49 protein-coding genes (1 of these 49 only partly in view) are annotated in these 57671 nt (G+C 36.9%); all 49 read left to right on the forward strand.

The features are described 5' to 3' along the window. Positions 1–313, forward strand: the end of a protein-coding gene (gene mfd / locus BUA88_RS04395; RefSeq protein ID WP_072913231.1) for a transcription-repair coupling factor. Its footprint begins 3215 nt before the window's first position; only the last 313 of its 3528 coding nucleotides appear in the window; its start codon lies beyond the left edge, outside the window; the stop codon is at positions 311–313. 69 nt (positions 314–382) lie between these two features. After that, on the forward strand, positions 383–1564 hold the full coding sequence (locus tag BUA88_RS04400; protein WP_072913234.1) for a peptidyl-prolyl cis-trans isomerase: 1182 nt from the start codon (positions 383–385) through the stop codon (positions 1562–1564). A 3-nt stretch (positions 1565–1567) separates the two neighbouring features. Further along, positions 1568–3313: an ABC transporter ATP-binding protein gene (locus BUA88_RS04405; RefSeq protein WP_072913237.1), complete on the forward strand. Its 1746-nt coding sequence runs from the start codon at positions 1568–1570 to the stop codon at positions 3311–3313. Further along, positions 3313–5049: an ABC transporter ATP-binding protein gene (locus BUA88_RS04410; RefSeq protein ID WP_072913240.1), complete on the forward strand. Its 1737-nt coding sequence runs from the start codon at positions 3313–3315 to the stop codon at positions 5047–5049. The genes BUA88_RS04405 and BUA88_RS04410 overlap by 1 nt, the downstream gene beginning before the upstream one ends. A 57-nt stretch (positions 5050–5106) precedes the next feature. Then, positions 5107–6402, forward strand: coding sequence for a UDP-N-acetylglucosamine 1-carboxyvinyltransferase (locus tag BUA88_RS04415; protein ID WP_072913244.1), 1296 nt, complete (start codon positions 5107–5109; stop codon positions 6400–6402). Positions 6403–6449: 47 nt separating this feature from the next. Continuing rightward, positions 6450–6671 (forward strand): Lar family restriction alleviation protein, encoded by a 222-nt coding sequence (locus BUA88_RS04420; protein ID WP_072913247.1) that lies wholly within the window; start codon positions 6450–6452, stop codon positions 6669–6671. Positions 6672–6902: 231 nt separating this feature from the next. Then, the gene (locus BUA88_RS04425; protein ID WP_072913250.1) at positions 6903–8405 is read left to right on the forward strand and encodes a methyl-accepting chemotaxis protein; all 1503 of its coding nucleotides are present in this window, start codon (positions 6903–6905) and stop codon (positions 8403–8405) included. Positions 8406–8595: 190 nt separating this feature from the next. Further along, positions 8596–11007 (forward strand): clostripain-related cysteine peptidase, encoded by a 2412-nt coding sequence (locus BUA88_RS04430; protein WP_072913253.1) that lies wholly within the window; start codon positions 8596–8598, stop codon positions 11005–11007. Between the two features lie 194 nt (positions 11008–11201). Continuing rightward, entirely contained in the window at positions 11202–12122 is a 921-nt protein-coding gene (locus BUA88_RS04435) for an ECF transporter S component (protein ID WP_072913256.1), read from the forward strand. Between the two features lie 105 nt (positions 12123–12227). Beyond that, positions 12228–13415 (forward strand): bifunctional phosphopantothenoylcysteine decarboxylase/phosphopantothenate--cysteine ligase CoaBC, encoded by a 1188-nt coding sequence (gene coaBC, locus BUA88_RS04440; RefSeq protein ID WP_072913258.1) that lies wholly within the window; start codon positions 12228–12230, stop codon positions 13413–13415. Between the two features lie 531 nt (positions 13416–13946). Next, the gene (locus BUA88_RS04445; protein ID WP_072913261.1) at positions 13947–14774 is read left to right on the forward strand and encodes a hypothetical protein; all 828 of its coding nucleotides are present in this window, start codon (positions 13947–13949) and stop codon (positions 14772–14774) included. 118 nt (positions 14775–14892) lie between these two features. Further along, positions 14893–16254, forward strand: coding sequence for a hypothetical protein (locus tag BUA88_RS04450; RefSeq protein WP_072913264.1), 1362 nt, complete (start codon positions 14893–14895; stop codon positions 16252–16254). 9 nt (positions 16255–16263) lie between these two features. Continuing rightward, on the forward strand, positions 16264–16926 hold the full coding sequence (locus BUA88_RS04455; protein WP_072913267.1) for a ribulose-phosphate 3-epimerase: 663 nt from the start codon (positions 16264–16266) through the stop codon (positions 16924–16926). After that, positions 16923–17627: an IspD/TarI family cytidylyltransferase gene (locus tag BUA88_RS04460; RefSeq protein ID WP_072913270.1), complete on the forward strand. Its 705-nt coding sequence runs from the start codon at positions 16923–16925 to the stop codon at positions 17625–17627. The genes BUA88_RS04455 and BUA88_RS04460 overlap by 4 nt, the downstream gene beginning before the upstream one ends. Before the next feature lie 26 nt (positions 17628–17653). Further along, entirely contained in the window at positions 17654–18709 is a 1056-nt protein-coding gene (locus tag BUA88_RS04465; RefSeq protein WP_072913273.1) for a galactitol-1-phosphate 5-dehydrogenase, read from the forward strand. An 87-nt stretch (positions 18710–18796) separates the two neighbouring features. Further along, positions 18797–18991 carry a Gfo/Idh/MocA family protein gene (locus BUA88_RS16760; RefSeq protein ID WP_408633805.1) on the forward strand — a complete coding sequence of 65 codons (195 nt, stop codon included), beginning with the start codon at positions 18797–18799 and terminating at the stop codon, positions 18989–18991. Beyond that, entirely contained in the window at positions 18981–19250 is a 270-nt protein-coding gene (locus BUA88_RS04475; protein ID WP_143151398.1) for a hypothetical protein, read from the forward strand. The genes BUA88_RS16760 and BUA88_RS04475 overlap by 11 nt, the downstream gene beginning before the upstream one ends. A gap of 239 nt (positions 19251–19489) precedes the next feature. After that, entirely contained in the window at positions 19490–19825 is a 336-nt protein-coding gene (locus BUA88_RS04480) for a nucleotidyltransferase domain-containing protein (protein ID WP_072913279.1), read from the forward strand. Beyond that, positions 19815–20228 carry a HEPN domain-containing protein gene (locus BUA88_RS04485; protein ID WP_072913282.1) on the forward strand — a complete coding sequence of 138 codons (414 nt, stop codon included), beginning with the start codon at positions 19815–19817 and terminating at the stop codon, positions 20226–20228. Before BUA88_RS04480 ends, BUA88_RS04485 begins: the two co-directional genes overlap by 11 nt. Before the next feature lie 314 nt (positions 20229–20542). Then, positions 20543–21184 (forward strand): hypothetical protein, encoded by a 642-nt coding sequence (locus tag BUA88_RS04490; protein WP_072913285.1) that lies wholly within the window; start codon positions 20543–20545, stop codon positions 21182–21184. A gap of 150 nt (positions 21185–21334) precedes the next feature. Next, a complete protein-coding gene (locus BUA88_RS04495) occupies positions 21335–22429 on the forward strand; it encodes a radical SAM protein (RefSeq protein WP_072913288.1) in 1095 nt (364 codons plus the stop codon). Between the two features lie 349 nt (positions 22430–22778). Continuing rightward, a complete protein-coding gene (locus BUA88_RS04500) occupies positions 22779–23300 on the forward strand; it encodes a hypothetical protein (protein ID WP_072913291.1) in 522 nt (173 codons plus the stop codon). An 87-nt stretch (positions 23301–23387) separates the two neighbouring features. Then, the gene (locus BUA88_RS04505; RefSeq protein ID WP_072913295.1) at positions 23388–24473 is read left to right on the forward strand and encodes a hypothetical protein; all 1086 of its coding nucleotides are present in this window, start codon (positions 23388–23390) and stop codon (positions 24471–24473) included. 128 nt (positions 24474–24601) lie between these two features. After that, positions 24602–28015 carry a Coenzyme F420 hydrogenase/dehydrogenase, beta subunit C-terminal domain gene (locus tag BUA88_RS04510; RefSeq protein ID WP_072913298.1) on the forward strand — a complete coding sequence of 1138 codons (3414 nt, stop codon included), beginning with the start codon at positions 24602–24604 and terminating at the stop codon, positions 28013–28015. After that, entirely contained in the window at positions 28008–29093 is a 1086-nt protein-coding gene (locus BUA88_RS04515; protein WP_072913301.1) for a hypothetical protein, read from the forward strand. Before BUA88_RS04510 ends, BUA88_RS04515 begins: the two co-directional genes overlap by 8 nt. Before the next feature lie 17 nt (positions 29094–29110). Beyond that, on the forward strand, positions 29111–30586 hold the full coding sequence (locus BUA88_RS04520; RefSeq protein WP_072913304.1) for an NAD-dependent epimerase/dehydratase family protein: 1476 nt from the start codon (positions 29111–29113) through the stop codon (positions 30584–30586). Positions 30587–30641: 55 nt separating this feature from the next. After that, complete coding sequence (locus tag BUA88_RS04525; RefSeq protein ID WP_072913307.1) at positions 30642–32204, forward strand: polysaccharide pyruvyl transferase family protein; 1563 nt, start codon at positions 30642–30644, stop codon at positions 32202–32204. Continuing rightward, positions 32201–33547: a glycosyltransferase family 2 protein gene (locus BUA88_RS04530; RefSeq protein WP_072913310.1), complete on the forward strand. Its 1347-nt coding sequence runs from the start codon at positions 32201–32203 to the stop codon at positions 33545–33547. The genes BUA88_RS04525 and BUA88_RS04530 overlap by 4 nt, the downstream gene beginning before the upstream one ends. An 85-nt stretch (positions 33548–33632) precedes the next feature. Beyond that, positions 33633–34280 (forward strand): DUF3990 domain-containing protein, encoded by a 648-nt coding sequence (locus BUA88_RS04535; protein WP_072913313.1) that lies wholly within the window; start codon positions 33633–33635, stop codon positions 34278–34280. Between the two features lie 12 nt (positions 34281–34292). Beyond that, entirely contained in the window at positions 34293–34709 is a 417-nt protein-coding gene (locus tag BUA88_RS04540) for a hypothetical protein (protein ID WP_072913316.1), read from the forward strand. Then, a complete protein-coding gene (locus tag BUA88_RS04545) occupies positions 34709–35191 on the forward strand; it encodes an NADAR family protein (RefSeq protein WP_072913319.1) in 483 nt (160 codons plus the stop codon). The genes BUA88_RS04540 and BUA88_RS04545 overlap by 1 nt, the downstream gene beginning before the upstream one ends. Positions 35192–35295: 104 nt before the next feature. After that, a complete protein-coding gene (locus tag BUA88_RS04550; protein WP_072913322.1) occupies positions 35296–36585 on the forward strand; it encodes a glycosyltransferase family 2 protein in 1290 nt (429 codons plus the stop codon). Between the two features lie 11 nt (positions 36586–36596). Next, positions 36597–37508 carry a class I SAM-dependent methyltransferase gene (locus tag BUA88_RS04555; RefSeq protein ID WP_072913324.1) on the forward strand — a complete coding sequence of 304 codons (912 nt, stop codon included), beginning with the start codon at positions 36597–36599 and terminating at the stop codon, positions 37506–37508. 10 nt (positions 37509–37518) lie between these two features. Then, on the forward strand, positions 37519–38757 hold the full coding sequence (locus BUA88_RS04560; protein WP_072913326.1) for a glycosyltransferase family 4 protein: 1239 nt from the start codon (positions 37519–37521) through the stop codon (positions 38755–38757). Between the two features lie 42 nt (positions 38758–38799). Then, positions 38800–39993 carry a glycosyltransferase family 2 protein gene (locus BUA88_RS04565; protein WP_072913329.1) on the forward strand — a complete coding sequence of 398 codons (1194 nt, stop codon included), beginning with the start codon at positions 38800–38802 and terminating at the stop codon, positions 39991–39993. A 17-nt stretch (positions 39994–40010) separates the two neighbouring features. Next, on the forward strand, positions 40011–41015 hold the full coding sequence (locus BUA88_RS04570; RefSeq protein WP_072913331.1) for a Stealth CR1 domain-containing protein: 1005 nt from the start codon (positions 40011–40013) through the stop codon (positions 41013–41015). Beyond that, positions 41012–43036, forward strand: a complete 2025-nt coding sequence (locus BUA88_RS04575) for an HAD family hydrolase (RefSeq protein WP_072913333.1) — start codon at positions 41012–41014, stop codon at positions 43034–43036. The genes BUA88_RS04570 and BUA88_RS04575 overlap by 4 nt, the downstream gene beginning before the upstream one ends. 72 nt (positions 43037–43108) lie before the next feature. Beyond that, complete coding sequence (locus BUA88_RS04580; protein ID WP_072913335.1) at positions 43109–44194, forward strand: helix-turn-helix domain-containing protein; 1086 nt, start codon at positions 43109–43111, stop codon at positions 44192–44194. A gap of 143 nt (positions 44195–44337) precedes the next feature. Beyond that, a complete protein-coding gene (locus BUA88_RS04585) occupies positions 44338–44694 on the forward strand; it encodes a hypothetical protein (RefSeq protein ID WP_072913337.1) in 357 nt (118 codons plus the stop codon). A 67-nt stretch (positions 44695–44761) separates the two neighbouring features. Beyond that, positions 44762–45049: a type II toxin-antitoxin system RelB/DinJ family antitoxin gene (locus BUA88_RS04590; protein ID WP_072913339.1), complete on the forward strand. Its 288-nt coding sequence runs from the start codon at positions 44762–44764 to the stop codon at positions 45047–45049. Further along, complete coding sequence (locus BUA88_RS04595) at positions 45046–45462, forward strand: putative toxin-antitoxin system toxin component, PIN family (RefSeq protein ID WP_072913341.1); 417 nt, start codon at positions 45046–45048, stop codon at positions 45460–45462. Before BUA88_RS04590 ends, BUA88_RS04595 begins: the two co-directional genes overlap by 4 nt. 107 nt (positions 45463–45569) lie before the next feature. Further along, entirely contained in the window at positions 45570–47402 is a 1833-nt protein-coding gene (locus tag BUA88_RS04600) for a hypothetical protein (protein ID WP_072913343.1), read from the forward strand. 60 nt (positions 47403–47462) lie between these two features. After that, entirely contained in the window at positions 47463–47798 is a 336-nt protein-coding gene (locus tag BUA88_RS04605) for a helix-turn-helix transcriptional regulator (protein WP_072913346.1), read from the forward strand. Between the two features lie 115 nt (positions 47799–47913). Next, on the forward strand, positions 47914–49023 hold the full coding sequence (locus BUA88_RS04610) for an AAA family ATPase (protein ID WP_072913348.1): 1110 nt from the start codon (positions 47914–47916) through the stop codon (positions 49021–49023). A 229-nt stretch (positions 49024–49252) separates the two neighbouring features. Continuing rightward, positions 49253–50389 carry a hypothetical protein gene (locus BUA88_RS04615; protein WP_072913350.1) on the forward strand — a complete coding sequence of 379 codons (1137 nt, stop codon included), beginning with the start codon at positions 49253–49255 and terminating at the stop codon, positions 50387–50389. A gap of 391 nt (positions 50390–50780) precedes the next feature. Beyond that, entirely contained in the window at positions 50781–53825 is a 3045-nt protein-coding gene (locus tag BUA88_RS04620; protein WP_072913353.1) for an EAL domain-containing protein, read from the forward strand. 157 nt (positions 53826–53982) lie between these two features. Next, positions 53983–54735 carry a DeoR/GlpR family DNA-binding transcription regulator gene (locus BUA88_RS04625; protein WP_072913356.1) on the forward strand — a complete coding sequence of 251 codons (753 nt, stop codon included), beginning with the start codon at positions 53983–53985 and terminating at the stop codon, positions 54733–54735. 24 nt (positions 54736–54759) lie between these two features. Then, on the forward strand, positions 54760–55668 hold the full coding sequence (pfkB, locus tag BUA88_RS04630; RefSeq protein WP_072913359.1) for a 1-phosphofructokinase: 909 nt from the start codon (positions 54760–54762) through the stop codon (positions 55666–55668). 43 nt (positions 55669–55711) lie between these two features. Next, the gene (locus BUA88_RS04635) at positions 55712–57616 is read left to right on the forward strand and encodes a PTS fructose transporter subunit IIABC (RefSeq protein WP_072913362.1); all 1905 of its coding nucleotides are present in this window, start codon (positions 55712–55714) and stop codon (positions 57614–57616) included. Positions 57617–57671 lie beyond the last annotated feature (55 nt).

A 57671-nucleotide genomic window follows, 5' to 3' on the forward strand; every position in this document is an offset into this window, starting at 1 on the left:
GCCTAAGAGGTGCGTTCAGAATCTCCTTTGGGTGGCTATGCTTCGTGTGAAGGCGCATGATGCTTATGTTACTGCAATTGAGCAAAAGGGAGACATAATTAGGATAGTTATGTATGAGAAAGCAAAGATTGATGTGGCTCAGATTCCAGCATTACTTGAGCGAAACAATCCACATATTACATTTGCTGCAGATCCCAAGGCTCCGGCGTTTATTTTCAACACGAAAGCCAATACGAGAATAAAACCCAATGAAATCTATGATTATCTTCAGGATTTCTTATCTGATTTGAAGTCTCTAAAAGTTGATAATTAGCCCAAGATTAACTATAATCGAAACGTTAGAAAAAATAATGGGTAGGGTTTACCCAGGAAGAAGGAAATAATGAAAAAAACATATGTAAAGTCAGCTTGCATTGCGGCTCTTTCAGCTGCAGTTTTATTTACAGGCTGCGGAAAACTTGATCCAAACGAAACACTTGTAACTATAAAGAACGGAGATAAGACAGATACCATTTCACTTGGTCTTGGTAATTTCGCTGCAAGATATCAGCAGTCTATGTACGACCAGTATCTTCTTTCATACTATGGAGAGGGTATGTGGAAGCAGGATATGTCAGGCTCTGGTTCAACACTTCAGGATGAGACAAAGGATGGGGTTCTTAACGACCTTGAGGAGCAGTATTTAGCAAAGGCTCACGCTGAGGATTATAGCATTAGTCTTACAGACGAACAGAAGAAGGCTATTGAGGAAGCAGCTAAGAAGTTCATTTCTGACAACGATAAGGATTCTTTAGAGCAGATGGGAGCTACAGAGGATACTGTTAAGGAGTACCTTGAGTATAGAACTTACTACAATCTTGTAGCAGACGCAGCTAAGAAGGAAGCAGATAAAGATATTACAGACGATGACTGCTGGATGCGTACATTCTCATATGTATTATTTGATACAACAAACAAATCAACAGAGGATGGTAGTGTAGAGCCTCTTACAGATGATGAAATTTTAGAGAAGAAGGCAAATGCAAAGGCTCTTGCAGAGGCAGAAGATTTTGATGCAGAGGTAGAAGCGCTTGAGGCTACAAAGGAGTCTTATTCATACCATAAGGGTGAGTCAGAGGACAGCTCAATGGATATGGAAATCATCAAGGCTGCTGAGTCACTTAAGGAAGGCGAGGTTTCAGCTGTAATCGAGGTTAAGGATGCTGGATATTATGTAATCAAGCTTGAGAAAGATCACGATACAGAGGCTTCAGATAACAAGAGAAGCTCTTTACAGACAGAAGCATTTAACACACTTATGGATTCATGGAAGGAAGCTATCGAGTGGACTGTAGATGATAAGGTTTGGGAAAAGGTTCAGTTCACAACTTTATTCAAGGCTCCTGAGAAGGAAGAAAAGTCTACAGAAGAAACAGAAGCAACAACAGAAGAGTCTACTGAGGAGACAGTAGAAGAGACATCAGATGATACTACAGAAGAAGCTACTGAGGAAACTACTGAGGAAACAACAGAGAACACTACAGAAGATAATTCTGAAGAAACTGAGGATTCAGAATCAAATTAAACTATGAGCTTTGTTATCAGTTATGTAAAAAAATATAAAACAAGAGCAGTTTTAGCCCCACTATTCAAAATGTTAGAGGCGATATTTGAGCTTTTGGTTCCCCTTGTTATGGCACAGATTATCAACAAGGGAATCGTGGGCTCAGATACCCACTACATCATTAGGATGAGTGGGGTTTTGATTTTCCTTGCTGTAGTAGGTCTGATGTTCTCTATTACTGCTCAATATTTTAGTGCTTATGTAGCAGTGTATTCAGCAGCTGAGATTAGAAGAGATGTTTTTGCGAAGATTCTCTCTCTATCTCAGGGCACAAAAGAGAAGGTGGGGGACGAGGTGCTGACCACCAGAATTACAAATGATATTAATCAGGTTCAAAGCGGAATAAATATGGTTTTGAGGCTGTTTTTAAGATCACCATTTATAGTGGCAGGTGCTACTTTTATGGCGTTTATTGTAAATGTTAAATCGGCATTAACTTTCTTGGTTGTGGTGGCTATTTTATCAGTAATAGTATTTTTTATTATGAAAAATACGCTTCCTAGATATAAAGCTATTGCAGCAAAGCTTGAGAAGGTTCTTCATTTAACATCTGAGAATCTGGAGGGAGCTAGAGTACTTAGGGCTTTTTGTCAGGTAGATCATGAAAATGATGAGTTCCAGAATAGAACATCAGAGCTTACAGGGATGCAGATTAGCACTGGAAAGATATCTGCACTATTGAATCCTGTGACTTACGTTGTAGTAAATATTGGAATTGTTGGACTGATTTATGTGGCTATGAGACAGGTGGACAAAGGCTTTATTTTACAGGGTGATGTGGTGGCACTTGTAAATTATATGGGTCAGATTCTCATAGAGCTTATTAAGTTAGCTAATCTTATAGTTCTTCTGATGAAGGCTTTTCCATCAGCAGTGCGCGTTCAGGAGCTTATGGAAATGAAGTCAGATGAAAGACATCAGAATAAGTTTAATTCGAAGAATAATCTTATGGTAGATGCAAAGCAGCCAGGTACTATAAAGATTAACAATGTCAGCTTTAGCTACAATGGTGGCACAGAATATGATTTAGAGGACATAAGTCTTGTAATTCCTGGTGGAACAAGTCTTGGAGTCATTGGCGGAACAGGCTCTGGTAAGAGCACATTGGTAAAGCTCATGAATCATACATATGATGCTACAGTAGGTGAAATTGAGATTGACGGAGAAAATGTTAAAAGATTAGAGGATTCATTGCTTTCAGAGTACTTTGGTGTGGTTCCACAGCGCGCATCTCTGTTTCATGGCACAGTCAGAAGCAATCTTACAATGAAGAAAAATAGTGCATCTGATGAGGAAATTAAAACAGCATTAAATATAGCTCGGGCTTTGGATTTTGTTGAAGCTAAAGATGGTGGAATTGATGCTGAGGTAACAGGTCGAGGAAGTAATTTTTCCGGTGGTCAGCGTCAGCGTCTAACAATAGCAAGAGCTCTCGTTGGTAAACCTAAAATTTTGGTATTAGATGATTCTTCATCAGCACTTGATCTTGCGACAGAATCCAAGTTGAGAGCGGCTTTGAGGAAGTTGAGTTGGAAGCCAACTATCGTTATTGTATCCCAGAGAGCATCAGCTGTAAGGGACACAGATCAGATAATTGTACTGGATGATGGTAAATGTGTGGGCCTTGGAACTCATGATGAGCTCCTTGAAACATGTGAAACATACCAGGAAATCTATTATTGCCAGTTTCCTAGAGAGGAGGCAAAATAGTGGAAAATAAATCTCAATCTAAAATATTAAATCGTGTTTTAATAGAATTAAAAGCGTATGATTTACAGATTTTAGTCTCAGTTTTATGTGCTTTAGCAACGGTGGTTCTTCAATTAAGAATACCAATTCTAACAGGAAGGGCGGTAGATTGTATTATTGGCCCAGCTGAGATTGATTATGATGGACTGATTTTCATATTAAAAGAGATTTCTCTTAATGTAGTTGCTACTGGATTTATCCAATGGGTTATGAACAGGGTAAATAATAATATTACCTATACTATTACAAAGAACTTTAGAGACCGTGCATTTGCAAAGCTTCAGCACATGAAGCTGGCTGAGATTGACAGCCATCCGCATGGTGATTTTGTAAGTAGAATCGTTGCAGATGCAGAAACATTTTCAGATGGTTTGCTAATGGGATTTACGCAGCTGTTTACAGGAGTACTAACTATTCTTGGAACAATCTATTTCATGGTCATTATTTCATGGAAGATAGCACTTGTAGTCATTATTGCAACTCCATTTTCTCTTTTACTAGCCAGATTTATTTCTGAAAGAACATACAAGTATTTTGGGGATCAGGCAAAGCTTAGAGGTGACGAAACTTCTTATATTGAAGAGATTATTATCAACAAGAATATAGTTCGAAACATGGACTATGAGGACAGAGCCCTACAGAACTTTGAGGATATGAATAATAAGCTGGCGGATGCGTCAATGCGAGCAACTTTTTATTCATCTACGGTTAATCCAAGCACACGTCTTATTAATAATTTGATCTATGCGTCCGTTGGAGTATTTGGTGCTTTGATGTCAATAGGTGGAGGAATCACTGTAGGTGGTCTTACATCTTTCCTATATTATGCCAGCGGATATGGAAAACCATTTAACGAAATCTCAGGCGTAATTACTGAATTCCAAAATGCCTTGGCCTGTGCTGAGCGTCTTTTTGTAATGATTGATGCTGAGGTAGAGGTTAATAATGGAAATGCTAATATAGACAGTGCAAAGGGTGAGATTGAATTTAAGGATGTAAGCTTTTCATATGATAAGAGTAAAAAGCTTATAGAACATCTTAATCTTAAGGTAGAGCCTGGAAAGCGAGTAGCTATTGTAGGTCCAACTGGTGCAGGAAAAAGTACAATCATTAATCTTTTAATGAGATTTTATGATATTGACGCCGGAGAAATTTTAATAGATGGCACAGATATAAGAGATATAGATATAGATAATCTTAGAAGAAACTTTGGAATGGTGCTTCAGGAAACATGGTTGAAGAATGCAACTATCAAAGAAAATCTGAAGATGGCAAGTCCAAATGCCACCGATGATGAGATTATTGAAGCTGCAAAGGCTACACACGCTCATAGCTTCATAAAGAGAATGCCTTATGGCTACGATACAATTCTATCTCCAGAGAATGGATCTCTTTCTCAGGGACAGATGCAGCTTTTGTGTATTACAAGAGTAATGTTAAATATTCCGCGTATGTTGATTTTGGATGAGGCAACCTCATCAATCGATACCAGAACAGAACAAAAGATACAATCAGCATTTAATAAGATGATGAAAGGCCGAACTACCTTTGTTGTAGCTCACAGACTTTCAACAATACGTGAGGCTGATGTGATTTTATTCGTCAAGGATGGTCAAATTGTTGAGCAGGGTAATCACACAGAGTTGTTGCAGAAAGACGGATATTATGCTAAATTATATCGGAGTCAAATCGCATAGGGATAACTATGCCCTTTTTTGGCTTATAGAGATTTTGAGAGAATTGTAGGAGACAATATGGAACAGTATGTGATAAAAGGCGGCACACCACTTTCTGGTGAAGTGGAAATCAGTGGCGCTAAGAATGCGGCACTGGGAATTCTTGCAGGTGCCATAATGACAGACGAAACTGTTACAATTGAAAATCTGCCAAATGTCAAAGATATAAATGTACTTATCGGAGCACTTGAGGATATTGGTGCTTCTATTACTCGCATTGATGAGCACACAGTTAAGATTAACGGTTCTAGCATATCAAGACTGTCAGTGGATTATGAATATATTAAGAAGATTCGTGCTTCTTATTATTTAATGGGAGCACTTTTAGGAAAGTATAAGAACGCCGAGGTTGCACTTCCAGGTGGATGTCTTATCGGAGCACGTCCTATCGATTTACATGTTAAGGGGCTTAAGGCTCTTGGAGCAAATGTTGACGTATCTTATGGACTTTGGTCAGCACGTGCTGATAAGCTTGCTGGTAGCCACATTTATCTTGATAAGGTATCTGTTGGTGCTACTATCAATATTATGCTTGCAGCTGTTCTTGCTGAAGGAAAGACTACTATCGAGAACGCAGCTAAGGAGCCACACGTCGTAGATGTTGCTTCATTCCTTAACAGTATGGGAGCTAACATCCGAGGCGCAGGTACAGATGTTATTCGTATCGTTGGTGTTCCTGCACTTCACGGTACTACATATGCAGTTATTCCAGATCAGATTGAGGCTGGTACATATATGTGTGCAGCCGCAGCTACTCATGGAGATATTCTTGTTAAGAATGTTATTCCTAAGCATTTAGAGGCTACTTCTGCTAAGCTTATTGAGGCTGGTTGTGTTATTGAGGAATATGATGATGCAGTTCGCGTTATCGCAAAGGGACGTAAGCTTACAAAGACTCACGTTACTACGCTTCCTTATCCAGGCTTCCCTACAGATATGCAGCCTGAGATTACAGCAGTACTTGGTATTGCTGATGGTACAAGTACAGTTACAGAATCGATTTTCGAGAATCGATTCAAGTATGTAGATGAGCTTGCACGCATGGGAGCAAATATTAAGGTAGAGAGCACAGTAGCTATTGTTACTGGTGTTGAGAGATATACAGGTGCTCAGGTATGCGCACCAGATCTTCGTGCCGGTGCTGCACTTATAATTGCAGGTCTTGCTGCAGATGGTATCACTATCATCGATGATATCAAGTATATCCAGCGTGGATATGAAGATATCGTTGGTAAGTTAAACAAGCTCGGTGCTGTTATGGAAGAGGTTGATTCCGAGAGGGATCTACAGAAATTTAAACTTAAAGTAAGTTAGCCTTCCCCTTGAGGGGAAGGTGCCCCGAAGGGGCGGATGAGGTGTTTATGGATATTACAGAAAAGATTGAACTTGATGATTGCCCAATCTGCGGAGGGGCAGGCCTTATTGAAGAGGAAGATCACGGATATTACGTGGCTTGCCTCGATTGTGGAAGCTATACAGGAACTGTTAGCTACAAGGACGAAGATGGTCGTTTACAGGCAGCTGAGAAATCAGCAATGCTTTGGAACACAGGTAAGGTTATTAACAGTGCTCCAGGAGAATAAAAACAAATACGAATAGTTTTAGGACATTTCAGAATAGAATTCTGAAATGTCCTTTTTTAGTATTAGAAGAATTATGCTACTAATAGAAAGACGTGTTGGAATATATTCAAAATGAAAGTTTTGTGAAAATTCTGCCAAAATTTATAAAATGACAGAAAAAGTTGATATACTTATTCTACTAGAGTAGGGGAATAATATGTTTTTTATTTTTATAAATGGAGGACAGAACCTATGCCAGAAAGAGAAGAAATTCGTGATGATTCTATGGATTTGAAAACTAAACAGATGCTGGAGAAAAATAGGCTGGCCAGATATTGTGGAACAATTACTTGTCTGGCTTTGATTTTTTGTACGGTAAGGTCGTTAGTGATAGATGGCATGAATGTGCTGGATTTAATTCGACTTGCTGTTACCATTTTAGATATAATTCTCTTCCAAGTAACATATAAAATGTATGGAGAGAAATATAGATATAAATATGTGGTGACGCTTTCAATGGTGGCAATGTTTGTTCTTAACATATACGCACCAAATGACCGCAATATGTATATCTTTATGTATACAATCATTTTGATTGTAATGATATATGGTGAGGCCAATACAGTACGAATTGGTTGCTTTATCGCAAACTTCTGCTTAATCACTTCGGGCTTTATGGAGCTCAGAAAAGGTAATATTACAGGCCGTGAGCTTGTTACGGAGATGGTATTCAGTCTTATTGCATGTACCATTGCGGTTGTAGTATGTAAGCAGCAGAGACGTCAGACAACAGAGGTACTTGATACAATCAAAGAACATGCGGAAGAGCTGAAGGAAACATCTGATACGATTGTTGATTTGGCAGAACAGCTAAATCAGAAATTTGTTGAGGCAAATGATGTATCTGATAGACTTAACGAGTCAATGGAGGCTACACATTCATCAGTAAATGAAATTGTAGAGGGTACAAAGAATACAGCTGAGGCTATCGAAAATCAGACAAATAAAACTGCTGTAATTCAGGAAAGCATTCAGGCAGTTGAGCAGGAAGCTAACAATATTGATGATGTTTCTGGCCGTGTAGAGGAATCTGTTAACGAAGGTGTTGATCTTATTAATCAGCTTAAGAGTCAGGCTGAGGAAGTAGCAAAGATTAACCTGGAGACAGCCTCAACAACACAGGCATTAAATACAAGTATTCAGGATGTACAAGCAATTACAGAGACAATTCTTGGTATTTCAAGTCAGACAAATCTTCTTGCATTAAATGCATCAATCGAAGCTGCAAGAGCTGGTGAGGCCGGCAAGGGCTTCGCAGTAGTAGCGGATGAGATACGAGCTCTTTCAGAAAGCACAAGAGAAGCTACAGAAGAGATTTCAAGAATTATTGAAAGACTTACAAGTGATGCTCGCTCAGCATCGGCTGCAATGTCGAAATCTGCTGAGTATGCTCAGAAACAGAATGATCTTATTGCAGAAACTGGAACTAAGCTAGATGCTATCAAGGAAGGTTCGGATGAACTTAGAGATGGTGTTGTTCAGGTAAAGGGATCTGTTAGCGAAGTACTTAGTGCAAATACACAGATTATGGATAATATCACAAATCTTTCTGCAACGTCTGAGGAGGTTGCTGCAGCGGCTGATACAGTAGGTGCAGTAAGTGATGATGCAATGGATGCCCTTGAAAATATGAATGAGACTCTTAAGGTAATCAATAAGATTGCAAAAGATATGGAAGAGATGGCACTGAAGTAAACTAAATAATGAACACTGAGAAGGCACTGTTACGCTCTCAATCCTGAGGTATTACTCCGTCGAGCTGAAGAAAGCTCTCCTTGAGTAACACTCAGAGATTGATAGCTACAGTGCTTTTATTTTGCACATTTATTTATATTAGAGTAGAATTACCTCATAATCCATTTATTCGTGTTGGGAGGAAATACGTATGGCAGACAGACCAGTATCAAGAAAGAAGAATGTAACCGGTTCTGGTTCGGTTAATCGCCGTGGTAGTGGACTGGGAAGCGGTCCCGTAGGCGGAGGTTCAGGCGGTCATGTGCCAGGAGGTTCTGGCTCAGGAGGTTTTAGTGGAAATCGTGATGGAGGCTATGGCGGAGGCGGTGGTCTTGGAAAGCTTATTATCATTGCACTAGTAGTATTACTAGGCGGTGGAGGCGGTCTTGGTGCGTTCTTTGGGGGCGGCTCAGGCGGAACTGGTACAGGCTCTCTTTCTGGGGATAGTGCTGCAAGTACCATAAATACTATTGGTACGATGGCGTCTCTGCTTCTAGGTAGTGGAGGCTATACGAGTACGGCTGCCAGTGGAAATTCCAGCTGGAGTAGCAAGGCCAATACTGGTGTTTTGGATGAGACTGTAGCTGATGGTGCCAGAGATAAATATACTGTGCTTAAAGGGGACGGTAAGGACACAACTACTATCATGGTTTACATGTGTGGTACTGACCTGGAGTCCAGAGGAGCTATGGCTTCAAAGGATATGCAGGAGATGCTGAATGCAACTGTTGCTGACAACATCAACCTGATTGTTTATACTGGAGGCTGCGTTGGTTGGAAGAATAATTTTGTAAGCAACAAAACTAATCAGATATACCAGATTAAAAATGGGAAGGTGAATTTGATTAAGGATAATCTCGGAGATCTTCCTATGACTGATCCTAATACTCTTTCAAGCTTTATCAAGTGGGGTGCTCAGAATTATAAAGCTGACAGATATGATCTTATTTTCTGGGATCACGGCGGCGGATCGGTAACAGGCTATGGTTATGATGAAAAGCATAGAGAAGCAGGTTCGATGAATCTTGCAGGAATCAATAAGGCTCTTACAGACGGCGGATTGAAATATGATTTTGTGGGCTTTGATGCATGTCTAATGGCTACAGTAGAGACAGGGTTGATGCTTGACGCTCACAGCGACTACATGATTGCATCAGAGGAAACAGAGCCTGGTATCGGCTGGTATTATACAAACTGGCTTACAGAGCTTAGCAAGAATCCATCTATGTCTACTTTAGAGATAGGCAAGATTATCGTTGATGATTTCGTATCTCAGTGTGGTCAGCAGTGCGCTGGTCAGAAGACTACTTTGTCAGTGGTAGACTTGGCAGAGCTTAATGCGACAGTACCTGAGGATTTGAAAGGGTTTGCAGATTCTACAGCAAGTCTTATCGACAAGAAGGAATATAAGGTTGTTTCAAATGCACGCTCATCAACAAGAGAGTTTGCCACATCATCAAAGATTGACCAGATTGACTTGATTGATTTTGCAATCAAGATGGATAATGATTCTGGCAAGGAATTGGCTGAGTCATTGAAGGGGGCAGTAAAGTACAACAAGACTTCAAGCAACATGACTAACGCTTATGGTCTTTCAATCTATTTCCCATATCGTCAGACCAGCAAGGTGGACAATATGGTGGATACCTATGATGAAATAGGTATGGACGAAAGCTACAGTAACTGCATTCAGAAGTTTGCATCAATGGCTTACTATGGACAGAATTCAACAACCTATGATTCGAATCCAGCCAGCATGCTGTTTGGTGCGGGAAATACTGATGTTAATACTATGAATTCGCAGGCAATTGCCAGCATATTAAATGCCTATCTATCCTCTTCAGGTAGTTCATCTCCTAGATTTTTGAATAATGGAGTATCGGTGGACGATGCAGCAGAGTATATAGCAAATAACAACATTAGTAATGTTGCAAATATGGAATGGACTCTGAATTCCGCTGGGCAGCAGGTAATCTCTTTAGATGAAGATCAGTGGGAGAACGTGCAGGAGATAGAATTTTCTACATTTGTAGATGATGGCGAGGGTTATATCGACCTTGGTCTTGATAATGTATTTGAGTGGGATGAGAACAATAATCTTATCGCAAATACAGATAGAAGCTGGCTTGCAATCGATGGTCAGATAGTGGCTTATTATCACATCGATACTACTGGTGATTCTAGCAATTATACAATCACAGGACGTGTCCCGGTACTCCTTAACGATGAGAGAGCAGATTTGATCCTTGTGTTTGATAGCGAGCATGAGGATGGCTATGTGGCAGGTGCTACCTATGACTACAAGGATGGTGAGATAGAGGTTATTGCAAAGAATCTTACAGAACTTCAACCTGGGGACACACTTGATTTCATAAGTGATTATTATGATTATAGTGGCAGATATACCGATAGCTATTTCCTTGGAGAGCAGATGACTGTTAGCACTGCCATGGAAGATATGAAGATTTCAAATCTTGTAATTGAGGATAAGGATATATTGATTTCGTATGTCTTTACCGATATATATGGTAACAGCTACTACACCGAGGGACTGTCGGAGTAGCTGAGGATTCTATTTAGATATGTGTCAAAGTCCAGACAAGATCCACAGTGACTTGTACCGGGCTTTTGACACATATGAATCTATGTGATAGAATCTCTGTGCTGTTAAATTTTTATCAATTAAATTAGCTTGCAAAAAACTGTTTTAACAGGAGGAGACCCGCCTAAGGGCTTCTACCAGAAGGAGGAAACAATATGCAAAGCAACAATTCTAAGACCTATGAGCTCGTGCTCACAGCGTTATTCGTAGCCATTATTGTAGTTATGGCTTCAACACCACTCGGATATATTCCACTTGTAGTTATTAATGCAACAACACTTCATATTCCAGTTATCATTGGTTCGTTATTCTTAGGACCAAAGAAGGGAGCTTGCCTCGGCGGAGTATTTGGTATCACAAGCTTTATCAAGAGCTCACTTACACCTACTCCATCAGCATTCGCTTTCTCACCAGTGGCTGCACTTACTATGCTTCCACATGATACTGTAGGACAGGCAATCGGACTTGTTTTCAAGAGCACATTTATTGCAATCGTTCCTAGAATTCTTATTGGTGTAGTTCCTTACTTTGTATACGTAGGAATCAAGAAGGCAATCAGCTCAGAGAAGAAGGTTGTTTACGGTTCAATCATCAACGTAATCATCTCTTTCATCATGGGATTTGGTGTATTTGCTTTCTTCAATAAGATGATTTCTGAAGGCAAGGTTGGATTCTCAGTTACAGCTGCTCAGATTATCGGCGCTGTTGTTGGAATCGCATTTTTCGTGGCTATCGAGTATTTATTTATGAATAAAGATGCTAAGGCACTTGGATTTATCACAGCTGGTATTTCTGGTGCAATGACAAACACACTTCTTGTTATGGGAAGCATTTACGCATTCTACAGAATCCCATACGCAGAGGTTCTTCAGATCGACCCAAGTGCTCTCATGGGAGTAATTGGCGGAATCATCAGCTTCAACGGAGTTATCGAAGCTATCGTTGGTGCGGTAATCGTTTACCTTGTTGGTATAGTACTTGATAAGATTAAGCCAGCAGGTGTATATTCAGGAAAGAAAAATGGAAAGGTGAATACTGTAGACGGAACAAGCACTGTTCAGGAGATGGCTCAGTAGGATACCTCATCAGTCAGCTAGTTTGACAGCTTCCCTGTGAAGGGAAGCCTTTGGTAAGCTAAGATATAAAACAGCAATACAACAGTCCGGAGGTAATAAGGAATTATGTTAAAGGGTAAATGTGTGGTACTTGGAGTAACAGGCTCCATTGCAGCATATAAGATTGCAAATCTTGCATCAGCCTTAGTGAAATTAGGTGCTGATGTTAATGTCATCATGACTAAAAATGCCACTAATTTTATCAATCCAATTACCTTTGAAACATTAACAAGTAATAAATGTCTTGTGGACACTTTTGATAGGGATTTTAAATTTAACGTGGAGCACGTGGCTTTGGCAAAGCGTGCTGATATTTTCATGGTGGCACCAGCCAGTGCAAATGTCATAGGGAAGATGGCGCACGGAATAGCTGACGACATGCTCACAACAACTATTCTTGCTGCAAAGTGCAAGAAGCTTGTGAGCCCAGCCATGAACACAAACATGTTTACAAATCCTATCGTCCAGGACAATTTAGAGATTTTGAAAAAATATGGATTCGAGATTATTCAGCCAGCCAGCGGCTATTTAGCATGCGGCGACACTGGTGCAGGTAAGATGCCTGAGCCAGAAGTTTTACTACAGTACATACTTAGAGAAATCGCTTTCGACCACGATCTTGAAGGGAAGAAGGTTATGATAACAGCAGGGCCTACTCAGGAGGCAATTGACCCAGTTAGATATATAAGCAACCATAGTACAGGCAAGATGGGCTATGCTATCGCCAGAGCGGCAATGCTTAGGGGAGCTGAGGTTACACTCGTAAGCGGTCCAGTGGCTATTCAGCCACCTATGTTTGTAGATGTAGTAAATATCAAGAGTGCTGCCGAGATGGCTGAAGCGGTGAAATCTCGGGCAGGGGAGATGGACATAATAATAAAGAGTGCAGCAGTGGCGGATTATCGACCAGCTACTGTTGCTGCAGAGAAGATTAAGAAAAAAGATGGTGAAGCTTCTTCTATTGAATTGGAGCGCACGGAAGATATCTTGTCCTATCTTGGGGCAAATAAAAAGCCAGGCCAGTTTATTTGCGGATTCTCCATGGAGACGGAAAACATGCTGGAGAATTCCAAAGCCAAGCTCAAGAAAAAGAACGTGGATATGATTGTAGCTAATAACCTGCGCACTGCAGGCGCAGGATTTGGTACTGACACTAATGTGGTAACATTAATCACGGCGGAAGATGCCCACGAGCTTCCTATCATGTCTAAGGATGATGTAGCACAGGTTATATTGGATGAAATAGTTAAATAATTTGATTTGGACCCATGTGAGCATGGGTCCTTTTTTGGCTGGAGTTATTAATGCTTTACAATTATGTAATATCATGGTATTCTGTAACGGTTCATTAAGAACTATTCATTAGACTTATATTATTTATGGTTTGCGAAGTTCATTCGCAGATAATTTCCCACTTTTTTTTAATATTATATGTGTTTGCTGAAGGCTTTTGGTTAGTACAGGTTGTGGAAAGAGCTGTTGAGCATATAATTTTGGAGATTATTGAAAAATTATATGCTTGGAAGGTAGATTATGGGGTGCTGAAAGGGGAGGCACGCATATAATTTTTGGGGTTTTTGAAAAATTATATGTTTGAAAGGTAGATTTGGGGTTGTGGAAAGGGTAGGCACGCATATAATTTTGAAGGTTTTTGAAAAATTATATGTTTGGAAGGTGATTTTGGCCTCAGAGAAAGGGCTAGCGCACATATAATTTTAAAGATTTCAGCAAAATTATATGTGCAGGAGCAAGTTTGAAGAATATAAATGGTAGTTATGGAGTAGCATGAAAGAAAATAGTAACAAGAATAAGATTTTATTTGATGATAGATATATAGAAAACATAGCGGCGAGAAGGCTCTGTATTGAGGATTTGATAAGAGATTTGGAGGGAGAAATAAGAAGGGCTCCTGAGGGATCATTAAGGATTGTAGATAAGAAGAGCTATGCACAATATTATTGGTGCAGGGCAAGTAAAGATACAAATGGAGAATACTTACCAAAGGAAAAAATTGAAATAGCTAAGGCTCTGGCACAGAAGGAATATAACAGGAAAGTGCTAAGGCTGGCGCAAAAAGAGGAAAGAATCATTTCCAAGTATGATGACTTCCTGAGAAGAGATTCCTATCATAAGATATATGATGGGCTGAGTAGTGCTAAAAAGAAGATTGTAAATCCAATTCATCCAGAGATAGATGATATTATTCAATCATGGTTAGCAGAAGAATATGAGCCGATGCCATTTATGGATAATACGGAGTTTTATTCAACAAATGGAGTGAGGGTTCGATCAAAATCTGAGTTGATAATAGCTAATTTATTGGAACAATATGATGTTCCCTATAAGTATGAGAAGCCCCTAATACTAAAGGGAAAGGGAACAGTTAGACCAGATTTTGTGTGTTTGAATAAAAGCCAAAGGAAGGAATATGTTTGGGAGCATTTTGGTATGATGGACAGCAGCGATTACGCAAATAAAAATGTCGCTAAACTGAATATGTATCAACAAAATGGTTATTATCTAGGAGTAAATATGATTGCATCCTTTGAGACATCTCAACAACCTATTAGCTCAAGAAATATTAAGAGTATGATTGAGAAGTATCTCCTTTAATTGTGATAATTCCGTGTAATCACGGCAAATCGTTGAATATGACCACGGTTAAACCTATAATATTCATATAATAATATCTGGGTATTATCGCTTTATTGTCTATACATGGGGAGTTGGGATGAGGAAGCAAAGGTTCAAGCAGGTAGAGAATTACATTGAACTGTTTCGTAAGCTCTGTGAGGGTGTGTATCAGGAGCTTAATAAGAAGGAGTCTGGGATTGCGAAGGCCTGTGAGTACTTGGAAATGGCTCAACAAAAGGCCATCGATTTAGGAAATTATATAGAGGAAACCGAAGGTGAGGGACATAAAACGGTATCTCACTTAGAGGAATATTGCGAAGTTCTCTTTCAGATACATGAAGAAATTCAATCTGATAGAGGACTTTCTGCGTCTTCGGCGAAAAATAGAATTGAGCATTGCATCAATGCTATAGATAAGAGCGCCCACGAAGATATAAAGCTTACAAAAGTAGTTGTATTTTTGCCTTACAAGGCATCAATGTGGGATTCCCTTGAGACGGTGTGGATGCGAGCTAAGGATGATAAGAATGTCGAGGATTTTGTAATACCGATTCCTTACTATGAGAGAGATGATAAGGGAGCATTGTCAAAGATTCATTATGAGGGGGATCAGTATCCAGATTATGTTCCAATTACAAGTTTCGAAAAATTTGATTTTGAGCGAGTTCATCCAGACGAGATATATATACACAATCCATATGATGAAATGAACTATGTTACCAGCGTTCACCCGTATTTCTATTCTGAGAATTTAAAGAGAATAACAGACAAGCTGATTTATATCCCATATTTTGTGCTGTCAGAACCAAATCTTGATAATGAAGAGGAAATGGATCATATATTTGGTTTTGCAGTGACAAAAGGTGTAATAAATGCGGACGAGGTAATCGTTCAATCTGAAAAGATGAAACAGGCCTATGTAGAGTGCCTGGTCAAGCAGTTTGGAGAAGAGACGAGGGAGGTTTGGGAAAGGAAAATTAAAGGAACAGGTTCTCCGAAGTTTGAACGAATATTGAGGTTGAAGGATGAACCACAGGAGATACCCGAAGAGTGGAAGAAAATAATCACCAAACCAGATGGAACAAGGAAGAAAATAGTTTTTTATAATACCAGCGTAGTGGCCATTCTTAATCAGGAACAAAAAATGATTGATAAGATTAAGGATGTGTTTGAGGTATTTAAGGAGAATAAGGACGAAGTGGCTCTGCTGTGGAGGCCACATCCTTTGATTGAAGCTACACTTGAAAGCATGGTACCTGAGATTTTAGAGCAATATCGTCAGATTGTGAAAGAGTACAAAGAAGAGGGGTGGGGTATCTATGATGACACCTCGGACATTGATAGAGCAATACTAATAAGTGATGCGTATTATGGTGATGGCAGTAGTGTAGTTCAGCTTTATGAGAAATTAGAAAAGCCAATAATGATACAAAATGTAGAGGTTTTGTGCTGTGAATAGGAGAGGGGTATGGAGTTTGAATTAAATGCTTCGATGATGTGCGCAAACTATGGTCATTTGGCACGCGAAATAAATGAGCTTGAGGAGGGGGGAATCGATTCATTCCATATTGATATTATGGATGGTCGATTTGTTCCTAATTTTGCCATGTCTTTAAATGACATGAGTTATATCGCCAGTGTGACTTTTAAACCGTTGGATGTACATCTGATGGTTGAGCACCCTAATAATACAATTGATTTGTTCATTAAGAACCTTCGCAAGGGTGATACCATTTATATTCATCCTGAGGCAGAGTATCACCCATCTACGACTCTACAAAAGGTAATAGATGCTGGAATGGTGCCAGGCATTGCTATAAATCCAGGCACAAGTATTGAGACGGTTAAAGAGATGCTGAAGATAGTAGATAAAGTTTTGGTCATGTCGGTAAATCCTGGTAATGCAGGACAGATGTATCTGCCGTACGTTGGTGAGAAAATCGACAAGCTTCTAAAGTTAAAGGAACGCTATGGATTTAAGATTTATTGGGATGGAGCGTGCTCTGGAAGTAAGATTTTGGAATTTGCACCAAAGGGAGTAGATGGTTTCGTTCTTGGAACCACATTGCTTTTTGGAAGAGGACGTGGTTATAAGGATATCTTAGCTGATATTAGGAAGATGAGAGTATGACGATAGCGATTGTTCTTTCCGGTGGAACTGGTAGTAGAGTGGGGGCAGTTGTCCCGAAGCAGTATATAGAAGTAAATGGTATGCCGTTAATACTCTATTGCATTGAAAAACTGGATGAAAGTGAAAAAATTGATCAGATACAGATTGTGGCAGAGGTTGAATGGCATGACAGGATTATGGACTGGCTGGAGTCCTTTGGTTTGGATGCGAAAATCCTTGGATTTTCTGAGCCGGGGGAGAATCGTCAGTGTTCAATTTTAAATGCCCTTAAGGATATCTGCGATGTAGCCGAGGATGATGATTATGTCTTCATACATGATGCCGCAAGACCATTGCTGTCACTAGAGCTGATAGATGAAGCTGTGAATGGTATGAAAGGCTATGATGGGGTAATACCTGTGCTGCCAATGAAGGATACAGTTTATCTTTCAAAGGATGGTCAGAGCATTTCATCCCTATTGGAGAGGTCGGAGGTATTTGCTGGACAGGCACCAGAAGTGTTTGTATATGGCGAATACTGTAAGGCTAATAAGGTATTGGAGGATTCAGGCAGAATCAGAGCAATAAATGGCTCTACTGAGCCAGCCGTTTTGGCGGGAATGAAAATCCATATGATAGATGGAGATGAGAGGAATTTCAAGATAACAACACAGGCAGACTTGGAAAGATTTGTGGAAATAGTGAAGCAGGATGAGCAGTAAACCAAGGGTTGGTAGAGGATATTGGGATGAAAGCTTTAGTCTTGAAAGATATTGAAAAATTAGAAATAGAAAATATTGATAAACCTTCTCCGGAGCCGGGGGAGGTTTTAGTTAACGTGAAAGCTTGCGGCATCTGCGGCTCAGATATTCCAAGAGCGTATAAGGATGGAGCTCACAACATGCCTCTAGTAATTGGCCATGAGTTTGCAGGAGTGGTGGAGGCTTGCGGTCAAGAAGTTGACGAGGGTTGGATTGGAAAGCGAGTGGGTGTTTTTCCGCTAATTCCATGTGGAGAATGCGAGTGCTGCAAAATTCGTAAATACGAAATGTGCAAGAGATATTCCTATAATGGCTCCCGTCGAAATGGTGGATTTGCTGAGTATGTTACTGTTCCAGAATGGAATTTGATTGAGCTACCAGAGACAGTGACTATGGAACAGGCGGCAATGCTGGAGCCGATGGCCGTGGCGGTGCATGCAATCAGAAGAGTGAATCCATCCAGCGAAGACGCTGTGGTAGTGATGGGACTAGGAACAATCGGGTTGTTGGCTGTTATGTTCCTAATTGATATGGGGGTAAAAAATATTTTTGCTATCGGCAACAAGGATTTCCAAAAGAAAATGGTAATGGAGCTGGGTGTACCAGAGGAGCATTACTTTGATGGCAGTAAAGATAATGCGGCTGAATGGATTATCGCAAATACGAATTATTTGGGCGCAGATGTTTTCTTTGAATGTATAGGAAAGAATGAATCATTAGCTGTGGGTATCGAGGCCGCGGCACCACTAGGAAAGATTTGTTCAGTGGGAAATCCTCATTCAGATATGGGATTGGATAGAGATGTTTATTGGAAGATACTTAGGAATCAGTTAACAGTGAAGGGGACCTGGAACTCATCATTTACACATGAGGTGGATGACGACTGGCACTATGTTCTGGACAGGTTGCAGCAGGGCAGGATTCACCCAGAGAAGTTGATTACACATCGTTATGATTTGGAAAACATAGTGGATGGCTTTGAGATTATGAGGGATAAAAAAGAGCCTTATGTCAAAGTGATGTGTATGACTGATAAATATTAGAATGAAATAGGAGATTACGCATATGCAAATTGGAATTATAGGAACAGGAAGGATTGCAAAGAAGTTTTTGCAGGAGGTGGAGTTTATATAGCCAGTCCACATGGTACTCACTTCACATATACGAAAGCAGCACTGCAAAAAGGTAAGCATGTTTTGTGCGAAAAGCCGCTGGCATTCACCAAGAAGGAAGCAAAGGCGCTATTTACACTGGCTAAGAAAAATAATCTCGTGCTTATGGAAGGTCTTTGGTACTGCGGTGTCGGGCCTTGGTGTGAAGACTGAAGGAGAGATGATAGTGGCAGGCACAAATGGTTACATCATCGCAAAGTCACCTTGGTGGCTGACGAAACACTTCGAGGTTCATTTCGAGGATCCAAACAGAATTATTTCTTATGATGAGGACTTCGCTGGTACGGGAATGCGCTATGAAATCCAACATTTCGTGAAGAAGGTCCAAGGTCAGGACGATGGTGTGGATTATGAAAATCTCAGTGTAGAAATCGCCGGGGTTATGGAGAAGTTTTTGAGTGGTAGGGAGTAGATGGGTTGCTAAAGGTTGCACTAGGCAGAATCTCTCACATCTTATTAAAACAGATATACTTCATCCTTTAAAAGAAGGCTGGAGAGAGAATATGTTTCTTAAGGGGGAGGTAACTAGCGGAGATTAAGAATTTGGAAAGAATAGTAGTGATTCTAATAAATATGACAGAATCTAATTAATATTGTATAGTATAATTACAAAGAGTTGTAGGAATAACTACTATTATCAGGAGTAAAGAGATGAACAGAGTAGATGATTTGTTAACAAAGTATATAGAAGAAATCAAGGCTATTTATGGTTCGAGTCTTGTAAAAGTTATTTTGTTTGGATCATATGCAAGAGGGGATAATAGCGTTGATTCTGATATAGATATTATGATTCTGGTTAATATCAGTGATTTAGAAGCAAAAGAATATCAAAAAAAGTTATTTGATGAGACATATGATTTTAATATGAATAACGATGTTGAAATTAATCCGATGACTCATAGCGATGAGCTTTTTGAAAAGTGGGTAGATAACTATCCATTTTTCAATAATATTGAAAGAGAGGGAGTTGTGTTATATGCAGCATAATGAAGATGTTGGCACACGTGTAGATTTGTGTAGATATAGACTAGAGGTTGCTAGAAAAGATGTTGAGTCTGCAAAGGTACTTCTTGGGATAGATGACTATAGAGGTGCTAACAATAGGGCTTATTACGCAATATTTCATGGTATAAATGCAATTCATGCTCTTGATGGAATGTCATATAAGAAGCATAAGGATGCAATAGCCAATTTTAATAAGAATTATATAAAAACAGAAATATTTTCTAGAGATTGGGGCCGTAAGATAAATGAGGCTGAACAGATAAGACATGCAAGCGATTACGATGACTTTTATATAGCAAATAAAGAAGAGGCAAAAAATCAGGTACAGCTGGCTCAAATGTTACTTGATGAGATAGAAAAATATGTTGAAAAAGTAAGTTCGTAAAATATAACAATGTCCAAGATATTTACGAAGAATTAACTAAATATGAGATTAAGGCTCCTGATGAGAATATAAAGTTCTCATTGGGATTTTTTTTTACATATTTGAACGTTTATATGAGTGAGGGAGAATAAATAAAATCCAAAGAAAAATGTAAAAGATAGCTTGTCTACCCATATGTTTGGTGATGAAAGCAAAGAATATATACTTATGCTATAACAAGCTTTACATCCAACAGCTCATTTTTATATCTAAGTAATTTTTATAAGATAAAGCTATAGGATAAGAAAATTCAATTGTGTAAGGAGGGGATTTTTATGGTGGATTTTTGGGTTGGTGAAAATGTTAGCACTTCGAAGAAAAAGATACTAATACTAGGAGAGTCTCATTATGATGAAAAAAAGCTTGAAGGTGAAGAAGTAACTGAGGACTGCACACGATACGTCATGAATAGTTATTTTACAAAGGAATATAAATATGTTTTCTTCGACCGAATATCTGCAAGCTTTGGATTTAAAAATCATGGGGATGCTGTTGTATTTTACAACAAGGTGTATTTTGGAAATTACATAACACATTATTGTGAATCCCATGGAGGTAAAGTAGCTGAAAAAATGATAAAAGAGCATCGTACTGATTATAATAATCGTCTGTTTAAATTTATAAATGAAAATAAAATAGATATTGTGGTCTGTTTTAGCAAAAGATCTTATTGGAGCTTACCGGGAAGGAACGAGCTCGAAGACAATGGTATTACATATAAGATAAATGGTAGTGGGGCAAGAAGATCCCGTACGATTCATAAATATGTATATAGGAAGAACTTAGAGCACAATGGCTGCGATGAAATTTTGACTAACGATTTGATTGTATATGGGATAGCACATCCATCAGATAGTTTTGGTTATAGGCCTGATGCTGTGTATGAGTATTTGAAAGATGAGGGAGTAGCAAATTAGAAAGAGATGATGGCCAGCCGATGAGGCTGGCATTTCTTATACCCTTAAAATCTGATAGTTTCAAGAAAATTCGCAACATTCTGTGAAAATAGGAGTATTTTCCGACAAGATGCGATAAAATAGAAAAAAAGCTTCTAATGGAGAGCAGATATGGGGAAAATAATTAGACAAGGAGCAGTAGAAACATTATATGAAATGCCACTAAAGGTTAATTGGGGCATAACAACAATGTGTAACTATGCTTGCGAGTATTGTTATGGACAAAACCCAATAGATAAGAATAAATTTACTACTAGGGAACAATTGAAAAAAGCAGTTGAGCACATTGCAAAAAGCAATAGGACTAAATATGAATTTACATTAGTAGGAGGAGAGCCGACTGTTCATCCGGAATTTTGGTATTTGATGGATGAGTTGTATAGTCAATTGGGAGAACGAATAGAGAGTGTATTTATAATTACGAATGGATCTAAATCTAGTGAGTGGTTTAGCAACTTAAAAAAGTATTTAGACAAAATGCATATTAGAGTAGTCATTTCTATTCATTTACAATATGCAAAATTTGAACATATCGAAAAGATTATTAAGGATTTGTCGGGAGATATTGGTATTACATTAAATTTAATGCTAGAGATTGATAGGTTTGAAGATGTTAAAACATTCTTCTATAAAGCATTAGAGTTAAGAAAATTATATTCGTTTAATTTGTCAATAAATCTTTTGAGAGAAGCACCAAATTTCGATGCTGTTGATAGTAGGTACACCAATGAGATTCTTGAGTGGAGAGATGACGCTAGTAAAATTTTTAGAAAAGTTGTGGATGACGAGAGTAAAAAGCTACCAATAGCGTATGATAGGGCTACCTTTACAATATTTGAAGAAATCGAGAATCTCGATAGTACAACATTTAATACTGATTATGATCGTAATAAATGGTTGATTGAAGGAAAACTAAATTGCAAAGGAATGAAATGTATTTCTGGAGCATCTATATTAAAAATTGGCCCAAATGGTGAATGTAAAGGTATGGTTTGTACAGCGACAAAAAAACAATCAAATATCTTTGAATGTAATCCATTTTTGGAAGAAGATTGGATTCATATTGTTGAATGTCCTTACCGAAATTGTGGATGTAATGTAAATCATATTATTCCGAAATTTGAAAGTGAAATTGAAGCTGAATTGTTTTTAGAAATTGTGAGAAGCAAACAAGAGAAGATGCTAGATGCCAATAAAAAAAATTAACAGATTTTACTAAATATTGAACTTATTTATAGTTAAAATATATCATCGCAGCTTGATAAATGAATAAAGATAGGGCGCCATAAAACTCCTTGAAACGTTTCCCAGAAAACAGAACAAAGTTTTCTCGCAAAATGCCAAAAATAGCTACGTCGTTTTTGTGAACTGTTACAAAAGATTAAAAGTAATGAAAAAATTAACAGTTTTTTAACAGATAGGGTTTATTATAATCACACTCACACCGATATAGATACTATAAGGGGGTGAGTCGCGCGGAACAAGAACGCAAAGATTTAAAACTTAATATTGTAAGAATGGAGAATGAACACAGAAGAATTTGGAGGGCTTAGTCGTGTCAGATACAAACAGCAAGGGAAGTAACGGTTTAAAAATTGCGATAGCAGTTGGCGTAGTTGTTATAGTAGCTTTGTTGGGAGTAGTAATATTCCTATTAGTAGGAAAAGACAAGGAAGAGCCTGAAAGAAGAAATGTGGTCGTTACTCAAGACAATGTCGATGAAGTTGTCGAAGAAATGGACAATCAAGAGTATATTGAACCAGGATATTATGAGGCATCAATGAACACAACATGGACGTTTGCTACGGGTTCTGACGTATCAGAAGATGCATATGTTGCAAATGTTGAAGGAAACACCAATGATGTGTATTTTGATGTTGTCTTGGCAGAGGACGAAGATCAGGTGATATATAAGTCTCCAGTACTCCCAAGGGGTAGCGAACTAGAAAATATTGCACTTGACACTCCATTAGATGCGGGAACGTATAATTGTGTTTGTATTTATCATCTTATTGATGAGGAGCAAAAAACAGTAAGTACGGTCCGCGTAGGTATCACTATAGTAGTGAACCAATAAGCTTGAAAATTTAATATTGGGGAACGTATTAACAAGCACCTCGACATGGATGGCGAGGGAAGGTTATGTTTTCAAGGAGGAAACTTTATGAAGTTAAAAAGAATTTTAGCAGTTGCAATGGCAACAACTATGGTTATGGCAATGTCTATTACAGCATTAGCAGAAGATACAGCACCTGCTACCGAAGGTGCAGCATCTGGAGCTGGCGCATCAGAGGGACATGTTGAGCAGAAGCATCCTAATGTTGTATTGCCTACTACAGGAGATACAAGTACTTTTGCATACACTATGGATCCAGAACGTCTTATTTCGACAACATCTGCTGCTAAACATGCAAATTCAGAGTATCCAGCAGCTGCTAGTGATACGGGTGTTTATTTTAATAATGGACCAAAAGCTGCATCAGGAGCTGATGCTGCCATTACTGTATATGCAAATAAAAGTAAGGATTTAACAGTTACAAATAAAAGTAGTTTTGATATTGATTTAACTGTTACAGCAGAAGCTGAGGCAAGTACAGGTGGAAAAGATATTCCATTGGTAGAAAAGACTGCTATTGGTACTGCTACAGCAGCAGCTTTAAATCTTGGTCTTATCATTGACACAGGAGTTGAAGCTACAACATCTACTACTGATATTTTGTCGGATGCACCTGTAACTAAGAAAATCACTTTGGCAGGTAATGCTGATAACTATTTCATCACTGTAGAGAGTGGCGAATATGTTTATAGAGCAAGAACATATGATGAGTATAAGGCATTAGACGAAAATGGTTCTAAAACTGAAGACGATTATGAAGATACATGGAAGAGTATGACATTTGCTGTAGAGGGTAGTGCTACATCTGGAAAGGCTATTGCAGATGGTACAACAGCACCTACACTTAAAGTTACATGGTCATGGGTTGATCCAACAGCAGGTCCTAGTATAACAACAAAGACTGCTACAGCTAAAGCAGGAGTAAATACAGATATTGCATTTAGTGGTGTAATCGCAGATATTTCCGACATTAAGCTTGATACAACATCAGTAAAATCTAAGACTACCATTACAGATGGAAAAATTACAGTATTGTCGTCATGGACTGACAAATGGACTTCTGGACAAAAGAGAGTACTCACTGTAGAATTTGTTGGTGGAAAAACAGATACAGTTGAAATCACAAAGGAATAGTTATACAAGAATGACGGAAAAAGCGTAGTAATATTATGGCGGAGTCGACGGTATAGTCGGCTCCGTTTTGTTAATTAAAAAGAAAAATAGATGCATAGATATTAATAACTTTATTGTGGGGGTGACATATGACTTTTTATGCAGCGGCTTCAAGAGATGAGGTGAATGTGAGAGCTTCTTCATCAGGAGGCGTTTTTTTTGAATTGAGTAAAGAAATATTAAATCGAGAAGGAGTTATTTATGGGGCGGCACAACTCACACCTACAAAGGTGATACATGAACGAGCAGTATCATTGGATGAGATAAAAAGATTTAGAAAGTCAAAGTATATTAGAAGCAAAATCACATCATATGCACCTATAGAAAATGATTTAAAAAATGGTAAATGGGTACTTTTTTCTGGTACAGGTTGTCAAATAAATGGCTTGTATGAATATTTAAATGGAAAGACATATGATGAGCGTTTGTTAACTGTTGAAGTTGTATGTCATGGCGTACCTACTACTAAGGCGTTAATAAAATATCTTGAATTATGTGAAAAAAAACACAATTCAAAAATAGTATCTATAGACTATAGGGATAAACAGTTCGGTTGGGAAAATAATGCAATTTGCGAAACATATGAGAACGGTGAACAAGATGTTTGTATTAGTAAAAATCATATACTTCATAGATTATACCTTAAGGGTATTAATATGGAAAGAGGATGCGGATATTGCAAGTTTGCAAGATTGCCAAGAATTGCAGATATTACATTAGCCGATTTTTGGACGAATAAGGGGGATTTTATTCCTACAGGAAGAGAGTTAGGAATCTCTTTAGTAGTTGCCTCATCTAGTAAAGGAGAAAAATTTATTGAGATAATTAAAAATTCGCTTTATATAAAAAAGGTACAGAAGGAGGAGGCAGAATTAAGTTGTAGACATTTGACAAACTCTCCACGTTTACACTGTAGTCAAAAAGCTTTTGATCAACTCATGGACTATGTAGATTTTTCAAAGGCTTCGGAATTATGTTCTAGGTTTGGAATAGTATGTACGACATCGGAACTGTGCATAATGCATGATGTAAATATTATACAAATTGCTGAAAAATTATACAGAAATGGACAAGAAATAATTTACATAGTAGATAAAGATAATTGTGTAAAAGGAATTGTGACATTGGGAGCATTTATAAATGCGAATGTCAATGATAAATCTATTGTTAATTCAGAGTTTAAAAAATTCAGCATCAGTGAGAAAGAATTAATTTTGAAAATAGAAGAGGTTTTCAAATCAAATAAAAAAATATTAAGAATTCCGATAACGGATGATGAAGGTAGAATCATTTTTGAAGTAAGGAGAAATAACATAGAGGTTGATAATAATGATGCAAGGAGATGGATACTTCCTTTCATCATAATGAAGTTCAACCATATCAAAATGTTTTATTTTAGACGTCCTGATATAAAAAAAGATTTTCCTTACACTGATGCTCAGAAAAAGAGAATACATGAGCACTTATCATTTCCAGTGATGACTTCTGATATTGATAGTTATTCGTATATTTTAAAAGATATTTTGAACAAGCGTTATTCAAATGAATATTTAGAGGATTTGATGAACGTATCAGCAATAGTAAAAATTGGGAATCGATATTGTCATATGGATGAATGTAATAGGCTGATAAATATCGTTAATGGACAAAGAGTAGTATGTAATCAACCTGATTGTTTTGGCTATTCTGTCCATATATATGGAAGGTGTGGGGTATTTGGATATGCAGTAGAAGATTCTGAAAATATGCCATCACAGCTACAGAAGATACTAAAAGATAGAGGTGTTAGAGTTGTAAATCATGGAACTTGGGGAGCAGAGGATAAGTTCATTTTTGAGAATCTATATGAAGACATATTAGATGGAACGATTAGTGGAAATGATATGGTACTTCTATATATGGGAGATATTCCATTTTTTGATATTGCAGAAAAGCTTGGGATATATTCTGATGACACTACAATGGCGTTTCATGAGGCTTTAGAAGGTGGTAATGTAGATTTTTACGATATCCCTGGACATATGAATGCTGAAGGGTATTCAGTGATCGCTAATTATATATATAAAACTCTAGAAAGTGATTTCGATGTGCAATGCCTTAAGGTAGGTAAGGTATTAAAGAAGGGTGAGGAATCACAGCATAAGAAGCTGATAAGCGTAAATTTAGAGGAGGTTAATGCATATATTTCATCGTATTCTAAAATACTCCCAGTAAGACAACTAAAAGGGAAAAAGGTGGGCGCAGTTGTAATGAACTGCAATCCATTTACAAAAGGACATAGGTATCTGATTGAAAATGCTGCCGCAAGAGAGGATTATTTAATTGTATTTGTTGTAGAAGAAGATAGATCAGAGTTTTCGTTTGCTGATAGATTCGAAATGGTTAAACTAGGAACAAAAGACTTGGAAAATGTGTTTGTAATACCAAGTGGAAAATACGTCCTTTCTACGTACACAATGCCAGAATACTTTTTCAAGTCTCAAGAAAAAGCAAAGGTTATTGATATGTCAAAAGATCTTGAGATATTTGGAGACTATATTGCGCCAGCATTTAATATTTCTAGACGATATGTTGGAGAGGAACCACTTGATTATATAACAAATACATATAACAAAGAACAAAAGAGATATCTTGAAGAAAAAGGAATAGAAGTAATAGAAATAAAAAGACTAAATGTAGATGGAGCAGTTATATCTGCATCAGCAGTACGGAAAATGATTGAGAATAAAGATGTTGTAGGACTCAAGTTGTTTCTGCCTAAATCGACTATGGAGTATATCGAAAGGAATAATCCAAAAATTAGAAAGAATAGAACAGAGAGAGTATTTGGAAATAATAATACACTCATTTGCAACGGAACAAATTTAGAAGGATGTACAATTAACTGGAGAGGAAAAGACTCTACTGTGGAGATAGGATGTGATTTTTCGGCATTTGGTTTAACTATAGATGTTTATTCAGGAGTACATATCAGCATAGGAGATCGGGCTGAAATTCATAATGCAAAGTGGAGGTTTGCTGATAAGGCAACCTGTTTTATTGGAGATGATTTTTCTTGGGGCCATGATATTGATGAGGTAGATTGGGGTGATGGCTCGGAGATGTATGTAGGAGCAAATGGGAAGGTAATTATAGGCAATACAACACATTTCAATAAAACGGATTTATTAGTAGTCTATAAAGATTCTATGATACGTGTAGGGGAAAACGTTTTGTTTGCTCGGCATGTAACAATTAGAACAGGTGATGGGCATAAGATTTTTGACAAGGAGTCAGGTAAACAGATTAATGAAACAGCTGGAATTATTGAAATAGGAAACCATGTTTGGCTGTCTGAGCATGTTAAGATATTAGGGACGACAAACATAGGTGAAGGTAGTGTTATTGGAGCTAATAGTCTTATAAAAGGGGATGTTCCTGATCATTGTATATATGCAGGTATTGCTGGCAATGCACGTGTGATAAGGGAAAATATTGAATGGAGAAGGCATAGTGATGAGTGAATGTTTACATTTTTTAGACGGAATAGCCATAGATGAATATATATATTTTGCTTCATCTGACTTTAACGCTTTATTTAGATGGAATATTTCTAGTCATGAAACGGAATTTTTGTCTTTTTTTCCTGACGAAGAAGTGTTTGTACACAATATATATGGCCATGTTATTCGGCAAGGAGAGAATATTTTTTTTCTGCCTATTCATGGGAAAACAATTAGTGTTTATGATATACAAAATCATAAAATAGATAGTATTACATTTAGAGAAGGTGGTAATGAATCAATGCATATATCTTCGTATATACCACTCGAAGACAAGTATCTACTAATACCAGCATATCTAGAAAAAGACTTTTGGTTTCTTTATCCTGAAGAAAGGAGAGTTGAAAAGGCATCGCAAATAAGTAAGGAGATTTCGTGCCTTATTGAAGGTGAAGGTAGTGCGATTTGTAGATATCAAGGGGCCTGTACTTTCAAAGGAGAAATATTGATATCTGTTGTAAATCAGGAGTACTTCCTTGCTATTAATATCGTAAGCGAGAAAGCCAGAAAGATACCTATTAATTCGTTTAAGACAAATAATATGTACGCAGGAAGTGATAATTTATGGTTAGTTTCTTCTGATGGACGAGAAATTGTTAAATGGTATAGTGAAGAGAATTATGAAAGAACTACATTTAACGATGTAGAAGACAAGGCTTTTTTTACGGTTACACCTTATATTGACACGTTTTTACTTCTTCCCTGGAGGGGAAACGAAGTAAAGAAATACGACAAAGAAGAAGGTATTTGGAAGACATTCATAATATTAGATAATAAGGAGGAAAAGAGAGCATTAGTAAAATATTGTGCTTGCGGTAATTATGAGAATTTTATATTTTTATATCCTTCTTCTTGTAATGAGTTGATTTGTATTAATACGGATAATGATTATGTGGAAATGATGCAACTTCACCCAGGGGAAAACTTTGAGAATATGCTATATCAACTTCATTTTAACACAAACAACTGTATATATGAATCAATGTTTGATGATGCTAAATTAACTTCCTTTTTAAAAATAATTTTGGATGAAGGGTAAGAGTGTGAGGGTAAACTATGAATGTACTGATAACAGGAGGAACAGGAACAATTAGTTCTGGACTTGTGAGAGAATCTGTACGAAGAGGCTTTAATACTTATGCAATAACGAGGGGAAATCATTCTCATAAAAACATAGAAGGCGCTACATATATTACAGGTAATGTATGGGATAGAGATAGCTATTTAGATGGAATAAAGAATATACATTTTGATGTAGTTGTTGAATGTTTGGTATTTAATCCACTCCAGTTAGAGTATTCTTTGGCATCATTCTGTGACATATGTGATCAATATATTTTTATATCGACAGCAGTTTTGGAAATTCCATCGGATAATAGTACGGTTTCCGAAGATTCCGCTCTAGACTATGGTGGACGAGAGTATGTGCGTAATAAAATTGCCTGCGAGGAATTATTGGCTACTTATTTTAAAAAGAAAAAGGAGAAATATACAATCGTACGTCCTTTTTTTACCTATGGTGCCTATCACATTAGGTATGGAGTAGATAGCTCTTATGATGAATATGCAAATATATATAGAATTAAAAGCAAAAAACCGCTGATATGTTTTAAAACTTATAAGGTTCCCTTTGTAAATATTGAGGATTTTTCTAGAGGAGTGGTTTCTTTATTCAAAAATTCTTTAGCGTACGGAGAAGTTTTTCATATTGCAGAACAGGGAAAAGAAACCACATGGGAGGAAGTATATAAACTTGTGGCTAAGTCATTAGATACAGATGCATATGTAATTCATTTACCAAAATTATTATTCCAAATGTTTGTACCTAGAAGGTATGAGGCGATTATAGGAGAAAGAGGAAGAAATTATTCTGTAATTGATAATAAATTAAAAAAGGCAGTGCCAGGTTTTAGTCAGTTAATAAGTAATGAAATAGGAATTGCCAACACTGTAGGAAAAATAGTTGATGAATATAAGGCTAATGAATTACCTAGAGACGAGGAGTATCAGCTAGGCATAGAAGATGCGATTATTCACGCATATAACAGACAATTGATAACACAAGAAGAAAAGGAAATGGTGGAAAAATATTTTGAGAAAACTGATTCTTTTTTAGATGAAAAGAATGTAAAAAGGACAAAAAGTAAGTTACAAGAATTTTATGATGTTCTTATAAAATGGATTGGGCTTAAACAAAAGAAACAAGAGATAGGAGAATTTTTAAAACATAATGGATTTGATACTGTAGCGATATATGGAATGAAAGAACTTGGTAAGACACTTTACAATGATTTAAAGCTATGTGGAATGACGATACCTTATTGTATAGATGCTAGAGTAGATGATGTTTGTAAAGACGTAGCAACGACAGTTATTACACCTGATGAATATTCAGATGCCTGTGATGTGGACGTTGTAATAGTGACAGCTATTCATTACTATGAGGATATTTTTTTACAATTGTGGAAGAAAAAAAAAGATATACCTATTTTGTCATTAGAATTCATAATTGATGAAATGCTAATGAGGTAACTTACCATTGAAACAAATACTAGACAAGATGTTTGTTTAATAAAGAGGAATGACAATGGATAAAAGTTTGATTATGTATAGAAATTTTACATACTTATATATTTCAAAAGAAGAACTAATTAAAACTTTTGATTTGCTAGGTATGTCTAAAATTTATATTTATGGTTTGGGTGAATTTGGAAAGATACTTATATCTTGTCTTAAGGATGAGAAAATCATAGAAGGTTTATCTGACAGAAAAATAGAAAGTACAGGTACAGCTATAGACGATGTATTAGGAACAGTAAAAGTTTATAGACCAGAGGAAATACCAAATGATGGGAATCCTATAATAGTTACTGTTTCAAAGGAATATTCTGTTATTAGAGATGGTTTAGTAAAAAAGGGGATAGAATTAAAAAGAATTATTTCATTAAATTTAATTTTAAGGTATGCGGTTTATTTTACAAAAGAAAAAGAATGTTTTAATCCAGCAAAATTAAAAGAATACCTTATTGTTGGGGCTAACTTTAAAAACAAAGGATCACAGGCGATGGCATTTGTGACCATGAATGAAATTAGGAGAAATGATAAAAATGCAATAATATGGTGTTGTCCTAATATTAGTGATCAGATATATTCTAAAAATGATTACAGAATGATATTTTTAGAAGATGGATTTACGAATGAAGCCTCTGTGAATGAAATTATTCCTAGGTTGACAGCAATTATCGACGTAAGTGGGTATGCAATATCATCTAGAGATGGTTTTGGGAAAACTGAGAGGGTAATGAATTTTTTGAAGATGGCTTATGAATATAATGTGCCCTTTTTTTTAATGCCGCAATCGTTTGGACCATTAGATTATCCTAAATATAAGCTTGCTGAGATGGAAGCCTTATTAAAAAGTTGTAAAAAAATTTTTGCTAGAGAAGAGCAAGGCTATAATCTGTTGAGGAGTCTTTTTGATTTAGATAATTTAGAGTTGTCTAATGATATGGTTTTACAAAGTAAAATAATAGATGAGAATAATATTTATTTTAACAATCATAGTGAAAATGTAATTCGAATAGAAAATGATAATAGTGTTGGAATTATCCCAAATAGAAATCTTTTATTGTATTTGAGTGAAGAAAAATGTATTGAATTATATATTCAAATAATAGATGGATTACTAAAAGAAAATATAGATGTTTATATTGTTCCACATAGCGATGATAATGTTATATGTGACAAGATTTATGAAAACTATAATCAGAATAAAAAAGTACTTTACATTAAAGAGAAATTCGATTGTTTAGAGTTTGAGAAGATAATAAAACAGTTTAGGTTTATTGTTGCTTCAAGATATCACTCTATAGTTCATGCATTTAAGGTTGGTATTCCATGTATCATAATAGGTTGGGCAGATAAATATAATGAACTTGCAAAACTTATGGATCAGGAATGCTTTTTAACTGATGTTCGAAATGTTATTGATGTAAATGCTATACCTAATCAATTAGAGGAAATAAAAGACAATAATGTACAGATAAGAAAAAAAATAGAGCAAAAAATAGAAGAATTGCAAGAAGAATCTTGTTTTCAAGTGGTATGGAAAGAACTATTGGATAATGAGAAAAAGGGTTACTATTTATGAAACTAAGTGTAATAATCCCAATTTACAATTCGGAAAAGCATATTGACAGGTGTTTGCAAAGTGTTGCGCGCCAGAATTTAGATGATATGGAAATTATATGTGTAGATGATGGCTCAACAGATAATTCCTATAACATCCTTTTGTGGTACCAGCAACATAATCCAAAGATAAAAGTATATAGACAATCTAGAAAGTATGCTGGTTCAGCTAGAAATTTGGGATTGAGTAAAGCATCTGGGGAGTATATACACTTTTTGGATTCAGATGACTATTTATATGACAATGTATATTCTCAGATATATATGCAAGCAGCGGAAAATAAATTGGACTACCTTAAATTCAGATGTTTTTGTTTTATGGCTGGTAGTGGAATACAAAATGAAGATCATTTGGAGTATTCGCTACTCAATGTCCCTGAAAAATACTTTGATGGAAGGTTATTAAATGTCGAAGAGGACATAGATTTAATAGTAAAACAATTCTCCCATACACCATGGAGTGGAATATATAGACGGGAATTTTTAGAAAAAAACAACATTCTATTTAATGAATTGATTTGTGTTAATGACAGGTCATTTTATGCTACCGTGATTGCAAATGCTGAAAAAATTTCATTGAGTAATATTGCTGTTGTGAATCATCAAATAGGGCGAGAAACATCGTTAGTTGGAATAAGGGCCAAAAATTTCGAATGTCATTATAAGTCTTTTTACATTATAGAAAATGCAATGAAAAATGTTAGCGAAAAAGTTCGAAAGACAATAATTCAAAGTGAATTGCTTGATACCATATATTGGTTTAATAATATGCCTGAATATTTAAAGACAAAAGAACAAGATCGCTTTAATGATTTTATAGATAAACTCGATATGAAATACATTGACCAAAATGAGATTACTAACTTAAATCAAAATATATCGAGAGAAAAGAGGCTTGAATTGATTCGTGAAGATGTATCAGGTGAATGTTATTATCGTTATTCAAAATTAACTTCAGCTGGTAAGCGAATAGAAGATATATTAAACAAAGAAGAATTAAAAGAGATATATGTGTACGGTGTGGGGGAAATTGGAAGAATGGTCCTATCTGATTTGAGTTTATCTGGCTCGAGTAGGGTAAAAGGAATATTTGATAAAAGGGCTGCGAATGAGAAGATAGTTGTAGAAGGCTATGAAAATGTAGGAATCAAGACTCCAGAAAATATACCAAGAGATAATGTGCCTGTTGTTATTACCCCATCGAGAAATTATACAGGAATAATACGAGAGCTAGTTGATAACGGAATTGAGCAAAGCAGGATAGTTTTATTTAATGATTTGTTGAAAATAGTAGATGAACTATAAAGCGAGATGAATATATAAATGCATACATAATGGAAAAAAATTGTAGTATACGATATTATATGTTAAAAGACAAAGGAAGAATATTATGGATAAAATTGTTCTTTATCATGGTTCATTAACTAAAACATTTACTCCAAGGTACGGACTAGGAGAGGAAAAACATGATTACGGAAAAGGATTCTATTTAACTGAGAATGATGATTTGGCTCAAGAATGGGCTGTTTGCCGACCAGACGTAAAAAATGGATACGTACATCAATATGAATTAGATTTAGATGGACTTAAAGTATTAGATTTTCAAAAAGAAGATGTTTTAGCCTGGTTGGCAGAGCTGATGAAACATAGAGATGCAGATGATTCAAAACGATATCGTGTGTTAGCTACAAAATTTATTGAAAAATATGGTATTGATACATCAGGGTATGATGTTATTAAAGGGTGGAGAGCTGATGCTTCATATTTCTATATAGCTAAGGAGTTTGTCAGAGACAACAAAGACATTAGAATTTTAAAAGATTTACTGTCGCTAGGAGGATTAGGAATACAATATTGTATAAAAAGTGAAAAGGCTTATTCTCAGCTGAAAGAAATAGAAAATGGGCTACGTATTGTTGATTATGAAGTTTTTAATGAAAAATACAACAGTAGGGATGCAGAAGCTAGAAAGAAAATGAGAGAATTAGTTGATTCTGATGCAAATGAAGTTGAAAAAGTGTTTAGTACATTACTATAAGAGGAATGTTTTATGCAGGCATATTCTAAGGACTACTTGAATGATGTAGTGGAGAATCAGGGAAAGTTATTTGATTACATAGCCCAGTATTATCCAGATAAAGATACAAAGGATTTTATTAATTCATATATGAAAAGTAAGACACGAAAGAGTGTGGATAAAGGTCAGGCTTATGTTATGACCATGGATACCAACTATTTGTGGGATTATTTCATTAAAACTGATAAATATAAATTAAAAGAGGGAAAATCTTTAGAGGGATTTGTTCCAGATTGGATAGGTGAATTTTATGCTTATTATCAATGGTATTATAATATGCCAAGTTCTGAGGTTATAAAAAAAGTACCTATCGATTTTTTATGTAAAGCATACCATGGGCTTCATGACCTTGAATTAGATCTCGCAGTGAAAAAAGTGGGGATGCAATGATGAATATCATTACCTTTCATAATCCTGATGAAGAGAATGGATACTTAAGTAATTGGTATCTATCAGAGTTTTTTATTGATAATAAAAAGTTTTCTTCAATGGAACAATATATGATGTATATGAAAGCTAAATGTTTTGCAGATGAAGAGATAGCTGAAAGGATAATGTCAACTACAGATGTTGCTGAGATAAAAAGTTTGGGTAGATTGGTAAAAGGCTATAATGAAAATATCTGGAATGGGATGAGACAAGTTATTGTGTATGAGGGGCTTTTAGCTAAATTTTCACAAAACAAAGAGCTAAGAGAAAGGCTTATAGCAACAGGGAATGATATTATAGCAGAATGTGCGGTCAAGGATACAGTTTGGGGTATAGGAGTATCTATGAAAGATGACCGAAAGACCGATATAACTGCATGGAGAGGCAATAATTTGTTGGGATACGCGCTAATGTGTGTTAGAAAAAAAATAGCAATGTTGTGACAATTATAATAAGCAGTCGATGGGGAGTAAAAAGGTAATATTGTTTTGAAAAGCGCTTCGCATCGTTATGATGGGAGGCGCTTTTATTACATTGGGGATTATATATGAATAACTCTTTAGTAAGTGTTGTAATGCCTGTTTATAATACAGGGGTATTATTGAAGGAGAGTATAGGAAGTTTATTAAATCAAACCTATACAAATATAGAGTTGTTATGTGTTGATGATGCATCGAATGATACGTTGACAAAAGAAATTCTTGCAGAATATTTAAATGCAGACGCAAGGGTAAAGCTAATTGTGCTTGAGAAAAATATAGGCGCTGGTGGAGCTAGAAATATAGGGTTAGAAGCTGCAGAAGGAAAATATATTTTATTTTTTGATTCAGATGATTACGCATTTCCATCTATGCTAGAAAAGCTGATTAATCAGTGTGAGAAAAATGAATTGGATTTGTGTATTTGTAGTGCTGTTGTGTGTGATGTTGAATCTAAAGGTTATATTACATCAATCATTCATAAAGAAGAAAGGGGAACTACTGACGGTTATTTTTCTGTAAAAAATTTGAGCGAAGATGCTTTGCTGCATTGGAACACAGCACCTTGGAATAAGCTCTTCAGATTAGATTTTGTGAAAGAAATATCATGCCACTTTCAAGAGATAGCATCATGTAATGATGTCTATTTTACAATAATGTGCGCTATGAAAGCCACTCGTATTATGTATTGCGAAAATGGAAATCCATTAGTTGAGTATCGGAAAGGTAGAAGCAATCAGATATCCAGAAACAAGAAAATATCTGATCTATTTTTAGCGTTTGACAAGTTGTTTCAGGATTTGAAAGATGTATCAAATGAGGAAAAGAACCAATTAGTAACAGCTCTAATTTATTTATCGATTGCTGAATTAATGGCGAGCAAAGATATACAAGAAAAGAAAAAATTATACGGATTTGTCAGTGATTTTATTAGAAATCAAGTTAGAGTTGAAGGTATTAAGAGTGAAAAAACGAAAGAAATCTGCATATCATTTAGAGATGAGAAATTTGAGAGTGGATGGTTTGAAAAAAATAATAATGATGAGATAGATATTCATAGTGTTCTTAAGCAGTTGATAGACCAGAATGCGATAATAATTTGGGGGTATGGCCATAACGGAGTAATTCTAGATAGAAAAATACATGAAATGGAATGCTCAAAAAAAATATATGTGACTGATAAAAAAGATATTATGCTCGGAAGAAAGACACAGTATGAATCGACAATTATTGAAACAAAAAGTGCACTGGAAATGGATGCCGCATTAATAGCTACAAATAAAGAAATATATGAATATTTGAGTGAAATACTTAAGGACAACACAAAAAAGATATTGATTAAAGGTTGGATTGGCTAAGGGGAGTCGATATGGAGAAGATATTATTTGGAGCAGGTGAGGTTGGAAGAGAGCTACTAAGAAATGGAACTATTAGTCCTGTAGCATATTTCTGTGACAATAAGAAAAGTGGCGAAGTTATTGATGGAGTAGAAGTTATTTCGTTTGAGCAACTCAAGAAGATTCATTTCAATTATGAGGTTATTATAGCCGTTAGGAACAGAAAAGTACGACAGGAGATAAAGGAATTATTAGCTAACAATAAGATTGGCTATAGAGAACTTGATGAGCTTGACGAAGTGAAGTATGCAGGGGAATTAGGCTATTGGGAAGATGTATACAATAGAGAAAACCACAGTTTCAAAAACGAGTTTTACAAGAGACTAATGTTAGGTATAGCAGAAGAGAAGAACGATAGATTTCTGTCTGAAAAAGTCGTATGCGATTTTGGTTGTGGGCCTAGGGGAAGCTTAACTTGGATGAAAAGTCCAGCTGTGAAAATTGGAGTGGATGTGCTGGTGCCAAAGTATTTTGAGCATTTTGGTGAGACAATGATAAATCATGAGATGATTTATGTTACGTCTACAGAAAAATATATTCCTTTGCCAGATGAATTTGTAGATTGTTTATTAACTATAAATTCATTGGACCATGTGAGAAATCTGGAAATAATATCTTCGGAGTTAAATCGAATACTCAAAAAGGGTGGACGACTACTGGCTAGTTTTAATTTATTTGAACCAGTGACAGAATGCGAACCACAGACTTTGACAGAAGAAATTATAAATGAGGTATTATTAAAAAATTTTGAAATAGAAACATATAGAATTGCTGAAAGAGATGAAAAAGAGACATACAAAAATTTAATAGACAAAAATTTGCTCGAAAAAGCCAATAAAGATTGTCCGTGTATTTTGTGGGTCAGTGCCGTAAAAAAGGATTAGGAGAATATCTATGCGGGTTCTTTGGATTTGTAATATTGTTGTACCGGAATATTCACATGTGTTTAACATCAAAAAAAATAATGTAGCAGGTTGGATTTCTGGACAGTTAAAGGCATTATTGGATAGTGATTTAAGGGTTGAGATTGGCCTTGTGTTTCCAATTTATGATGTTGAACGAAGAAAAGACACACAGAGTGATGATGTGCAAATATTTTCTATTGATGGAAACATGAATCATCTTGATAGGAATGATAAATATATAAACCAATTTATTGATATTTATGAAAAGTTTAGACCAGACATAATACAAATTTGGGGGACAGAGTATAAACACGCCTTTTACGCTACTATGGCAGCAAATAAGATTGGATTATTAAGTAAAGTTGTGGTTCATATCCAAGGTATAGTGACATGTTATTCGAGTCATTTTTTTGATGGTGTACATTATGAGTGGAGAAAACAAATAATGGAACACTACGAAAGATTTATAGAACAAGGTTCTTTAGAAGAGCAGACTTTGAAGCTTGTTCAGAATGTGCTTGGAAGAACTGAGTGGGATAGAGGTACTACGAAATTATTCAATGATTCGGTTAATTATTTGTACTGTCCTGAAATATTAAGAGATGCATTCTACGAAAATGCAGGGAGATGGAATTATAGTGAATGTCAAAAACATTCTATTTTTATAAGTAGTGCTGCATATTCTATAAAAGGATTTCACTCATTCGTAGAAGTAATAGAGATAGTGAGAAAAAAGTATCCAGATATAAAAGTTACAATAGCTGGAAGAAACCCTATAGAAGCAAATAGCGAAGGGGAGATAAGTGGCTACGGAAAGTATATTAGTCATCTTATTGATGAAAAAGGAATAGCTGATAGTTTACAGTTTACAGGAATGCTTACTGAAGAGGAAATGATAAACCATATGCTTATGGCAAATGTTTTTGTGGTGCCTTCTCTTGTAGAAAATTCTTGTAATTCTTTATGTGAAGCTATGATGCTTGGCGTTCCTATTGTGGCTACTTATACAGGCGGTACTCCAAGTATGGTTGACCATGGTGTAACAGGTCTTTTGTATCAGGGTAATGCGGGGTATATGGGCGCGTATTACATAAGGGAATTATTTGAAGACCAGGAATTAGTGATGACGTTATCAAAAAATGGAGTACAAACAGCATTGAGAAGGCATGATAGGAAAACGGTAACGGAAGGATTATTGGAAATATACAAGAATTTGGTTTATGTGTAGTGCTTCCATAGTGGTAGAAGCATTTGGATAAGGAAAAGATAAATGAAACCTAAAGTATCAATTATCATACCCGTATATAATGGCTCCAATTATTTGCAGCAGGCAATTGACAGTGCCCTGGCTCAAACATACGAAAACATAGAAATCGTTGTAGTAAATGATGGCTCTGATGATAATAAGGCTACCAGAGAAGTGGCATTGAGGTATGGTGATAGAATTAGGTATTTTGAAAAAGAAAATGGCGGTACATCATCAGCATTAAATTATGGAATTCAAAGAATGACAGGGGAGTACTTTGCCTGGCTTTCGCACGATGACGTCTATTTACCAGAAAGAATAAAAAGGCATATGGATGCTATTTTGGAATCTGGAGATAAATTAGCTCCTGTATACAGTAAATACGTGAGATGGATTGATAGTAAGGAATTGTATGCGCCAAATCAAAGTTACAATTATGATATTAAATTATACCAGTCAGGACTAACCGCAGTAGTGCTAGGATTGATAGATGGTTTGTCACTAACCTTTCATAAAAGTTATTTTGATGAAAATGGACTCTTTGACGAATCGTTGCGAACAACACAGGATTACATGAAGTGGTTTGAGATGTTTCATGGTAAGAGGATGATTTATTTAGATGAGCATCTTGCGAAAAATCGTGTTCATGAGGAGCAACAAGGCAGGCGTATTTCTACTGTTTGGGAGAAAGAATCAGATAAGCTTTATAGCAGGGTGATGGGGGAGTTCAGAGATGAAGATTTAGCGGCATCAGGAATGGATTTATATACATTCTTGGGACTAGCAGTGCTTCGATTTGAAAGTCTTGGACGATATGGAGCTGCAAAAATTGCTGAAACAAGATTGCTTAATGTGGAGGTATCAGATGGACAAGAGCAGCGTAAGAAGCTACAAGAAGTAATAAAACCACAAAGAGAGACAATTACTTTGTATTGTATCGGTAAGAGGGGGCGTGCTCTTCTAAAGGGATTATATTTACGAGGTATTAAGGTGGATTATATTTCTGATAAGTCTTCGCAGCTGGATTACACAAATACGTATGGTGCTACTGTAATTAGACCAGAAGATATTCCCTATGATTCTAAAGTAATAATTACGAAGGATAGACCAGATGAAATAGTTGATGAATTTATTCAAAAAGGATATAGGAATGTGTCTACATATGATGAGATAATAAACAGTGTAATGATGACTCCTATAGATAAATGCAAGTTGTAAAAATTGGGGGAAATTAGATGAATCAACCAATAGATATTGTTATTCCCTGGGTAGATGAAAAGGATATAAAATGGCAGCATGAAAAGCAGAAGTATGAGAGCCCTAAGGATTTTGAGGCTTCAAATATGCGTTTTCAAAGCTGGGATAATTTACAGTTATGGTTCAGGGCTATCGAGGAGTGTATGCCTTGGATTAATGATATCTATTTGATTACCTGCGGTCAGATTCCTGAATTTTTAGATGAGAATAATCCAAAATTAAAAATAGTATTTCATACTGATTTCATTCCAAAAGAATACCTTCCAACATTTAATTCCAACACTATAGAGATGAACATTCATCGAATACCGTCACTATCAGAGAACTTTATTTTATTCAGTGATGATGTTTTTCCTTTGAAGAAAATCGAGGAAGAGTATTATTTTAAAAATAACATGGTATGCGATGAGGCTGTAGAAAATATAATCACCACATCTTCATTTGGAGCAGTTTCTAGAAATACACGCTATGCGCAGGTAAACAACATGTTTATCATAAATAAATATTTCAAGAAACGAGAGGTGCAGGAAAAGAACAGGGATAAATGGTATTGTGAGGATTACGGTGATAGGCTAGAGCGAACAAAGGCCTGTGCTTATTGGTACGATTTCCCAGGTTTTTATGATCCTCATATGGCAAATGCAATGAAGAAATCTACACTGTCTAAATTATGGGAGCTAGAACCAGAAGCATTGGATGCAGGTTCACGTGATAGATTCAGGGGACATGCAGATGTGACACAGTATCTAATTCGTTACTGGCAAATCTGTTCAGGAGAGTTTGTTCCAAGACGTACACAAGGAAAGGTGTTTTTTCCTACGATTGATACATATCATGAGGTTGTCGAGGCGATAGATAATCATCTATATACTATGATAAGTTTTAACGAAAATTGTACACCAGAGGAGTTTGAGAGAATGAAGGCTGCAATCAATGGAGCGCTGGAAAGAAGATATCCAAATAAGTGCAGGTTTGAACGATGATGGAATGGATTACTTCAGATAAAATTGCATTATATGGTCTAGGCACAGAAACTGAAAGGCTCATTTCCCAGTGGGGAGGTGGGCCTAAAATTATTGGATTGTTAGATGGGTTTAGAGAAGAAGGGGAGCTTTATGGCTATCCAATTATTTCACTGCAGCAGGCGGTGGATGCAGGAGTGCAGCAGATACTTGTTGTGGCTAGGCCAGGGTCTTGTAAAGTTATTGCCAAGAGGATAGGAGAAGTCTGTCGTGAAAACGGGATTTCTGTTTATGATGTCCGTGGCAATGATTTATTAGAAGAGAAAGAAGCTAAATTTGATTTTAGTGGGATTAACGTATATACGAAGCAGAGTCTGCTAGCTGCTATTGATGATGTGGATGTAGTAAGTTTTGATTTGTTTGACACACTTATTGTGAGAAAAGTGTTGTATTACACTGATGTTTTTCAACTGGTGGAATCCAGATTGAAAGCTAACGGTATAGTCATAGATGATTTTGCGTCAAAACGAATTGCTGCTGAAAAAGAGCTTTCTGTGGGAGCTGCGCCAAAGCTTTCAGATATTTATGAAAGGTTGTTGGCTGAGGAGTCTGTCAAAGAAATAACGGATGGTGAATTGGCAGAATTGGAATGGGAAATAGATTCATCATTATTTATTCCTAGAGACGGCATGTTAGAAGTAATTAAGTACGCCAAGGATAGTGGGAAAAAGGTAGTAGTCACAACAGACTGCTATTACGCCAAGTCACAGCTTGTGGAGATGCTTAGAAGATTTGACTTGGATGTCTTTGATGAAATCTTTGTATCTTCAGAATATGGAAAATCAAAGGCAGATGGTCTGTTTGGCGTTGTAAAAGACCAATTTACAGGCAAAAGAATTCTCCATATCGGTGATGATGAATATGTGGATGTGGAGAAAGCTGCAGAAGCAGGAGTGGACGATTATCGTATATACGGTGCAAAGGATTTGTATGACGCAGTAGGTTGTTTAGGACTGGATGGCTGTGGAGACAGTTTTGCTGATAAAGTGAAAATTGGCTTGTTGCTCTCGAAATTATTTAATAATCCATTTTTATTTGAGGAAGAAGATAAAAGAATCAAAATAGAAGATGCTAAGAATATTGGGTATTTTATCTGTGGACCTATGATTTTAGATTTCGCTTTTTGGTTCAGAGAAAAGGTTCAGAAAAACGAAATGGTCAATGTATTGCTATGTGCAAGAGATGGCTATCTGATGGAGAAGATTTTTGAGAGGCTTTCGCTTGATGTGCAGGGGAGGGTTGCATATTTTCTTACATCCAGAACAGCAGCTATTAGAGCTGGTATAGATAGTCAGGAAGATTTGGACTATGTGGATAGCATGAAATTCTTTGGAACCGATGATGAGAATCTGAAGACCCGCTTTGGGATTAGTATTAGGCCTGAGGAAGATAGAGCACAGGCTATTTTAGAGAAGTCTAAAATCCAAAAGGAGAATTATAAGAGATATTTAGTTGGACTTGGATTGTCAAATGGAAGAACGGCAGTCTTTGATTTTGTTGCCAAGGGAACCACTCAGCTGTTTTTGAAAAAGATTATTTCACAGGAATTATACGGATTGTATTTTCTACAGCTTGAACCGGAATTTATGGACAACAAGGGCTTGGAAATAGAATCATTTTATACGGAAGCTGAAAGAGATAAGAGTGTAATCTTTGACAATTACTATATTTTGGAGACAATTCTTACATCACCAATGCCATCAGTTGATGAGTTTGATGAGAATGGAAATCCTGTATATGCGGCTGAGACAAGAAGCTCAGCTAATTTGTCATGCGTGGAGCTGATGCAGGAAGGAATCCTGGAGTACGTAGAAGATTATCTAAGCATTGTGCCAGAGGAGCAGCGCGTGAGTAATAAGCAGCTAGACGAGGCGTTGTTGTCATTGGTTGGAAAGCTTGAAATAACAGATAGCAAATTCAAGGAGCTTGTAGTGGAGGATCCATTTTTTGGAAGAATGACGAATATGGTGGATGTGTTGTAGAATATGTAAATTAATTAATAAGTTGACAAATGGTTTTCCGGCCTCCATAATCAAATTATGGAGGCTATCTTTATGTCTAATGAGAGAAATGCAGGGCGAAAGCCATTAATAAGCGAAGAGCAGATAAATGAAATAGAAGAGCGATACAATGGTGGCGAAAGTCTTAGTGCCATTGCTAAGGAGTATGGTGTTACTCGTCAGGCGCTTCATAAGAGATTGCAGGATAAATCCAATAAGCCAGTGAAAATTGACTGGATTGAGGATGGAGAATGTGTATCCTCTATGGAGGTTGATTTCAAGAGGAGAGGTATAGTTCTTGCAAATTATGCAGTAGAAATATCAAGGCTTCCATTTGGATTTAATGTCCATCCAACATGGCAAAATTTCATTAGCTTATTGGAAGAAAAATACTTAAAAGAACACGGTGTTGATGAACCTGGAACATATCTGGTTACAGATGATGGGAAAGGTTTTCAGGTAGATGAAGTGCTGGATTTGCCCGAAGATTTCCAAGGAGAAATCCCAGTTTTCGAATTTCAAAAGAAAGACCTTATTCTCACCAGAACAGATACTGACGGCTTCCAGATGAAAGCTATGTCTTCTGATAGAAGGTTATTTATAAAATCTCAGGCAGTGATTTCAGGAGTGGAAATGCAGGATTGGGCAGTGGAGATAATAGCGTCAGATTTGGCAGAGCAGTTGGGAATTCCATGTGTTAAACAACATCAGTGTAAATTTGCTTTCGGAAATAGAAAGTGGGAAGGTGTATATTCAAAGAATTTTGAGATTGATGGGTACACATTTTTGTCATTTGAATCATTGATATCAACAGAGCATCTTTCTACTAAAGATGATGCCTTTATAAGAATGGGTAGTCTGGAAAAACTAGAATGGTGTGCTAATCAGTTGGCACGAATTGGCGGTATTTCCTGTGCGCAGGCAGAGAAATACATGATAGATTTGGCAGTGATAGATTGCCTGGTTGGAAATGTGGACAGGCATACAAGAAACTTCGGTTTATTCTTTAATTCAAACAAAGGTGAATACTCGATTCCACTAGTGTTTGATAATGGTATGGGCTTGTTTGAGCATGACTATTACAGGGACAATTATAAGAGCTTCGAGGAAGCAATGAACAATGTATATGTTTCGCCATAAGGAGAGGATCCTTTTGATTTCTTACTTGAGTTAAATAAAAAGTATCATCTAAAGGTAATTTATGAGGGAGTGGAGGAAATTCATTACCTAAAAATTTTGCACACACCATTTGCTGAAGAATACGAAAGGAGGATGCAGCAGTTATGGCAGAAGTTAGATTAATAAATAATCTAAAGGGGATTCTTTATTACATAGATACACCACTGATGGATTTTGAAATAAAGAATCGTGAGCTTGTAAAGGCTGAAGATATGAGTAAAGGAAAGCTATATCCATGGGAATTAGCCAAGCTGGGTGTATCCTATGGTAGCTTCAATCAGTTTTTTCAGCGCAGAACTATGCGCGAGGGTTGCATGTTTTACAGAGAACATCTCAAGGCATTGGGGATGGACAAAATGGATTTTGATTTATATATCAAAAAGAATAATGGAAATAATCACTTGGATAATTACTGGGTGAAGTTTGAGGATTTTGGGGCTAAGTGCTTTAATGAACTGTAATCATATGATTGCAGATATATACATATGATGATATACTGTATGTACAAAAGGAGAAAGGAGATTTAATATGGCAAGTACATTAATTCAATTTCGTGCCGATGATATGGAAAAGTTAGAAGCAATTAAAATTTGCGACAAGCTTGGGATAAATCTACAGGCATATCTAAGAATGTGTTTATCTCGTCTTATTTCGGAAAACGGCATTCCATTTAGTATGAATGTTACAGAGATTGAAGATAATCAGGCTATACGCACAATGCGAGAAATAAGTAGACGATCTGCTGAAAACGGGCTATCAGAAATGTCTTTAGAAGAGATAAATGCTGAGATACAGGAGGTACGTCGCAATAAATGATTAAGTACTATGTTGTTTTAGATACTAATGTTATCGTTTCTGCTTTGTTAAAAGCTCAATCAGTGCCTGGAATTATCCTAGAATTTGTATATAGAGGGATGATAGTTCCAATATACAATAGTGAAATAATTGAAGAGTATAAAGATGTTTTAACTCGACCCAAATTTAAAATACCAGACGAGGAAGTAGATATTCTTGTTGGGAGGATAACAGAGTTGGGAATCGAATCTACAAGGAAAACGGTTAATGAATACTTCCCAGATTTTAAGGATGTAGTTTTCTACGAAGTCACAATGAGCGCCAAGGAGAAATATGATGCTAAATTAGTTACAGGAAATACAAAGCATTTTCCAGAAAAAGAATATGTTTTGACACCAAGAGAATTTTTGGAATTGATAATTAATAATTCGTAAACGTATAAGAGTACACCTAAAAGAAGGTGTAATTTTTTATAACACCAAATCCGATAAAGCGGATATAGAAAAATGAATTCGAAATATAGTTAAAGGGATTAGGGAAAATGAATCATATATTTGATAAAGACTATCTGCAGTCTTTGTATTGTCAGTGTGTTAACTTATGTGGACCGAGAAAATCTGGAAAAACTACATGGCTAAATGAGGCAAGAGGATATTATTCAGATAATGGGCATCCGGTGATTTACATGGATTTCTCAGATTGTAGAATAAATAATTATGAAAAGTTTGTATTGTACATAAAAAAGAAGATGTCAAAAGTATACTTAGATGTATTCAAATGCTTTGACAAACCGACAGTTTATTATCAAACGATAGAGCATGCACTTAAAATAATCACTGGAGAATGCAATGAAGAAGAGTTGAGAGAAAGCTTGCAATTTATTGTCAATTATTATAGAGGAAGGCTTCAACAACGTGATAAACGTGCTATGATTTTTATCGATGAAATATCTAAGCCATTGTTATATGCTGCAAAGTATGATTTTTTAGAAGATGTTTACGATTTCTATGATGATTTTTTAGATATTGATCATTATGAATTATCAGGTGGAATATTGACTACATCTTTTTTACCAGCAGAAGTGGAATGTCAATTTTATTTAAAATACATTAGTAGCAAACATGTAAGAAATGTGAAGCCTATAGCTGATTATTGTGTAAATGAGGGGATTAATATAGGTGTTGAGGCAGAGATGGATATGGGATGGTATAGAACATATGCAGTGACGGAGAGTATGAAGAAATATTTTCAAACTATTTTAGTGTTAAGTGACGAGAATGGAAGTGCATCTCCTGATTATGATATTGCTTTAGATGATGAGACAAAAGCTCATATTGCAAGGATGAGAGCATGGGTAGCAGAAGAGAAGATGCTTGAGGCTGAAAGAAAGCGTATTGCAAAGGAAAAAGAAATTGCTGAATATGCTACGTTGTATGAGGATAATGGGCAGGTGCCATCTTCATTTGTTGGGTTAAGAAATCTTGATATAAACGTAGAAGTATGTCCAAAATATGAGGCTATAAATAATATATTAAAGGAAGCATACAAAGCGCTTGGACGTGACACACACTTCTCAGGTGTTTATGATTATTTTCAAAAATTGGGGCAAGATGAAGAAATAATCGAAGGCGTTAATAAAGTTTTATGCGAATTAAAAGAAAAGGCGGACGCTTTGGAGACAATAAAAAGCTGCAATATAAGTTTGCACGACGTTTATTGGGGACGATTTGATGTTCAAAGAACCGATGAGAAAAGAAATGTTAGTGATTTGGCGTTAATAAAAATGTACCTTTCCGCAAAGGATATATCTGATGCGTTAGCGATATTTTATGATGCTGTGGAATTTATGATAGAAGAGGGGAGAGGTCTTTTTCACGCAAAAGTTACAAGAATTAGTCGTGATGATCAGATTTGTATGTGGGTGACAAGAGAAGACTTTTTTGTTTTAGAAAAGTATTTGAAGAAATATGAGGATTTGTTACATAGACCTTTGCAATTTATTCCTTATAGAGGATCAATAGGAATTAGTCGAGAATTTTATGATTGGACGAGTCATAATGGGGTTCAGGCGCAGCTGATTAGTACATATTTTTCTAGTGTAGATTCAGTTGAGAAAATAGATGTTGTTGATATGTATAGCAAGTATGTAAAAGCTTGGAATGGCGAATTTCCGGAAGGAGATGTCTTCACGAGAAAGTTCAAAGAAAGTAATGCACAGGAATTTATAATACTTATAGAGTCCTTCAGTCTTTTGTTTGGCAAAACAATTATTGATGATAATAACATTTTGCTTAATGGTGATGGAAAGCTTTGGCATGCTTTAGGATGTTCCAATAATTGGTACCAGTTAAATAAAAACTTACAGATTGCATAGTAATAAAGGATACTTTTACGATATAATAAGGATTACTAAGATATAGAAAAGGAATCCTATATGCAAAAACAAGTTTATGAAAAGATATTTGAATTATTGCAGGCTAAGGGAATGTCTCAAAAGGAGTTTTCTAAACTAACGGGGATATCTGAAAGCACTATTAGTGACTGGAAACACAAGAGGTTTAATCCAGGGGCAGATAAAATTCCCGTAATCTGTAGAGTTTTAAATATTTCAGCAGAAGAGCTTTTTGAATTAGATTCACTAGAAAAAGAAGAGGGCAAATATAGATATTACTTATCTAGTGATGAAGCTGAGGTTATAGATATATTCCGTGCCGCTGACAAGGAAAGCAAGAAACATCTATTGTCATATGCGAAGTTTTTGCTTAAATAAGAAATGATTTCACCTAGCACTAATAATAGAACACTAGGTGATAAATTTTACAAATAAAATTCGATAAATAGGATTATTAATAAAAGTTTATAAACACGAACAAAGGAGAGACATAATGAAAGTAATAAGTACAGGTTCAAAATTTGATATATTTCCAGATGATTTAAAGACATATGAGAAACTTCCGGCTGATTATTATGTGGTTAGATTTAATAAGACGGAAGGATTCTATTTGGAAAAATATTATGAATTTAAAATGACAGAATCTAAGATTTATGGAGTTCATGTTTCAAAAGTTGAAAAAGTAATCAAATCTTATAAGGAGTTTAATCGAAATTTGGGAATTATCTTGAGTGGAGATAAGGGAATAGGAAAATCATTATTTGCAAGAATGATTGGAAATCGAGCAGTTGAAACAGGGATACCAGTGGTGATTGTGGATAAGTACATTGAAGGGATAGGCTCCTTTGTCGATAGTATTGATCAAGAAGTCATGATTCTATTTGATGAATTCGACAAAACATTTTCTTCAAAGAATCACGATGGACCTAATCCGCAATCTAGTATGCTGTCATTGTTTGATGGTGTTTCACAAGGAAAGAAATTGTTTGTAGTTACTTGTAATGAGCTGAGAGGATTGAACGATTTCTTGGTAAACAGGCCAGGTAGATTTCATTATCACTTTAGATTTGATTATCCAACAGCAAAAGATATCAGAATTTATTTGGAAGATAAGCTTCGCCCTGAATATGAAAAAGAAATTAATAATGTGATTAAATTTTCAAATAGAGTTGCGTTGAATTATGATTGCTTACGAGCCATTGCTTTTGAAATAAATCAAGGTCTTCCTTTTTCAGAAGCGATAAAAGATTTAAATATTCTAAATATAGAAAAGGAAAAGTATAGTTTACAGGCATATTTTATGGACGGTAGTATGCTGATAAATAGATGTTTCTATATGAATTCATTTAGTAATGAGGAAGTGACATTTCATTTAAAGGAAAAGAATGGGGAATATGCTGGCGAAGTATCATTTTGTCCAACGGATATTACAATGGATTATGCGTCGGGGACAATGGTTCTAGAGGCTAAGAATGTTAGTCTCGGTTATGATACATATGATGATGAAGAAGATGCAAAGAAGAAAAATGCACTTATTGAAAGAGGACTTCAGAAAATAGTCATTACACGAGTGACAAATAATCAATTATATTATGCTGTGTAAGTAGATTACCGTAGGAAATCTAATGATAAAAATCACTATATTTCTGAAAAACAGTGATTTTTTTATTAAAACAGACCCTAAATTCACTAAAACAGTGAAAAACTGATTTCAAATAACAAAAATACCTCCATCATCCGATATATATTACACATCAAAGTTTTTTAACACATAGGGAGTATAATGCTTATAACAGATTAGTATGTAGTTTTATAATCTGCGAGGCATTGCTATGAAGAAATATCGATTTATTAAGGGTATAGAGGTATTGGTGATGGTTGCTATTTTGGCAGCTCCAGTTAATGTGCTCGCAAGTGAGCCAGAAGAAGTAGTTGAGGAAGTACCAGCAGAAGATAAGCAGGAAACTGAAGCTGCAGAAACAACAGAAACAACTCCAATTCTAAATACAATTCTAGAAACAACTCCGGTAACTGAGGAGCAGCCAACTCCTGCAGAGCAAAACCCAGCAACAACAGAAACTACACAGGCCCCAGAAAACCAACAGGCTTCAGAGACACCAGAGACTCCAGAAACTCCAGAGTACAAAGAGCCGGTAGTCTCAGTTATATTCCCATCGCTTCCAGAGGATGGTGAATCTCCATTAGATTTCCTTATTGATCCGGAGCAGCTCATATATCTAACAGATGCAGCAGCATACGGTGGTGGTCGTGTAGATAGTGGCGCCACAATCTTATTCAGAAATCATGACAGAGATTACGATTTTTCCCGCTACAGCGACAGATTTGAAGTATTAAACCAAAGTGAAGTGCCTGTAAAGGTTACAGTTACGGCACAGATTACCAATCTAGGTGAAATCGAGATGGTGGGCAGTCCTTACATTTGGGATGATGAAGCTTGCCAAATGTATATGGCTGTTGTAGACAACGAAGGCCATGAACGACCATTAATCGAAGATGGAACAGTAAAAATAGAAGTTGAGATGGCAGAGATTGATCAGTATTCCTTTGGTCTTGTGGGCTACTGTAATCCAATGGGGCGTTGGCAAGATATCTATGTAGGACCACGTGTAACACTGACATGGGACATGGAGCCAGTAATCCCAGAGGAACTCGAAACGCCAGAGATAGAAATATACAATGAGATTCTCGAGACAGTACCGGTAGAAGAAATAGGAGAACCAGAGCCTGACTCAGAACCAGAACCTGATACCGGCTCAGAACCAGAGTCTGCTACAGAAACAACTCAAGAAACAAACAAAACTACCGAGAATAAACAGCAAGAATCAACCTCAGAAACACAAGAAAATACAGTGCCAGAATCGCCCGCTGAGGGGGAACAATCAAGCCTGGATGAAGAGCCTCCACCACCAGAAGACTATTCAGAACCAGGCCCACCTAGCGATGATTAAAAAATATTAGCGTTATATATAAACTTTCCAATTCATCATCCGATAATATAAGTAACAAAACAAAAATGAATTATCCAACAAAGCAAGCGGACCAATTCTCCGTTATCAGGTTTGGCAAAGGTCTTATCGGATGATGTGAAGGGAAAGTAACTTTGAAGGATGATTCGGCAGAAAGGACCATATAAATGAATATCACAGTTTTTGTTTAGGAGCTGCTTTTCGACTTCGAATACCGAGGCCGGAGGGCAGCTCAATTTTTGCCTAAACACGCTGCTTTCAAATGTCTTCGCCAAATTCCACACCTAATCTCAACACATTAATTCGATAGAAAGTTCACAATTGAGTGCTAAAATAAAATGACTCAAAATGGAAGCTTTAGAGGATAAAACTTATGGGGGACTTTCGTGAGTTCAGAATGTCTACAGATGAACTGACAGGTTTGTTAGATAAGCAGACCTTTTTAGAGTGCGCCCAAAATCTGATAAATACAGCTCCTGCGAATCAGGAATATGCTTTTATTTTCTTTGATCTGGAAAACTTCAAAATTTTTAATGCTAATTATGGATATGAGATAGGTGATGAGCTATTAACATCCATCGCATATATTCTTAAGGAAGAATTTGAGGGTCAGCTGATTTCCCACTTTTCAGGGGATCATTTTGTGGCCTGCGTTAATACAATTCAGGTTATTCAATCAATCAAATCCATACGCGATAGAATCAAGTTAATCAGAAAGAGTGTAAGTGTTGAGCTAAAGGCAGGCATTTACCTATACGACGGAGAAGAGAAGGACGTAATAAAATGCTGCGACAGAGCACGTATGGCCTGTATCAGCATCAAGAAGAAATATGATGTTGGATATCGTGTGTACGATAAGGAGCTTGGTGGAAGCATTCAGCGAAAACAGTCGATTCTTGACAGACTGGATGAAGCGATAGCAAAAAGATACATAAAGGTATACTATCAGCCAATCGTCCGCTCGTTCACAGGCGAGGTGTGTGCCTGGGAAGCCCTTGTAAGATGGCAAGATCCAATACGAGGTGTTGTTTATCCGAATGAGTTTATCCCTGTTTTGGAGGAGTATAGGCTGATTCAAAAAATAGATATGTTTGTAATTGACGAGGTGTTCGGCCGATATCATCGTGAGGTGGAAGGAAGGATGCCTGCTGTACCAGTTTCCATAAATCTTTCAAGAATTGATTTTGAGGTTATGGATTTGGTTGAATTTCTAGAAACTAAGATTCGTCAGTACAAATGTCCAAAGAATATGTTCCATCTGGAAATCACAGAAAGTGCCTTGATGGATAACACTGAGCACATCATGACACAGATTGAAAAGCTACGCCAAAACGGGTTTGAAGTATGGATGGATGATTTTGGAAGTGGTTTTTCATCATTGAATCTGCTCAAGAATTATCAGTTTGACCTTGTAAAGATAGATATGGATTTCCTTAGTGAATTTGAGGAATCTGAAAATGACAAGATTATTCTTAAGCATATCGTATCAATGATAAAGAATCTTGGCTCTCATACCTTAATCGAAGGTGTAGAGACAAAGGCACAGTTTGATTTCATGAAGAGCATAGGCTGTGAGATGATACAGGGATACCTCATAGGTAGACCTATGCCATATCTAGAAGGCCTAGATAGCATGAAAAAAAGCGGAAGAACGCTAGAAACCTATGATGAGCGTATCTTTAATGATGAAATTGGAAAGATTGATATTTTAAGACAGAATCCACTGCAGAATGTAGCACATCCTGATGATGACAGCGCTTTACCACTTGCAGTTCTTGTTGTGGAAAACGAGGTGTGGAGTCTTAAATACACCAATCAGGAATTCATGGAAACCATGCTTATCTTTGGCTACAAGGATGAGGAAGACATCGAGCTTATGTTAAATAAGGATCATAAAAGATGGCTTCAGTATCACCACTTTATAGATATATGTGCCCACAGTAAAAAAGAGCAAATATCGGAAAGCATGGATTATATAAGCAACGGACGAATTGTAAACATGCGAGTACGTCATATGGGTGAGTCTAAAGAAGGAAAGCGCGATGCTTACATGGTTTCATGTAGATTATTATCACGCTTTATAAACTCAAATTATGACAACAGAATTACTGAAATCAGCCGTTCCATGTTTTCTCTATATGAAAGCGTAGATTTATTTGGAATACATGATGATTTCTATGAGAATATTTATTTGAATGATAGCCGACTCTACACTGAATTTGACGAAGGAAAGAGAAAATCTAAAGAGGTTATTGAAGGAATATGTGAGAAGCTGGTTCATGAAGATGACCGTGTTTATTTTAGACAAATGTTTGATATGGACACAATTGAGCAGCGAATTGCAGAAGAACCAAATGGAGCCACAATAGGATTCTTTAGAATTATGGATTCCAGATACAATTATGTATGGAAGACAGTAACTCTATCCATAATGCATTTTGAAAATAACGATTGTGTGCTTTGTTGTGTAAACGAGGCGCCAAATGAAATTGCAAGGCGTATGGCTAATAGCCAGCAGGAGAGACGTAATTTAGATGAGGATAGCAGAATTGATGCAATAAACATGAATCCTACATTTGAAAACATTTTGCAGCTGATTCCTGTAGGTGTTTTCTGGAAGGACAGGGAGCGAAAATTCCTTGGTGCAAACCAGATGTTTTTGGATTACTATGGCCTTCAATCAGTTCAGGAAATTATAGGAAAAACAGATGAGGACATGGGTTGGCACATAAACCCAGACGCCTTCAAGAAGGATGAACTGGAGGTAATCAATAATGGTCGTACTATCGAAAATGTCCGTGGAGAATGCATTGTCAGAGGTAGCGTAAGAAAGATTGCAGCCAGCAAACAGCCTTACGTTGTGGATAGAAAAATAGTTGGTTTGGTAGGCTATTTCAAGGATGTTACTGATGAACTGAAGGAGCAGGAAAAGCTGGAACTTTTAACTATGACAGATGCTCTTACAGGACTATACAATCGACGTGCTTTTGCGGAGATAGTTGATAAATTCATGAGTCAGTATGTCTCTGATAGAACAGATTTCGCATTATTGATGATTGATATTGATAAATTCAAGCAGATAAATGATTTGTACGGTCATGACTATGGTGATATAGTACTGACAAAAATCAGTCGTATCCTAAAGCATGTTGCATCTGATAATAGCGTTGTTTTCAGATTTGGAGGTGACGAGTTCGTAATTCTCCACCAGCAAAAAAATGAAGCCGAGCTTGAAAGCATAAAGCTGGAAATCCTGGCCGAATTAAACAGAGCAAATCAAATGGCCAGTGTTTCAATAACTATTCAATTGTCAATCGGTGTTGCAATTTATTCAGAATATGGAAACCTGAGAGATTGCCTTGAAGCAGCTGATAAAGAGATGTATGTGGAGAAGGAACAGCATAAAAAGGAGCAATAGTGTACAAAAATAAAAGTCAAAAAATGTGTAATATGACAGAATTTGATTTTTTATGATTGAAAATGATTGAATATGATTGCCACTGTGATTTAGTAATGTTATATTTTGATTGTATTAATCATAAATGAGCAGAAATGCTCAAAGGGGTGGTGACTAGATGCTTACTGAAGAGAGAAGGACACGAATAATCGAAATCGTCAATGAAAAGAAGGCTGTTTCCGTAAATGAGCTGGTTGAGCTTTTGGATACATCGGCAGCCACAATCAGACGAGATATCAATGAGCTTAATCGTTCTCACAAATTAATAAAGGTGTTCGGTGGAGCTACTTCAATCTCAGCGAAGGATGTCATCACCAAAGAAGATGCCGTTAAGCAAAAGGCTCAGAAGAATGTCACCGAAAAAGGTAACATCAGTCGCTATGCAGCGAGCCTTATACAGGATAATGATTTTGTTTATATCGATGCTGGTACTACTACACTTGCCATGCTGGAATATATCAATAATCACAAGGCAAAGTACATCACAAACGGCGTTGTACACGCGAGAATCCTTATGGAAAAAGGTCTTGAGGTTATTATGATTGGTGGAAGGCTGAAAGCATCCACTGAGGCAGTTGTCGGACCAGATTGTACAGAGTTCATTCGTAAGTATCATTTCACAAAAGCCTTTATGGGTACCAATGGTATCTCTGTTTTCGCAGGCTTTACAACACCTGATGCTGACGAGGCGATGATTAAGACAGCCGCCATCAGACATGCATACAAGTCATTTATTTTGGCGGATCACTCTAAGTTTGATGAGGTTAATTCTGTGACATTTGCAGAGATAGGTGATTGCACCATCATCACAGATAAGCTTCCATCAAAGGAATATATGAACAACACTACAGTAAAAATCTGTAGCGAATAGGAAATAGAATACGGAGGTACGAAGATGGTTTATACGGTTACATTTAACCCTGCAATCGATTATGTAGTACGAATGGATGGAGATTTACTCCCAGGTATGACGAATCGTTCTGCTAGCGAGGAGTATTATTTTGGCGGAAAGGGTATCAATGTATCCATGGTTTTAGCTGAGCTTGGCGTTAAGAGCACAGCCCTTGGTTTTGTAGCTGGTTTCACTGGCAAGGCGATCGAGGAAGGTGTTCGCGAGCAGGGCATTGATGCAGATTTCATTAAGCTTAAGGAAGGCAATTCCAGAATCAATGTTAAGCTCAAAGCATCAGAGGAAACAGAGATTAATGCACAGGGACCTAAGATTGATGAGGCTTCTCAGATGGAGCTTTTCAACAAGCTTTCAAAGCTAGTTGAGGGTGATGTTCTTATTCTTGCAGGTTCTATTCCAAATTCACTTCCAGATGATGTGTATGAAAGAATTCTTTCAGCTCTCGATGGAAAGGGGATTGAGTTTGTTGTTGATGCAACAAAGGATTTGCTTACAAACGTTTTGAAGTATCATCCATTCCTTATCAAGCCAAACAATTTTGAGCTTGGCGAGATTGTTGGAAAGGTACTTACAACAGACGATGAGATATACGAGGGAGCTTTAAAGCTTCAGGAAATGGGAGCTAGAAATGTTCTTATTTCAATGGCAGGTGATGGCGCTATGCTGGTTGATGAAAACGGCCAGAGATACCGCATCGGTGTGCCAAAGGGACAGGTTAGAAATTCAGTTGGTGCCGGTGATTCAATGGTAGCAGGCTTTGTGGCAGGTTACATGAAGGAAAAGAATTACGACACAGCACTTAAGATGGGTACAGCAGCAGGTTCAGCTACAGCTTTCTCAGACGGACTAGCAAAGGCAGCTGATATCGAAGCCTTGTATAAAACATTGAAATAAATGTTTATATAAAAATATTAATGTTTTTAATGTAGGAGGGAATATGAAAATTTCAGAGTTTATCGATCCTAAAGGGATCAAGCTTCAGGTTGCGTTAGCAGACCAGAATGATGCAATTGATCAACTTATTGCACTTCATGATTCTGTTGGTAACTTGAAAGACGCAGCACAGTTCAAGGAGGCTATCCTTGCTCGTGAGGCAAAGGGTTCAACAGCTATCGGAAATGGTATTGCTGTTCCTCACGGAAAGTCAGCTGCAGTAGCAAAGGCAGCTGTTACAGCTATTACTTGCCCAGCAGGTGTTGATTATAAGGCGCTTGATGGCAAGCCAAGCAATCTTTTATTTATGATTGCAGCTCCAGAGGGTGGAGCAGACACTCATCTTGAGGTGCTTTCAAAGCTTATGACTATGCTTATGGATGCATCATTCTGCAAGACTCTTGTAGAGGCTAAGACAGTTGACGAGTTCCTTGGACTTATCGATAAGAAGGAAGCTGAGAAGGATGCAGCTTCTGGCGTGAAGGCAGCTTCTGGTTCTAATAAGAAGATTGTTGCCGTTACAGCTTGCCCTACAGGTATTGCTCATACATTCATGGCAGCTGAGGCCCTTGAGCAGAAGGCTAAGGAACTTGGCATTGGTTTCAGAGTAGAGAAGGATGGTTCTGGCGGAGCTAAGGATCCTCTAACAGCAGCTGAAATCGCAGAGGCAGATGCAGTTATCGTTGCATGCGATAAAAATATCGATATGAGCGTTTTCGATGGCAAGAAGGTTGTGCTTGCTTCTACAAAGGAAGCAATCCACACACCAGAGAAGCTTTTCGAGAAGGCTGAGACAGCTTCTGTATATCATCACACAGGAGCAGTCACAAAGAGAGCAGATGATTCTAATGAGACATTAGGACGTCAGCTTTACAAGCACTTAATGAATGGTGTATCACACATGCTTCCATTCGTTATTGGTGGTGGTATCCTTATCGCTATCGCATTCTTGCTTGATGATTATTCAATTGATCCTAGCAACTTCGGTTCTAATACACCTGTAGCTGCTTGGTTCAAGACAATTGGTGGTGGAGCATTTGGATTTATGCTTCCTATCCTTGCTGGTTTCATTGCTCAGTCAATTGCTGACAGACCAGGTCTTGCAGTTGGTTTCGTAGGTGGTCTTCTTGCATCAACAGGAGCTACTTTCGCTAACCCAGGTGGAGCTATTCCATCAGCCTTCCTTGGTGCATTAGTAGCAGGTTTTGCAGCTGGTTACTTTATGAAGTGGCTCGAGAAGGTTTGCGACGTACTTCCACAGTCTCTTGAAGGTATCAAGCCAGTACTTATTTACCCACTTTGCGGTATCACAGTAATCGGTATTATAATGTGCGCAATCAACCCAATCGTTGGTGCCCTTAACGCATGGATTTCAGGTGTTCTTACAGGAATGGGAACAACATCACTTATTCCTCTTGGAATCATCCTTGGTGCTATGATGGCTACAGATATGGGTGGTCCACTTAACAAGGCAGCATATGTATTCGGTACAGCTGCTCTTGCAGAGCAGAACGAAGTAGGCTGGATGATTATGGCAGCAGTTATGGTTGGTGGTATGGTTCCTCCAATCGCTATCGCTCTTGCTACACTTATCTTCCCTAAGAAGTTCACAGTTGCTGAGAGAAAGGCTGGTCCTGTTAACTTTATCATGGGCTTCTGCTTCATCACTGAGGGTGCTATTCCTTACGCAGCAGCAGATCCACTTCACGTTATCCCATCACTTATGATTGGTTCAGGCGTGGCAGGTGCTCTTTCAATGGCATTCAAGTGCACACTTATGGCTCCACACGGTGGAATCTTCGTATTCCCAGTAGTAGGTCATGCTGTACTTTACCTTGTAGCTCTTGCAATTGGTTCAGCTGTTAGCTGCTTACTTCTTGGTGTATTAAAGAAGACAGTAGAGGATTAAAAAGAATTTTTAACTTCATGTATTATTTATACCATTCCGAGGGGGCGCCCCCTCG

It is taken from the genome of Pseudobutyrivibrio xylanivorans DSM 14809 (assembly GCF_900141825.1).
Classification (GTDB): Bacteria; Bacillota; Clostridia; order Lachnospirales; family Lachnospiraceae; genus Pseudobutyrivibrio; species Pseudobutyrivibrio xylanivorans.

What these genes read in the sequence shown, in the direction of transcription:
- BUA88_RS04550 (WP_072913322.1), top strand. Translation starts at nt 35,296, where the DNA reads ATGAATAACTCTTTAGTAAGTGTTGTAATGCCTGTTTATAATACAGGG.
- BUA88_RS04575 (WP_072913333.1), top strand. Translation starts at nt 41,012, where the DNA reads ATGATGGAATGGATTACTTCAGATAAAATTGCATTATATGGTCTAGGC.
- coaBC (WP_072913258.1), top strand. Translation starts at nt 12,228, where the DNA reads ATGTTAAAGGGTAAATGTGTGGTACTTGGAGTAACAGGCTCCATTGCA.
- BUA88_RS04620 (WP_072913353.1), top strand. Translation starts at nt 50,781, where the DNA reads ATGGGGGACTTTCGTGAGTTCAGAATGTCTACAGATGAACTGACAGGT.
- BUA88_RS04535 (WP_072913313.1), top strand. Translation starts at nt 33,633, where the DNA reads ATGGATAAAATTGTTCTTTATCATGGTTCATTAACTAAAACATTTACT.
- BUA88_RS04445 (WP_072913261.1), top strand. Translation starts at nt 13,947, where the DNA reads ATGAAAGAAAATAGTAACAAGAATAAGATTTTATTTGATGATAGATAT.
- BUA88_RS04405 (WP_072913237.1), top strand. Translation starts at nt 1,568, where the DNA reads ATGAGCTTTGTTATCAGTTATGTAAAAAAATATAAAACAAGAGCAGTT.
- BUA88_RS04560 (WP_072913326.1), top strand. Translation starts at nt 37,519, where the DNA reads ATGCGGGTTCTTTGGATTTGTAATATTGTTGTACCGGAATATTCACAT.
- BUA88_RS04425 (WP_072913250.1), top strand. Translation starts at nt 6,903, where the DNA reads ATGCCAGAAAGAGAAGAAATTCGTGATGATTCTATGGATTTGAAAACT.
- BUA88_RS04435 (WP_072913256.1), top strand. Translation starts at nt 11,202, where the DNA reads ATGCAAAGCAACAATTCTAAGACCTATGAGCTCGTGCTCACAGCGTTA.
- BUA88_RS04570 (WP_072913331.1), top strand. Translation starts at nt 40,011, where the DNA reads ATGAATCAACCAATAGATATTGTTATTCCCTGGGTAGATGAAAAGGAT.
- pfkB (WP_072913359.1), top strand. Translation starts at nt 54,760, where the DNA reads ATGGTTTATACGGTTACATTTAACCCTGCAATCGATTATGTAGTACGA.
- BUA88_RS04590 (WP_072913339.1), top strand. Translation starts at nt 44,762, where the DNA reads ATGGCAAGTACATTAATTCAATTTCGTGCCGATGATATGGAAAAGTTA.
- BUA88_RS04450 (WP_072913264.1), top strand. Translation starts at nt 14,893, where the DNA reads ATGAGGAAGCAAAGGTTCAAGCAGGTAGAGAATTACATTGAACTGTTT.
- BUA88_RS04465 (WP_072913273.1), top strand. Translation starts at nt 17,654, where the DNA reads ATGAAAGCTTTAGTCTTGAAAGATATTGAAAAATTAGAAATAGAAAAT.
- BUA88_RS04490 (WP_072913285.1), top strand. Translation starts at nt 20,543, where the DNA reads ATGGTGGATTTTTGGGTTGGTGAAAATGTTAGCACTTCGAAGAAAAAG.
- BUA88_RS04485 (WP_072913282.1), top strand. Translation starts at nt 19,815, where the DNA reads ATGCAGCATAATGAAGATGTTGGCACACGTGTAGATTTGTGTAGATAT.
- BUA88_RS04530 (WP_072913310.1), top strand. Translation starts at nt 32,201, where the DNA reads ATGAAACTAAGTGTAATAATCCCAATTTACAATTCGGAAAAGCATATT.
- BUA88_RS04540 (WP_072913316.1), top strand. Translation starts at nt 34,293, where the DNA reads ATGCAGGCATATTCTAAGGACTACTTGAATGATGTAGTGGAGAATCAG.
- BUA88_RS04430 (WP_072913253.1), top strand. Translation starts at nt 8,596, where the DNA reads ATGGCAGACAGACCAGTATCAAGAAAGAAGAATGTAACCGGTTCTGGT.
- BUA88_RS04455 (WP_072913267.1), top strand. Translation starts at nt 16,264, where the DNA reads ATGGAGTTTGAATTAAATGCTTCGATGATGTGCGCAAACTATGGTCAT.
- BUA88_RS04400 (WP_072913234.1), top strand. Translation starts at nt 383, where the DNA reads ATGAAAAAAACATATGTAAAGTCAGCTTGCATTGCGGCTCTTTCAGCT.
- BUA88_RS04415 (WP_072913244.1), top strand. Translation starts at nt 5,107, where the DNA reads ATGGAACAGTATGTGATAAAAGGCGGCACACCACTTTCTGGTGAAGTG.
- BUA88_RS04420 (WP_072913247.1), top strand. Translation starts at nt 6,450, where the DNA reads ATGGATATTACAGAAAAGATTGAACTTGATGATTGCCCAATCTGCGGA.
- BUA88_RS04510 (WP_072913298.1), top strand. Translation starts at nt 24,602, where the DNA reads ATGACTTTTTATGCAGCGGCTTCAAGAGATGAGGTGAATGTGAGAGCT.
- BUA88_RS04595 (WP_072913341.1), top strand. Translation starts at nt 45,046, where the DNA reads ATGATTAAGTACTATGTTGTTTTAGATACTAATGTTATCGTTTCTGCT.
- BUA88_RS04600 (WP_072913343.1), top strand. Translation starts at nt 45,570, where the DNA reads ATGAATCATATATTTGATAAAGACTATCTGCAGTCTTTGTATTGTCAG.
- BUA88_RS04585 (WP_072913337.1), top strand. Translation starts at nt 44,338, where the DNA reads ATGGCAGAAGTTAGATTAATAAATAATCTAAAGGGGATTCTTTATTAC.
- BUA88_RS04610 (WP_072913348.1), top strand. Translation starts at nt 47,914, where the DNA reads ATGAAAGTAATAAGTACAGGTTCAAAATTTGATATATTTCCAGATGAT.
- BUA88_RS04635 (WP_072913362.1), top strand. Translation starts at nt 55,712, where the DNA reads ATGAAAATTTCAGAGTTTATCGATCCTAAAGGGATCAAGCTTCAGGTT.
- BUA88_RS04580 (WP_072913335.1), top strand. Translation starts at nt 43,109, where the DNA reads ATGTCTAATGAGAGAAATGCAGGGCGAAAGCCATTAATAAGCGAAGAG.
- BUA88_RS04515 (WP_072913301.1), top strand. Translation starts at nt 28,008, where the DNA reads ATGAGTGAATGTTTACATTTTTTAGACGGAATAGCCATAGATGAATAT.
- BUA88_RS04605 (WP_072913346.1), top strand. Translation starts at nt 47,463, where the DNA reads ATGCAAAAACAAGTTTATGAAAAGATATTTGAATTATTGCAGGCTAAG.
- BUA88_RS04520 (WP_072913304.1), top strand. Translation starts at nt 29,111, where the DNA reads ATGAATGTACTGATAACAGGAGGAACAGGAACAATTAGTTCTGGACTT.
- BUA88_RS04525 (WP_072913307.1), top strand. Translation starts at nt 30,642, where the DNA reads ATGGATAAAAGTTTGATTATGTATAGAAATTTTACATACTTATATATT.
- BUA88_RS04625 (WP_072913356.1), top strand. Translation starts at nt 53,983, where the DNA reads ATGCTTACTGAAGAGAGAAGGACACGAATAATCGAAATCGTCAATGAA.
- BUA88_RS04460 (WP_072913270.1), top strand. Translation starts at nt 16,923, where the DNA reads ATGACGATAGCGATTGTTCTTTCCGGTGGAACTGGTAGTAGAGTGGGG.
- BUA88_RS04555 (WP_072913324.1), top strand. Translation starts at nt 36,597, where the DNA reads ATGGAGAAGATATTATTTGGAGCAGGTGAGGTTGGAAGAGAGCTACTA.
- BUA88_RS04545 (WP_072913319.1), top strand. Translation starts at nt 34,709, where the DNA reads ATGAATATCATTACCTTTCATAATCCTGATGAAGAGAATGGATACTTA.
- BUA88_RS04495 (WP_072913288.1), top strand. Translation starts at nt 21,335, where the DNA reads ATGGGGAAAATAATTAGACAAGGAGCAGTAGAAACATTATATGAAATG.
- BUA88_RS04505 (WP_072913295.1), top strand. Translation starts at nt 23,388, where the DNA reads ATGAAGTTAAAAAGAATTTTAGCAGTTGCAATGGCAACAACTATGGTT.
- BUA88_RS04615 (WP_072913350.1), top strand. Translation starts at nt 49,253, where the DNA reads ATGAAGAAATATCGATTTATTAAGGGTATAGAGGTATTGGTGATGGTT.
- BUA88_RS04480 (WP_072913279.1), top strand. Translation starts at nt 19,490, where the DNA reads ATGAACAGAGTAGATGATTTGTTAACAAAGTATATAGAAGAAATCAAG.
- BUA88_RS04565 (WP_072913329.1), top strand. Translation starts at nt 38,800, where the DNA reads ATGAAACCTAAAGTATCAATTATCATACCCGTATATAATGGCTCCAAT.